This is a genomic window from Lysinibacillus alkalisoli, assembly GCF_014643595.1.
Lineage (GTDB): Bacteria > Bacillota > Bacilli > Bacillales_A > Planococcaceae > Metalysinibacillus > Metalysinibacillus alkalisoli.
Window position 1 is genome coordinate 230,687 of record NZ_BMJT01000005.1, and the last position, 57,671, is coordinate 288,357.

At 37.4% G+C, this 57,671-nt stretch carries 55 protein-coding genes (2 of these 55 running past the window's edge); 35 read left to right on the forward strand and 20 right to left on the reverse strand.

Annotation, left to right across the window (positions count from 1 at the left end; all coding sequences use genetic code 11):
* The 9 genes from IEW44_RS09305 to IEW44_RS09345 all read left to right on the forward strand — a co-directional run.
* A protein-coding gene (locus IEW44_RS09305) for an ABC transporter substrate-binding protein (RefSeq protein WP_188614772.1) crosses the window boundary here: on the forward strand, positions 1 to 804 show its 3' portion. It extends 732 nt beyond the left edge of the window; only the last 804 of its 1,536 coding nucleotides appear in the window; its start codon lies off the left edge, out of view; its stop codon occupies positions 802 to 804.
* 35 nt (positions 805 to 839) lie between these two features.
* On the forward strand, positions 840 to 1,757 hold the full coding sequence (locus IEW44_RS09310; RefSeq protein WP_188614773.1) for an ABC transporter permease: 918 nt from the start codon (positions 840 to 842) through the stop codon (positions 1,755 to 1,757).
* An 8-nt stretch (positions 1,758 to 1,765) separates the two neighbouring features.
* Positions 1,766 to 2,653, forward strand: a complete 888-nt coding sequence (locus IEW44_RS09315; protein WP_188614774.1) for an ABC transporter permease — start codon at positions 1,766 to 1,768, stop codon at positions 2,651 to 2,653.
* Positions 2,654 to 2,666: 13 nt separating this feature from the next.
* A complete protein-coding gene (locus tag IEW44_RS09320; RefSeq protein ID WP_188614775.1) occupies positions 2,667 to 3,647 on the forward strand; it encodes an ABC transporter ATP-binding protein in 981 nt (326 codons plus the stop codon).
* A complete protein-coding gene (locus IEW44_RS09325) occupies positions 3,644 to 4,636 on the forward strand; it encodes an ABC transporter ATP-binding protein (protein WP_188614776.1) in 993 nt (330 codons plus the stop codon). The genes IEW44_RS09320 and IEW44_RS09325 overlap by 4 nt, the downstream gene beginning before the upstream one ends.
* Positions 4,627 to 5,805, forward strand: coding sequence for a M24 family metallopeptidase (locus tag IEW44_RS09330; RefSeq protein ID WP_188614777.1), 1,179 nt, complete (start codon positions 4,627 to 4,629; stop codon positions 5,803 to 5,805). The genes IEW44_RS09325 and IEW44_RS09330 overlap by 10 nt, the downstream gene beginning before the upstream one ends.
* 390 nt (positions 5,806 to 6,195) lie before the next feature.
* Positions 6,196 to 6,447, forward strand: a complete 252-nt coding sequence (locus IEW44_RS09335; RefSeq protein ID WP_188614778.1) for a hypothetical protein — start codon at positions 6,196 to 6,198, stop codon at positions 6,445 to 6,447.
* Between the two features lie 135 nt (positions 6,448 to 6,582).
* The gene (locus tag IEW44_RS09340) at positions 6,583 to 7,674 is read left to right on the forward strand and encodes a YibE/F family protein (protein WP_188614779.1); all 1,092 of its coding nucleotides are present in this window, start codon (positions 6,583 to 6,585) and stop codon (positions 7,672 to 7,674) included.
* Positions 7,671 to 8,447, forward strand: coding sequence for a YibE/F family protein (locus IEW44_RS09345; protein ID WP_188614780.1), 777 nt, complete (start codon positions 7,671 to 7,673; stop codon positions 8,445 to 8,447). Before IEW44_RS09340 ends, IEW44_RS09345 begins: the two co-directional genes overlap by 4 nt.
* 21 nt (positions 8,448 to 8,468) lie before the next feature.
* Here the strand turns inward: IEW44_RS09345 and IEW44_RS09350 are convergent, their stop codons facing one another.
* A complete protein-coding gene (locus tag IEW44_RS09350) occupies positions 8,469 to 9,299 on the reverse strand; it encodes a MerR family transcriptional regulator (RefSeq protein ID WP_188614781.1) in 831 nt (276 codons plus the stop codon).
* A 150-nt stretch (positions 9,300 to 9,449) separates the two neighbouring features.
* Between IEW44_RS09350 and IEW44_RS09355 the strand changes: the two genes are divergently transcribed.
* The 6 genes from IEW44_RS09355 (at position 9,450) to IEW44_RS09380 (ending at position 14,972) form a co-directional block, all read left to right on the forward strand.
* Positions 9,450 to 10,307 carry a DUF72 domain-containing protein gene (locus tag IEW44_RS09355; protein ID WP_188614782.1) on the forward strand — a complete coding sequence of 286 codons (858 nt, stop codon included), beginning with the start codon at positions 9,450 to 9,452 and terminating at the stop codon, positions 10,305 to 10,307.
* A gap of 2 nt (positions 10,308 to 10,309) precedes the next feature.
* Positions 10,310 to 11,134: a sulfite exporter TauE/SafE family protein gene (locus tag IEW44_RS09360; protein ID WP_188614783.1), complete on the forward strand. Its 825-nt coding sequence runs from the start codon at positions 10,310 to 10,312 to the stop codon at positions 11,132 to 11,134.
* 12 nt (positions 11,135 to 11,146) lie between these two features.
* Positions 11,147 to 12,508 (forward strand): bifunctional metallophosphatase/5'-nucleotidase, encoded by a 1,362-nt coding sequence (locus tag IEW44_RS09365; RefSeq protein ID WP_188614784.1) that lies wholly within the window; start codon positions 11,147 to 11,149, stop codon positions 12,506 to 12,508.
* A gap of 17 nt (positions 12,509 to 12,525) precedes the next feature.
* Positions 12,526 to 13,620, forward strand: a complete 1,095-nt coding sequence (locus IEW44_RS09370) for an HD-GYP domain-containing protein (protein ID WP_188614785.1) — start codon at positions 12,526 to 12,528, stop codon at positions 13,618 to 13,620.
* A gap of 78 nt (positions 13,621 to 13,698) precedes the next feature.
* The gene (gene lipA / locus IEW44_RS09375) at positions 13,699 to 14,619 is read left to right on the forward strand and encodes a lipoyl synthase (protein ID WP_188614786.1); all 921 of its coding nucleotides are present in this window, start codon (positions 13,699 to 13,701) and stop codon (positions 14,617 to 14,619) included.
* Between the two features lie 17 nt (positions 14,620 to 14,636).
* Complete coding sequence (locus IEW44_RS09380) at positions 14,637 to 14,972, forward strand: YutD family protein (protein WP_188614787.1); 336 nt, start codon at positions 14,637 to 14,639, stop codon at positions 14,970 to 14,972.
* A 44-nt stretch (positions 14,973 to 15,016) separates the two neighbouring features.
* Here the strand turns inward: IEW44_RS09380 and IEW44_RS09385 are convergent, their stop codons facing one another.
* The 4 genes from IEW44_RS09385 to IEW44_RS09400 all read right to left on the reverse strand — a co-directional run bounded on the left by IEW44_RS09385 (position 15,017) and on the right by IEW44_RS09400 (position 18,749).
* Positions 15,017 to 15,724, reverse strand: a complete 708-nt coding sequence (locus IEW44_RS09385; RefSeq protein ID WP_188614788.1) for a LutC/YkgG family protein — start codon at positions 15,722 to 15,724, stop codon at positions 15,017 to 15,019.
* 2 nt (positions 15,725 to 15,726) lie between these two features.
* Positions 15,727 to 17,151 carry a LutB/LldF family L-lactate oxidation iron-sulfur protein gene (locus IEW44_RS09390; RefSeq protein WP_036143019.1) on the reverse strand — a complete coding sequence of 475 codons (1,425 nt, stop codon included), beginning with the start codon at positions 17,149 to 17,151 and terminating at the stop codon, positions 15,727 to 15,729.
* 12 nt (positions 17,152 to 17,163) lie between these two features.
* Positions 17,164 to 17,880 carry a lactate utilization iron-sulfur protein LutA gene (gene lutA, locus IEW44_RS09395; RefSeq protein WP_188614789.1) on the reverse strand — a complete coding sequence of 239 codons (717 nt, stop codon included), beginning with the start codon at positions 17,878 to 17,880 and terminating at the stop codon, positions 17,164 to 17,166.
* Positions 17,881 to 18,038: 158 nt separating this feature from the next.
* Positions 18,039 to 18,749: a FadR/GntR family transcriptional regulator gene (locus IEW44_RS09400; RefSeq protein ID WP_188614790.1), complete on the reverse strand. Its 711-nt coding sequence runs from the start codon at positions 18,747 to 18,749 to the stop codon at positions 18,039 to 18,041.
* Between the two features lie 165 nt (positions 18,750 to 18,914).
* On the opposite strand from IEW44_RS09400, the gene IEW44_RS09405 reads away from it, so the two are divergent.
* Positions 18,915 to 20,582: an L-lactate permease gene (locus tag IEW44_RS09405; protein WP_188614791.1), complete on the forward strand. Its 1,668-nt coding sequence runs from the start codon at positions 18,915 to 18,917 to the stop codon at positions 20,580 to 20,582.
* Between the two features lie 11 nt (positions 20,583 to 20,593).
* On the forward strand, positions 20,594 to 24,025 hold the full coding sequence (gene pyc / locus IEW44_RS09410) for a pyruvate carboxylase (RefSeq protein WP_188614792.1): 3,432 nt from the start codon (positions 20,594 to 20,596) through the stop codon (positions 24,023 to 24,025).
* 134 nt (positions 24,026 to 24,159) lie between these two features.
* Here the strand turns inward: pyc and IEW44_RS09415 are convergent, their stop codons facing one another.
* Complete coding sequence (locus IEW44_RS09415) at positions 24,160 to 24,426, reverse strand: DUF3055 domain-containing protein (RefSeq protein ID WP_188614793.1); 267 nt, start codon at positions 24,424 to 24,426, stop codon at positions 24,160 to 24,162.
* 88 nt (positions 24,427 to 24,514) lie between these two features.
* On the opposite strand from IEW44_RS09415, the gene hepT reads away from it, so the two are divergent.
* A complete protein-coding gene (hepT, locus tag IEW44_RS09420; RefSeq protein ID WP_188614794.1) occupies positions 24,515 to 24,964 on the forward strand; it encodes a type VII toxin-antitoxin system HepT family RNase toxin in 450 nt (149 codons plus the stop codon).
* A 2-nt stretch (positions 24,965 to 24,966) separates the two neighbouring features.
* On the forward strand, positions 24,967 to 25,728 hold the full coding sequence (locus IEW44_RS09425) for a TIGR01457 family HAD-type hydrolase (protein WP_229704208.1): 762 nt from the start codon (positions 24,967 to 24,969) through the stop codon (positions 25,726 to 25,728).
* 49 nt (positions 25,729 to 25,777) lie between these two features.
* On the opposite strand, the gene IEW44_RS09430 is transcribed toward IEW44_RS09425, so the two are convergent.
* The gene (locus IEW44_RS09430) at positions 25,778 to 26,014 is read right to left on the reverse strand and encodes a YuzB family protein (RefSeq protein ID WP_188614796.1); all 237 of its coding nucleotides are present in this window, start codon (positions 26,012 to 26,014) and stop codon (positions 25,778 to 25,780) included.
* 179 nt (positions 26,015 to 26,193) lie between these two features.
* Between IEW44_RS09430 and IEW44_RS09435 the strand changes: the two genes are divergently transcribed.
* The gene (locus tag IEW44_RS09435; RefSeq protein WP_188614797.1) at positions 26,194 to 27,261 is read left to right on the forward strand and encodes an NAD(P)/FAD-dependent oxidoreductase; all 1,068 of its coding nucleotides are present in this window, start codon (positions 26,194 to 26,196) and stop codon (positions 27,259 to 27,261) included.
* A 101-nt stretch (positions 27,262 to 27,362) separates the two neighbouring features.
* Here the strand turns inward: IEW44_RS09435 and IEW44_RS09440 are convergent, their stop codons facing one another.
* On the reverse strand, positions 27,363 to 27,689 hold the full coding sequence (locus IEW44_RS09440; protein ID WP_188614798.1) for a YuzD family protein: 327 nt from the start codon (positions 27,687 to 27,689) through the stop codon (positions 27,363 to 27,365).
* An 84-nt stretch (positions 27,690 to 27,773) separates the two neighbouring features.
* Here IEW44_RS09440 and IEW44_RS09445 point away from each other — a divergent pair, with 84 nt between their 5' ends.
* A complete protein-coding gene (locus tag IEW44_RS09445) occupies positions 27,774 to 28,010 on the forward strand; it encodes a NifU family protein (RefSeq protein ID WP_188614799.1) in 237 nt (78 codons plus the stop codon).
* A gap of 60 nt (positions 28,011 to 28,070) precedes the next feature.
* Here the strand turns inward: IEW44_RS09445 and IEW44_RS09450 are convergent, their stop codons facing one another.
* On the reverse strand, positions 28,071 to 28,757 hold the full coding sequence (locus tag IEW44_RS09450) for a DUF2225 domain-containing protein (protein ID WP_188614800.1): 687 nt from the start codon (positions 28,755 to 28,757) through the stop codon (positions 28,071 to 28,073).
* 134 nt (positions 28,758 to 28,891) lie between these two features.
* Here IEW44_RS09450 and IEW44_RS09455 point away from each other — a divergent pair, with 134 nt between their 5' ends.
* The 4 genes from IEW44_RS09455 to IEW44_RS09470 all read left to right on the forward strand — a co-directional run bounded on the left by IEW44_RS09455 (position 28,892) and on the right by IEW44_RS09470 (position 32,031).
* Positions 28,892 to 29,266 carry a HesB/IscA family protein gene (locus IEW44_RS09455; protein ID WP_188614839.1) on the forward strand — a complete coding sequence of 125 codons (375 nt, stop codon included), beginning with the start codon at positions 28,892 to 28,894 and terminating at the stop codon, positions 29,264 to 29,266.
* A 512-nt stretch (positions 29,267 to 29,778) separates the two neighbouring features.
* Positions 29,779 to 30,993 carry an NAD(P)/FAD-dependent oxidoreductase gene (locus IEW44_RS09460; protein ID WP_188614801.1) on the forward strand — a complete coding sequence of 405 codons (1,215 nt, stop codon included), beginning with the start codon at positions 29,779 to 29,781 and terminating at the stop codon, positions 30,991 to 30,993.
* A 127-nt stretch (positions 30,994 to 31,120) separates the two neighbouring features.
* A complete protein-coding gene (locus IEW44_RS09465; protein WP_188614802.1) occupies positions 31,121 to 31,606 on the forward strand; it encodes an NUDIX domain-containing protein in 486 nt (161 codons plus the stop codon).
* Positions 31,607 to 31,701: 95 nt separating this feature from the next.
* On the forward strand, positions 31,702 to 32,031 hold the full coding sequence (locus tag IEW44_RS09470) for a YuiB family protein (protein ID WP_188614803.1): 330 nt from the start codon (positions 31,702 to 31,704) through the stop codon (positions 32,029 to 32,031).
* 102 nt (positions 32,032 to 32,133) lie between these two features.
* Here the strand turns inward: IEW44_RS09470 and IEW44_RS09475 are convergent, their stop codons facing one another.
* Positions 32,134 to 32,607 (reverse strand): divergent PAP2 family protein, encoded by a 474-nt coding sequence (locus IEW44_RS09475; RefSeq protein WP_188614804.1) that lies wholly within the window; start codon positions 32,605 to 32,607, stop codon positions 32,134 to 32,136.
* Positions 32,608 to 32,737: 130 nt separating this feature from the next.
* On the opposite strand from IEW44_RS09475, the gene IEW44_RS09480 reads away from it, so the two are divergent.
* A complete protein-coding gene (locus IEW44_RS09480; RefSeq protein ID WP_188614805.1) occupies positions 32,738 to 34,228 on the forward strand; it encodes a leucyl aminopeptidase in 1,491 nt (496 codons plus the stop codon).
* Between the two features lie 77 nt (positions 34,229 to 34,305).
* Here IEW44_RS09480 and mnhG read toward each other — a convergent pair whose 3' ends face one another.
* The 7 genes from mnhG to IEW44_RS09515 are packed head-to-tail and all read right to left on the reverse strand — an operon-like array spanning position 34,306 to position 40,060.
* Positions 34,306 to 34,674 (reverse strand): monovalent cation/H(+) antiporter subunit G, encoded by a 369-nt coding sequence (gene mnhG, locus IEW44_RS09485; protein ID WP_188614806.1) that lies wholly within the window; start codon positions 34,672 to 34,674, stop codon positions 34,306 to 34,308.
* The gene (locus tag IEW44_RS09490; protein ID WP_188614807.1) at positions 34,658 to 34,939 is read right to left on the reverse strand and encodes a Na(+)/H(+) antiporter subunit F1; all 282 of its coding nucleotides are present in this window, start codon (positions 34,937 to 34,939) and stop codon (positions 34,658 to 34,660) included. The genes mnhG and IEW44_RS09490 overlap by 17 nt, the downstream gene beginning before the upstream one ends.
* On the reverse strand, positions 34,936 to 35,415 hold the full coding sequence (locus tag IEW44_RS09495; protein WP_188614808.1) for a Na+/H+ antiporter subunit E: 480 nt from the start codon (positions 35,413 to 35,415) through the stop codon (positions 34,936 to 34,938). Before IEW44_RS09495 ends, IEW44_RS09490 begins: the two co-directional genes overlap by 4 nt.
* 3 nt (positions 35,416 to 35,418) lie before the next feature.
* The gene (locus tag IEW44_RS09500; RefSeq protein ID WP_188614809.1) at positions 35,419 to 36,906 is read right to left on the reverse strand and encodes a Na+/H+ antiporter subunit D; all 1,488 of its coding nucleotides are present in this window, start codon (positions 36,904 to 36,906) and stop codon (positions 35,419 to 35,421) included.
* Positions 36,899 to 37,243, reverse strand: coding sequence for a Na(+)/H(+) antiporter subunit C (locus IEW44_RS09505; RefSeq protein WP_188614810.1), 345 nt, complete (start codon positions 37,241 to 37,243; stop codon positions 36,899 to 36,901). The genes IEW44_RS09500 and IEW44_RS09505 overlap by 8 nt, the downstream gene beginning before the upstream one ends.
* On the reverse strand, positions 37,243 to 37,665 hold the full coding sequence (locus IEW44_RS09510) for a Na(+)/H(+) antiporter subunit B (RefSeq protein ID WP_188614811.1): 423 nt from the start codon (positions 37,663 to 37,665) through the stop codon (positions 37,243 to 37,245). The genes IEW44_RS09505 and IEW44_RS09510 overlap by 1 nt, the downstream gene beginning before the upstream one ends.
* The gene (locus IEW44_RS09515; protein WP_308421637.1) at positions 37,652 to 40,060 is read right to left on the reverse strand and encodes a Na+/H+ antiporter subunit A; all 2,409 of its coding nucleotides are present in this window, start codon (positions 40,058 to 40,060) and stop codon (positions 37,652 to 37,654) included. Before IEW44_RS09515 ends, IEW44_RS09510 begins: the two co-directional genes overlap by 14 nt.
* Before the next feature lie 165 nt (positions 40,061 to 40,225).
* Between IEW44_RS09515 and IEW44_RS09520 the strand changes: the two genes are divergently transcribed.
* Positions 40,226 to 40,783 carry a DUF5366 family protein gene (locus tag IEW44_RS09520; protein ID WP_188614813.1) on the forward strand — a complete coding sequence of 186 codons (558 nt, stop codon included), beginning with the start codon at positions 40,226 to 40,228 and terminating at the stop codon, positions 40,781 to 40,783.
* 47 nt (positions 40,784 to 40,830) lie between these two features.
* On the opposite strand, the gene IEW44_RS09525 is transcribed toward IEW44_RS09520, so the two are convergent.
* Positions 40,831 to 42,678 (reverse strand): transglycosylase domain-containing protein, encoded by a 1,848-nt coding sequence (locus IEW44_RS09525; protein ID WP_188614814.1) that lies wholly within the window; start codon positions 42,676 to 42,678, stop codon positions 40,831 to 40,833.
* A gap of 192 nt (positions 42,679 to 42,870) precedes the next feature.
* On the opposite strand from IEW44_RS09525, the gene IEW44_RS09530 reads away from it, so the two are divergent.
* Positions 42,871 to 43,458, forward strand: coding sequence for a peptidylprolyl isomerase (locus IEW44_RS09530; RefSeq protein WP_188614815.1), 588 nt, complete (start codon positions 42,871 to 42,873; stop codon positions 43,456 to 43,458).
* A gap of 20 nt (positions 43,459 to 43,478) precedes the next feature.
* On the forward strand, positions 43,479 to 43,688 hold the full coding sequence (locus IEW44_RS09535) for a hypothetical protein (RefSeq protein ID WP_188614816.1): 210 nt from the start codon (positions 43,479 to 43,481) through the stop codon (positions 43,686 to 43,688).
* 73 nt (positions 43,689 to 43,761) lie between these two features.
* Here IEW44_RS09535 and IEW44_RS09540 read toward each other — a convergent pair whose 3' ends face one another.
* A complete protein-coding gene (locus IEW44_RS09540) occupies positions 43,762 to 44,928 on the reverse strand; it encodes a MalY/PatB family protein (RefSeq protein ID WP_188614817.1) in 1,167 nt (388 codons plus the stop codon).
* 72 nt (positions 44,929 to 45,000) lie between these two features.
* Between IEW44_RS09540 and IEW44_RS09545 the strand changes: the two genes are divergently transcribed.
* On the forward strand, positions 45,001 to 45,261 hold the full coding sequence (locus IEW44_RS09545; RefSeq protein WP_188614818.1) for a DUF1871 family protein: 261 nt from the start codon (positions 45,001 to 45,003) through the stop codon (positions 45,259 to 45,261).
* Positions 45,262 to 45,392: 131 nt separating this feature from the next.
* On the opposite strand, the gene IEW44_RS09550 is transcribed toward IEW44_RS09545, so the two are convergent.
* Positions 45,393 to 46,721, reverse strand: a complete 1,329-nt coding sequence (locus tag IEW44_RS09550) for a sodium-dependent transporter (RefSeq protein WP_188614819.1) — start codon at positions 46,719 to 46,721, stop codon at positions 45,393 to 45,395.
* Positions 46,722 to 46,880: 159 nt separating this feature from the next.
* Here IEW44_RS09550 and IEW44_RS09555 point away from each other — a divergent pair, with 159 nt between their 5' ends.
* From IEW44_RS09555 to IEW44_RS09575, 5 genes are all read left to right on the forward strand, one after another.
* A complete protein-coding gene (locus tag IEW44_RS09555) occupies positions 46,881 to 47,054 on the forward strand; it encodes a hypothetical protein (RefSeq protein ID WP_188614820.1) in 174 nt (57 codons plus the stop codon).
* A gap of 132 nt (positions 47,055 to 47,186) precedes the next feature.
* Positions 47,187 to 47,558 carry a S1 domain-containing post-transcriptional regulator GSP13 gene (yugI, locus tag IEW44_RS09560; protein ID WP_188614821.1) on the forward strand — a complete coding sequence of 124 codons (372 nt, stop codon included), beginning with the start codon at positions 47,187 to 47,189 and terminating at the stop codon, positions 47,556 to 47,558.
* 172 nt (positions 47,559 to 47,730) lie between these two features.
* Positions 47,731 to 48,975: a Glu/Leu/Phe/Val family dehydrogenase gene (locus tag IEW44_RS09565; RefSeq protein ID WP_188614822.1), complete on the forward strand. Its 1,245-nt coding sequence runs from the start codon at positions 47,731 to 47,733 to the stop codon at positions 48,973 to 48,975.
* Between the two features lie 499 nt (positions 48,976 to 49,474).
* The gene (locus IEW44_RS09570) at positions 49,475 to 54,613 is read left to right on the forward strand and encodes a DUF8202 domain-containing protein (protein ID WP_188614823.1); all 5,139 of its coding nucleotides are present in this window, start codon (positions 49,475 to 49,477) and stop codon (positions 54,611 to 54,613) included.
* 173 nt (positions 54,614 to 54,786) lie between these two features.
* On the forward strand, positions 54,787 to 57,671 hold the 5' portion of the coding sequence (locus IEW44_RS09575; RefSeq protein WP_229704214.1) for an ATP-binding response regulator. The gene runs 145 nt beyond the window's last position; 2,885 of the gene's 3,030 nt are visible here — the first part of the coding sequence; its start codon is at positions 54,787 to 54,789; its stop codon lies beyond the right edge, outside the window.

The window sequence follows — 57,671 nt, forward strand, 5'->3', positions numbered from 1 at the left end:
GAAATTGATTTATTTAAAAATGTTCCTGTAGATTCGGTAGAGAAAGTAAAGGCAGGAGATAACGCAAAAATTGAAGAAGTAGCCTCTTCTCGTATTAACTATTTAGCTTTAAACACATTTTACGATGGCCCATTGCAAGATGTTAAAGTACGTCAAGCCATCAATTATGCTGTAAATGTAGATGAGTTATTAGAAAGCGTATTAAACGGACATGGTACAAAAATGACAGGTCCATTATCGCAGTTGAATATGAATTATACAGAAACAAAAGACTATGGCTATAACGAAGAAAAAGCCGTTGCGCTCTTAAAAGAAGCAGGCTATAAGCCGGAAGACATTATATTAACATTAGATACACCGAGCGGTCGTTATCCTATGGATGTACAAATTGCTCAAGGGATTGCTGCTCAATTACAACGTGTAGGTATTAAAGTAGACGTTAAAGTGAATGAGTGGGGCACACATTTAGAGAAAATACGTAATCGAGAGATGGGAGATATGTATATCTTAGGATGGGGCCCAGCATTTGAACCACAGTCAACGGTTGTTGATTTATTTACAAAAGAAGCGCCATATAGCGGTTTTTATGATGAAGCAGTACAAGCTAAAATCTTTAAAACAGTAGAGACGTTTGATGACGACGAACGCCGCGAAGGTTATAACGAGCTACAACATACTTTAGTAGAACAAGCGTCATGGGTACCATTATGGCAACAAGCAGACTTATATGCAGTAAAGAAAGATTTAAACTTTAAACCACGTGTAGACGAAGAAATTAGTGCCTTTTATATGTCATGGAAGTAATGTAACACAAGTCATAGCACATATGGAGGGATGATATGCTTGATTTTGTTATTAAACGCTTAGCGCAAGTTGTTATTGTGGTATTTTTAGCATTGACAGTCGTATTTTTCCTCATACGTTTATCAGGAGATCCGGTGGCCTTATTTTTGCCACCAGATACTTCCCGTGAGCAGATTGAGGAGTATCGCGAAGTATTAGGTTTTAACCGCCCGTTGTATGAGCAATATGGCGAATTTATGGGTAATGCTGTGAAGGGTGATTTTGGCACTTCATTAAAAACGAATGAAGATGCATTAACGATGGTATTAGAGCGTTTACCTGCAACTGTACAATTAGCCATAGCTTCTCTTATTATTGCTTTAGTAGTTGCAATACCTGTGGGTGTCTTGGCTGCCTACAAGAAAAATTCGGTTTTTGATAAATTTGCTGTAGGTGTCACGATCGTAGGACAAGCTATGCCAAGCTTTTGGCTAGGTTTGTTATTGATCTACTTCTTTGCTGTTCAAATGAACTGGTTGCCATCGGGAGGTAGTGGCAGCCCCATTCATTTACTACTGCCAAGTTTAACATTGGCTACCTATAGTATTGCTAGGTTTACAAGATTTACTCGCTCCACCATGTTAGATGTGTTACGAATGGATTATATTCGTACAGCTAAAGCATCAGGCGCAACAACTTTTAGTTTAGTTTCAAAATATGCTTTGAAAAATTCGCTTATTCCAATTATTACGTTAGTGGCATTAGATCTAGGCACACTTTTAGGTGGCGCTGTTGTTGTCGAAATGATCTTTGCATGGCCAGGCATTGGTCGCTTATTAATGCAATCATTATTAAATCGTGATTTCCCTATTGTGATGGCGGGTGTATTTATCATTGCATTTATTTATGCCATGATTAATTTCATTGCAGACATTGTTTATGCCTATGTTAATCCACAAATACGAGTGAAGTAGGTGAAGAAATGGTTCAGAAAACAATCGAAATACCAGTGGAGACAAGTAAAAAAGAAACAAAATTTCAATATTTCTTCCGCTCACTCTTTAAAAGTTGGACAGGAATAGTAGGCTTTGTCATTATTTTATTATTAATTGCTATCAGTTTGTTTGGTGAGATTATGGTACCCTATGACCCTTTGGCAGCTGACTTTACTAAAAAGTTATTGCCACCTATGACAGAGGGGCATGTGTTAGGAACAGATCAATTAGGTAGAGATGTGTTATCTCGTATTATCGTTGGTGCACGAATATCAGTTGTAATTGGTGTGATCACTGTGCTATTAGCGGGTACAGTTGGCACAGTAGTAGGTATTATTTCAGGTTATTTTAGAGGTTGGGTAGATGTTGTTTTAATGCGTATTGTAGATGTGCAATTAAGTTTTCCATTTATTTTACTTGTACTTGTGATCAACGCGATTATGGGAACAGGCTTAAAAAATATTATTATTTCATTAGCGATTGGTGGTTGGGTAGTATTTGCAAGGGTAATCCGTGGTGAAGTATTAGCGTTACGAGAAAAAGAATTTGTCGCAGCGAGTATTGCAACAGGTGTTACAAAGTTTGGTGTGCTATTTAAACATATTTTACCTAATTTAATTACGCCTATCACCGTATTAGCGTCACTGCAAATTGCCACGTATATTATTGCAGAGGCTTCTGTAAGTTTTCTAGGATTTGGTGTACAACCGCCAACACCAGCTTGGGGCAATATGTTAAGTGAAGGTAAAGACTATATTTTAAGCTCATGGTGGTTAATCACATTTCCAGGTTTAGCGATTTTAGTTACAACATTAGGCGTTAACTTATTTGGCGATTGGTTGCGTGACACATTAGACCCTGAGTCAACAGAATAACGGAGGTGCTACGATGGAAACCGTACTAACAGTAAAAGACCTCAATATCCAATTTACAAAAGATGGTGAAGTAACAAAACCCATTCGCGGTGTTACCTTCCATGTGAATAAAAGTGAAATATTAGGAATTGTTGGCGAGTCAGGCTGTGGCAAAAGCGTAACTACAAAAGCTGTGATGGGGCTGTTACCTAAAAAATCTAGTCAGATTACACAAGGTGAGATTTTACTAGGTGAACAAAGAATTGACCAGTTATCTGATAAAGAAATGCAACATATTAGAGGGAATACAATCTCTATGATTTTTCAAGAGCCAATGACATCCTTAAACCCTGTATTTACCATAGGTCAACAATTAAGTGAACCTTTAAAACGCCATCAAAAGATGCCAAAGAAAGAAAGAAGAACGACAATTATTAACGCATTACGTTCAGTAGGTATTCCAAGAGCAGATGAGATCATTGATGAATATCCACACCAATTATCTGGTGGTATGAGGCAGCGTGTGATGATTACTTTAGCTTTACTTTGTAACCCTGATATATTAATTGCAGATGAGCCAACAACAGCGCTCGATGTGACGATACAAGCACAAATTTTACGTTTATTAAAAGCGTTACGTCAAGAGCGTGAGATGAGTATTGTTATGATTACTCATGACCTTGGCGTTGTAGCAGAGCTTTGTGACCGAGTGATTGTGATGTATGCAGGAAATGTGGTGGAGGAAGCATTAATTAATGATTTATTTGACGAGCCTTTGCATCCTTATACACAAGGGCTAATTCGCTCATTACCCAATAATAATGAGCGCAAGTCACGTCTATATTCTATCGAAGGGAATGTACCTAAAGTAACAGAGCAAATGCTAGGTTGCGCCTTTGCCAATCGATGTGAGTTCGCAACAGAAAAGTGCGTAAACTCAGCACCACCAACAGTAGTAAACGGTAATCATAAAGTGAGATGTTGGTTGTTAACAGAAGATGGGGTGATGGCATGACGCAAGAGATAATTTTATCTGTCAAAAATTTAAAAACCTATTATGAAATTAAACAAGGTATGTTCAAGCCCAATAAAGTCATTAAAGCAGTAGATGATGTGAGCTTTGATGTGTATAAAGGCGAAACTTTGGCTTTGGTCGGCGAGTCAGGCTGTGGCAAGTCTACTATAGGGCGCACTATTTTAAATTTAACGCAAGCTACTTCAGGTGAGGTGCTCTTTAACGATAAGGACTTAACCACATTAAACTTTAATGAGATGCGCTCTTTACGCCATCGACTACAAATGATTTTTCAAGACCCTTACGCATCCTTAAACCCTAAAAAGACGATTTTACAAATAGTAATGGAGCCCTTAAAAGTTCATGATAAATATAAACCGCAAGAGCGTTTACAAAAAATTATCGAAATATTGGAAATTGTCGGATTATCGGAGTATCACTTAGAGCGTTATCCTCATGAATTTTCAGGAGGACAAAGACAACGCATAGGCATTGCTAGAGCAGTGATTTTGCACCCAGATTTTATCGTAGCGGATGAACCTGTTTCTGCGCTCGACGTCTCCGTCCAATCACAAGTCATTAATTTAATGTTAGATGTACAAAAACAACTAGGCTTAACGTATTTATTCATATCACATGATTTAAGTGTAGTACAGCATATGACAGACCGTGTAGCAGTGATGTATTTAGGGCGTATTGTCGAGATTGCTACTACAGAAGAATTATTTGATAATCCTAAACATCCTTATACGAAAGCTTTATTATCAGCTGTACCCATCAGTCATCCACAAGAAAAAAGTAATCGTATCTTGCTGACAGGAGACGTACCTAGTCCAGCTAATCCACCAACAGGCTGCACCTTCCATCCGAGATGTGAATTTGCAACCGAATTATGCCAACAACAATCACCAAGTGCCACCCATTTTTCAGCAAGCCATCAAGTACATTGTCATTTATATCAAGAAGGAGCGAATGAATTATGTTATTAGCGATTCCAACAAATGAATTTAAAGAGAGACAGCAAAATTTCGCACGTATTATTGCAGAGAGAGGTTGTGACTCTGCTGTTATTTATGCAGTAGCCGACATCTTTTATTTAACAGGATTTCATTTTTATCCGACAGAGCGTCCTATTATATTATTTGTAGATAAACAGCAGAAGTACTATTTATATGTGCCATCATTAGAGCGAGAGCATGCAGAAGAATATGCTGTAATTGATGGTGTCTATGACTATCTTGAATATCCAAGTTTGACGCACCCCATGATAACATTTGCAGCCGTGTTAAAGCAACATCACTTTGAAGGGCAAACAGTAGGTTGTGATGCAGCGGGGTATGGTTCATCAATGGGCTATCGAGGGCCAGCATTAGCAGAAGTATTGACTGCGAACTATGTGTCAGTAAAGCATATTATTGAAGAGATGCGCTTTGTAAAATCACCTAATGAGATTGAGTTGATTAAAGAGTCGTGTCGTTGGGGGAATTTGGCGCATCGTTTATTACAGAAGTATACAAAAGTAGGTTATAGTGAAATTGAAGTGACAAGTCGTGCTTCAGCGGAAGCGACATTAGCTATGATTGAAACGTTAGGTCAAGATTATAAACCACATGGCGACGTGGGAGCACATGCTATTTTTAGAGGTCAAATTGGTCCTGAATCTGCTTTTCCACATGCTGTAACACAAAATATTATGTTGCAACAAGGTGACACACTTGTGACAGGAGCAGGCGCTACTGTTTTTGGCTACCATAGTGAATTAGAGCGTACTATGTTTGTTAATGAAGTATCAAAAGATCAAGAGAAATATTTCCAGTATATGTACGAAGCGCAAGATGTCGCTTTTGATAATTTAAAACCAGGTGTGACATGTAGTGAAGTGGAACAAGCCGTGCAAAACTATTTCAAAGAACAAGGTATTCAACATTTAACGCGCCATCATACAGGGCATAATATTGGTATTTTAGGCCATGAAGCGCCATTTTTAGATGTAGGTGACCATACAGTCATTGAACCAGGTATGGTCTTTACGATTGAACCAGGTATTTATGTGCCAGGTTTAGGTGGTTTCCGTCATTCTGACACAGTTGTCATTACAGAGGATGGCATGGAGATGTTAACCTATTATCCAAGAGATTTAGCATCTCTCATTTGTTAATAAAAGCATAAGGGCATAGCCAAAAAGAAGTACTGTTAAAAAATTTAGCAGTGCTTTTTTTTGGGTAGAAAAGTATGTTTGTACGATTATCTCGTCTATAATTAGCGCATTTTATGGATTTTATTTAACGTAATTAAAGAATAAAAGTTGAAAAAGAAACATATGTTCGTTATTATATAATATAAGGCGTGAGACAATGTTAAATTTACCTCGGAAAATAGAATTTTTAAGGTCGCAAATTGAAGTCACACAACGTCAATAGATTACATTTATCGGTGAATGTAAAAACGACACGAGTCGCAAGTGAATTTGATGTTACACCGTTTCAAGAGGCTAGATTTTTCGCACGTATTATTTTATTAGGATTGTTATTAATAATGAGGTGATAAAATGAATAACGAACTGATTTTAACCATGCAAACACTAATTCAACAATTACAAACATCAAATAAAAGAGAAGCCGCAAGTTTCTTTTACGAGAAACTTGTAGACTATCAACATGCTCAAGACATTACAATATTAATTGATGTGTTATCTAAGTTTAGAGCTATTGCTCATTTTGACGATTTTAACCAACAAGAACAACAATTATTAACACAAGTAGTACAGCAAGTTATGACGGCACAAATCAGTGCCTCTTAAATCGTAATAGATGCTAATCTGGCATATTTCCTTGTGGAGATATGTCATTTTTATTGGATAGAGATATAGTGAGTTGCTTTTTTAAAAAGACAGTGAAATAATGACGTATTGTATGAGTAGATTAAGGAGGATGTTATGAGAGCTAAGTGGAGAATTATCATATTAATTATGGTTAGCTTAATAACGACAATCGGTACATATTATAATGAAGCGCTATATGACAAACCAATTGCTAAAATAGTACACACGAAAATAACAGCACAAGAAGAAGTTCACGATCGTGGGGGCAATAAGGATACGATTTATGAGCAACAAATGGAGGCAATTGTATTAAATGGCACAGCTAAAAACACAAGAGTGACATTAACAAATGAGTTTTCGGAATCAGGTGCATTTGATACATCGTATCGCAATAATCAGCGAGTTTTTATTGCATTTGATGATGACAGTGAAACAACAGCACATATTGTTAATCAAAAGCGAGATTATGCTATCGTATTATTAGGCTGGTTATTTATTGCTACATTATTGATTGTAGGCACAAAAAAAGGATTGCTAGCTCTGATTAGTTTTAGTTGTAATATTACGGTATTGCTTATTGGGCTAGAGTTATATAGTAGATTTGACCACTTGAGTTTGCTTATTGTAAGCGCAGTAATTGTCCTATTATTTACTTTAATATCACTATTGTTTGTGAATGGCTGTAATGCTAAAACATATACAGCTGTGATTGCTACATTGATAGGGACAGGGACAACAATGGCCATTGCCTTTGTTGTCATGTTGTTAACAAAAGAGAACGGGTTACATTATGAGGAGATGCAATTTTTAACGAGACCATATCAAACGGTCTTTTTAGCAGGGTTATTAATTGGTTCTTTAGGTGCAGTAATGGATGTTGCGATTACGTTAGCTTCATCGTTATTTGCTTTACAAGAGCGTAACCCTAAAATGACCTTAATTGAATTGAAAAAATCAGGTCGTGTGATTGGACAGGATATTATGGGTACAATCACTAATATTTTATTTTTTGCTTATGTTAGCGGTGCAATCCCTATGCTGTTATTGTACTTTAAAAATGGATTGCCCTTTGGCTACACATTATCTATGAATTTATCTTTAGAAATTGCACGTGCTTTAGTAGGTGGGATTGGGGTTGTATTGACAATCCCTATTACGATTCATGTGTCATTATGGTTTATGACGAGAAGGCAGGTGAGCGCATGAATATGTTAGTAGTGCTTGCGATTATTTTATTGATCTTAATGTATCAAGTAGGTGGGAAAAATGGGATACGTTCTTTCATCTCGCTATTTTTAAACTTTATAGTCGTATTAGTTGTGGTATTTTTCATGTTAGATACAAATACGAATATTTTAATATTAACATTGGTAGCTGTAGTGCTAATTAGTAGCATTAATTTATTTTATATTAATGGGATGAATCAAAAAACATTAACGGCATTTGCTGCAACGCTGCTTACAATTAGTATATTATTAACATTAATTTATGTAGTTTCGCAACAAATGGCCATTCATGGTTTTAGTGAGGAAGAAACAGAAGAGCTAGTGCCCTATAGTTTATATATTGGCGTAGACTTTTTACAAGTGAGTGCAGCAGTGATTGTATTAACGACGATTGGTGCAATTGTCGATGTTGCTATTTCGATTACTTCTTCAATGCATGAGTTTTTTGAGCAAAATCATAAGATGACTAAACAGCAGTTATATCAATCTGGTGTCGCTATAGGTAGAGATATTTTAGGTACGGATACGAATACATTATTTTTTGCCTTTTTTGGCGGTTATTTAGGTTTATTAATTTGGTTTAAAGATTTATCTTATTCTTTTGGAGAGATTGTCAATGCAAAAGTATTTGGTGCAGAAATGGTTACGATTTTTTGTTCAGGAATAGGAATAGCCCTTATTATTCCTATAGCTGCAGCTTTAAGTAGTGTAACTTTACAAGTGAAACATAAAAAATCTAAGCCTTCTTTGTGAGGCTTAGATTTTTTTATCCTGTCAACATTGTTGCTTTACTTGTATCATAATTTTTGTGACATAATTTTCTTCCCCTGTAACAGAGACTTCATCAACGACAAATTCTTCATAACTATTGCCACATATCACATATTTTTCAGCATGTATCCACGCTTTCAATTGTTTATAAGTATCATGGATATTGCGAAAACTCCCTTGATGGTAGCCAACAGCAAAACAGCCTGCCTCTCGAATATGGAGCGCTGTTAACGTCGTAGTAGGTTTAGCAATCCTCATGTAAAAGTGTGCATAATTCCAATAATCCGCTCTACTTAATTGTGCAGGTTTAATAAGTCCACCAATAGGATGACCAATATCCAAACTTTTTTTACGTGTATAACGAATGAAAGCCATAATATGTTTAGCGAAGGCTTTGTCTGAACAATTTAAAATGTTTTCACTTAATACATAATATTCCTCAGGTAGTTGCTCGATAGAGAAGGTAGAGAAATCAAGATGCAAAGAAGCCTCAATTTGTAATCGTTTATTTTCAATAATTTGCACTGTGCGCTGCATATTAGCAATCTTCTCGTGCATAGCTTGTTGTTTTTCAGTGAGCAACTCAATTGCTTCTTCGGGTGATTTAAAATGCAGAAAGTCTTTTATTTCGTAAAGAGACATGCCAATATCTTTCAACATATCAATAACGCTAAAAAGTTCCGTTTGTTGAATGCCATAGTAACGATAACCATTCGCATTTTTGTGTTCAGGTTTTAATAAACCAATGGCATCATAATGAAAGAGGGTTTGCTTTTTGACACCACAAGCTTGTGCAAACTCTCCTGTAGTAAACCACTTTTTTGTTTGCTCCATAAACATGCCAACCTTTCTTTTTAAAATGGTAAACCATTATGATAAAGCATACGTAATATCTTATAAAAAATCACTTTTTTTGCAAGAAATTTTTGAGAAAGGGGAGACGTTGAGTCGGAATTTGCGCTATGATAGGGAGGGGGTGAAAAAATGATTCGGATTGGTTTAACAGGCTTTAGTGACCATCCCATTTTGCAATCATCAGCAACTAAAGCAAGTGCAAAATTACTTGATTATAGCGGTCATTTTCCGATTGTAGAGATTGATAGTGCCTTTTACGCAATTCCTCGTAAAGAGGTGGTTGAGCGTTGGGTTGAAGATACACCACATACTTTTCAGTTTATTGTAAAGGCTTACCAAGCTATGACAGGACATCAACGTAAAGAAGACTGGACTTTTACCTCAATTGAAGAAATCTTTCGAACATTTGAAGCTAGTATTTCACCTATGCAAGAAGCAGGTAAGTTATTTGCGGTATTATTTCAATTCCCGCCTTGGTATGATTGTGTGCCAAAAAATAAAGCATATATTAAAAAAATACGTACACGCCTAGCCCATCTACCCATTGCAATTGAGTTTCGGAACCAAACTTGGTTTAGTGCTAAAAATGAGCAAGCGACATTGGCGTTCTTGCAAGAACAATCCTTAATACATGTGATTTGTGATGAGCCACAAGTAGGGGCAGGTAGTGTACCTTTTGTGCCAAAAGCCACGCACCATAAGGTGATGTTTCGTTTACATGGTCGTAATGTTCATGGTTGGCGCAATATAGGTAATGCAGAGCATTGGCGTAAGGTGCGTTTTCTTTATAATTATAATGAGGACGAGTTACAACAATTTATAAATGAAATACGTAAATTTGAAGACCATCATGATATTGCGGTTACCTTTAATAATAATTCTGCACATGATGCCGCACCAAATGCAAAAAAACTACAGCAATTATTAGCCATCAAATATGAGGGCTTAGCACCAAGACAATTAGATTTCTTTAAGGGAGATTGGTAATAATGGCTTTTGCATTAATTTTTATTATTGGCTTAACCTCTGGCATTATTGGTGCACTTGTAGGTTTAGGTGGCGGTGTTATTCTAGTGCCTGCAACATTATTTGTAGGCATTACTTTGGGATTAATTCCTGATATTACACCCCAAAAGGTTGTAGGGCTATCTGTAATTATGATGATATTTGTAGGGCTAGCCTCTACATTAAGTTATATGAAAGCAAAGACGGTAGATTACCAAAGTGGGTTTATCTTTTTTGCAGGCAGTATTCCAGGTACCATTTTAGGTGCGTATGTGAATAAAGGATTGGACTTGCCCTCTTTTAACTTATATTTTGGTATTTTACTTATTATTTTAGCAACGATTTTAATTGTAAGAGATAAGCTAAAACCTGTAAAATGGTTTGTAGCACATGGTAAGAAAAGAACATTTATTGATCCAGAAGGTAAAGAATATGTATACGGATTTCCGATTTGGTTTGCGTTAATGCTAACATTTGCGATTGGATTTGCTTCTGGCTTATTTGGTATTGGCGGTGGGTCAATGATTGTGCCAGCCATGATTATCCTGTTTTTGTTCCCACCACATGTTGCAGTAGCCACATCGATGTTTATGGTATTTTTGTCAGCCATCGTTAATTCAGCTAGCCATATTTATTTAGGGAATGTGCCTTGGCTATATACGATACCTGTTATTCCAGGCGCTTATTTAGGTGCTAAATTAGGAGCACGTATTAATAAGAAAATTAAATCAGATACGTTAGTACTCATCTTGCGTATTATTTTATTACTACTGGGAATACGTTCTATTATTGAAGGGCTTTTAGGTTAAGGAGAGGGTAATTTGGAAACAATTCATATTTTCCATACAAATGATTGGCATAGCCATTTCGCATACTGGCCAAGACAACAAGCTTACATTCAACAACAAAAGTTACAATATGAAGCTGAAGGGGATAGTGTTTTTTTATGTGATGTAGGCGACCATATGGACCGTTCTTCGATATTTACTGAGGCAACCTTAGGTAAAGGTAACGTCCAATTGTTAAATGAGGCAGGTTACGATGTTGTAACAATTGGCAATAATGAAGGTATTACCTTGAGTTACGAAGATTTAAGTACGTTGTATGAAGAGGCAAACTTTGATGTTGTAGTAGCTAACTTAACTGCTATAGCAGGTGTTACGCCACAATGGGTAAAGCCTTATGTTATAAAAGAAACAGCCAATGGGACAAAGATAGGCTTTATGGGTGCTACTGCTCCATTTGAAGCATTTTATAAAACTATGAATTGGGATGTCAGTGGGCCTAGAGAAAAAATTGTGCAATTAAGTTATTATTTACGTGACAAAGTAGACGTTTTACTTTTCTTATCTCATCTTGGCATTAATGAAGATGAAGCCATTGCAGAGATGTGCCCATTTATTGATGTGATTTTTGGTGCACACACCCACCATGTATTGCCACATGGTAAATGGGTCAATGATGTTTTACTGACAGGTGGAGGCATGTTCGGGCGTTACTTAGGAGAATTGACTTTACAGATTGATGATAACGGGCAACTACATAAAAAGACACGATTACACGAGAGTCAACAATTGCCAACTGTAGAGCGAGAAGCTATATTTACAGCTGATTTAACCGCTATTGGGGAAAGAAAGATGACCACGCCTCTCTTTGAAACAACGAGGTATTACAATAAAGAGTGGGACCATTATTCTAAATTATCAGATGCCTTTGCTAAAATTATTTTAGATACAACAAATGCAGACTGTGCCTTGTTTAACGCGGGGATCTTTTTAACGGACTTAAAAAAGGGCGCTGTTACAGCACTAGATTTACATCATATGTTACCACATCCTATTAATTTGTGTGTTGTAGAGTTAGAGGTTGAAGCGTTAAAAGAAGTATTAGCTACCCATGATGAATCGTGGCCAAGAATGGCTTTGAAAGGTTTAGGTTTTAGAGGCGTAGTATTGGGTAAGATGTTAACTTACGGCATGTCATTAGATGATAAACGCCAATTATATATTAATGGACAACTAGCAGAGCCCCATAAAAAATACCGATTGGTCACATTAGATATGTTTACTTTTGGCTATTTTTATCCACAATTTAAATATGCGAAAAAACACTATATTTTACCAGCTTTTTTAAGAGAGATTGTGGCACAGTACGGGCAGCAAAGAGATAGAGAAAATTCATAACGTAAGTGGGGGTTGCTATGCAGCTGATTTCAATAGCGGCAGTAAAAGAAGATATGGTACTTGGCAAGACGATTTGGAATGATGCAGGGCATCCATTGTTGCAAGAAGGTGCAACAATTACCAGTCGTATTATTCAACGTTTAGAACAGTTAAATATCCAATACATTTATGTAGATACTGCACTTTCTAAAGGGATTGAAATTGAAGAAACCGTATCCGTCAGCGTGAGGAATCGAGCAGTAAAAGATATTAAACAGTCATTTGACGTAGTAAGAAATTCACAAGGAAAAAATGTAGCCTTTGTGTTAGAGAAACAAGCGCAATTATTATGTTCGCAAATTGACGAACTTATTGCGATTTTATCAAGTAGTGAAGAGGCACTAACTGTACTGTCAGATGCTTTTTTATATGATGAATATATTTACCAACATTCCTTTCAAGTCGCCTTATATTCTTTAGCTATTGCACAAGAAATGCATTATAATGCGGAGGAAATGAAAATAATAGGCTTAGGTGCTTTATTGCATGACATTGGTAAAATAGCTGTGCCACATAGCATTTTACAAAAGCCAGGTAAACTAACAGATGATGAGTACGAGCAAATGAAAGAACATGCACGTTACGGCTTTGAATTATTACGCAATTTATACTCTGTGCCTTTATTAGTGGCCCATTGTGCTTTCCAACATCATGAACGTCTCGATGGCTCAGGTTATCCACGTGGCATCACAGAAAAGGATATTCATCCCTACGCAAAGATCGTAGCAGTAGCTGATGTGTTTGATGCGCTTTCTAGCAACCGTGTATACCGCAGTAAATTACTTCCAGTAGAGTGTTTAGCTATTATTGAAGAAGGTAGTGGCGTATCTTTTGATAAAAAAGTAGTAGAAGCTTTAAAGCGCTCTGTCGTACATTATCCAAATGGTACAATTGTGCGATTAAACGATGCGCGTGTTGGCATTGTAGTGCGTCAAAATACAACATTGCCTCTACGCCCTAATTTGCGTATTTTTGAAGAGCAAGGTGAGCGTTTAAAAGCAACGTATGAACTCAATTTATTGCAGGCACCACAAGTAAAGATTATGACGACAGAACCAGAATACATATTATAAGAAGTAACAGTTGTTGTGTAAAACGTAATGTGTTACATTGACAACAAATACATTTCATAGAATAGGGGCAGAGAAACGATGACATCTTGCAAGCCAACAAACAACAAAGAAGAACATTTGCGCAAGCCAGATTGGTTGAAAATTAAGCTAAATACAAATGATGAGTATAAAGGTTTAAAACGATTAATGCGTGAAAATAACTTACATACCGTTTGTGAGGAGGCGCGTTGTCCAAATATTCATGAGTGCTGGGGAGAGCGTCGTACAGCTACTATGATGATTCTAGGCTCTGTATGTACAAGAGCTTGCCGCTTTTGTGCCGTTAAAACAGGGCTGCCGACAGAGCTTGATTTACAAGAGCCAGAACGCGTAGCAGATTCTGTTAAAATTATGGATTTAAAACATGTGGTGATTACTATGGTTGCACGTGACGATTTAAAAGACGGTGGAGCGGGAGTACTTGCTGAAACTATTCGAGCAATAAGACGCAAAAGCCCTGCAACATCTGTAGAAGTTTTACCATCAGATTTAGGTGGTACAGATGAAAATATCGTGCAATTAATGGAAGCAAAACCAGACATTCTAAATCATAATATTGAGACGGTACGTCGCCTAACACCAAGGGTGCGTGCCAAAGCCAAATACGACCGCTCTTTAGAATTTTTACGTCGTGCTAAAGAATTACAGCCAGAGATTCCAACAAAATCGTCTTTAATGATTGGTCTAGGTGAAACAGAAGAAGAAATTATTGAGGTAATGGATGATTTACGCGCAAATGGTGTAGACATTATGACAATTGGTCAATACCTACAGCCTACTAAAAAACATTTACCTGTAAAAAAATATTACTCACCATTAGAGTTTGGAAAACTACGTAAAATCGCTATGCAAAAAGGATTTTCACATTGTGAGGCAGGCCCATTAGTGCGCAGTAGTTATCATGCGGATGAGCAAGTAAATGCAGCGACAAAAGAGCGTCAATTACAAGCCAAAAAGTAAGAGAGGTGAAGGACGCATTGGTAGCAATCGAAAAATACGAGTATGAAGTCATTGAAAATTATCGCGAAGCATTTGATCTTGAAGTAGTGCAAGAGCGTTATTCTGATATTTTAGCGAAGTACGATTATATTGTTGGTGATTGGGGTTACAATCAGTTACGTTTAAAAGGGTTTTACGAAGATCGTAATACTAAGGCAAGTTTTGATACGAAAATTAGCACAGTTGAAGATTATTTATATGAATATTGTAATTTTGGTTGTGCTTATTTTATTTTAAAGCGCGGTCAAAAAATAACAGATAAAAAAATAGAGACACCTATACCTACTGAGGAAACACCCATTAATGCTGAATAGACAAAACCCGACCAATTCATTTGGTCGGGTTTTTGTCTATTTATTTATTGATCTTCAATAATAATGTACGCCATTTTAATAGGACCATGTACGCCAACGACTAAGATCATTTCGATGTCAGCAGAGTTACTTGGGCCTGTAATGAAGTTTACGCATGACGCAACTTGCTCACCTCGCTCAATCATTGCGCTGATCGTAGTGGCAGCTTGTGTCATACGTGGTACGATTGTGCTTTTTGGGATAAGGATGATGGAGTTTTGGGGGAGAAAACTAATCGATCGGCCCTTATCTTTATCGCTAAACAATACAGCTGTACCTGATTCGGCAAGTGTCATTTCACTCACCATAATACCAACGTCCGCGCGTTCAGCGAAGGTGATATTATCCTGGCCACAACGCTCTTGCCATTGATGGGTAGCAACCTCTTGTTGCGGCCAGTGTTCGGTAATAAGTGGCAGGACGCCAAAGTCAGCAAAGCGTTGGTCTGTCGACGTAATGACAGAGGTAGCTTTATAGTCAGTCACGACTTGCTTTAGGGTAGCTACTAGGTCAGCAGTCGTTGTGGTAATTGCTTTTGTATGAATGTTTTTACATTGCTCTACTAAAGCATCAACGAGTTCCTCCTGCGTAGCATTTGCTAATACTTGGTGCTGTGGGCTAAACGAAAAATTACGCTCAGGGCGAGAAGTAGGTTGCGGTCGTCCGAGCTGTTTAGCGATTTTACTTAAAAATTCATTGCGATTTTCGATCATGATTACTTCTCTCCTTTCGAGCGGTTTTTCATCCAACCGCGGAAGCTTTCTTTGTTTGGCGCAGGGAAGTCACGTTCTTCTGTCCAAGCCTTGAGCGGACCTGGACCCTTTTTAATCGTGTCGCCCTTCGTAAATGGTGACATGAGCGGTGCCGCCATTTTATTTGCCATACCATAAAGTCCGCTTGACGCAGCACCAAAACCAAATGCTTTCATCATCACTTTTTCAGATATTGGTGCTTTGCCTTCATTTTCGACAATGACTTGACGGTGTTGATGTAATAGTTGGTGAAGCGGAATTTTTACAGGGCAAGCATCTGTACAAGCGCCACAAAGTGTTGAGGCATACGGTAATTCTTTATAATCTTCGTAGCCACCAAGCAGTGGTGAGAGTACAGCCCCAACAGGACCAGAGTAAATCGAGCCATAAGAGTGACCGCCAACATGGCGGTAAACAGGGCAAACATTTACACAAGCTGCACAGCGAATACATTGTAAAATCGATTGGAATTCGCCACCTAAAATATCAGAGCGCCCATTGTCTACAATAACTAAATGAAACTCTTCAGGGCCATCTACATCGCCCTCATCACGTGTGCCTGTTAGCGTAGTAATATAGCTTGTTAGCTTTTGCCCTACAGCACTGCGCGTTAATAAACTAACGAGTACTTCCATCTCTGCAAACGTTGGTACAATACGCTCCATGCCCATTACGGTAATTTGTGTTTTAGGTAATGCCGCAACTAAGTCAGCATTGCCCTCGTTTGTGACAAGTGTAATTGAGCCGCTCTCAGCAATCGCAAAGTTACATCCTGTAATGCCGATATCTGCAGTTAAATAATCTTGACGCAGTTGCTCACGCGCGTGAAGTGCTAGCTCCTCAGGTAATGAAGATTTTGTATAACCTTGTTTTTCTTTAAACACATCGCGGATTTGCTCTTTGTTTTTGTGTAGAGCAGGTACGACAATATGTGACGGTGGTTCATGGTCATCCACTTGTAAAATATATTCACCAAGGTCAGTTTCGATTACTTCACAGCCTACTGCTTCTAGTGCCGCATTCATATGAATTTCCTCTGTCACCATGGATTTTGATTTAACGATTTTTTTGGCATTTTTCTTTTTGGCTACATCTTGAATATAGCTTGCAGCTTGCTCTTTTGTTTCGGCAAAGTAAACATGCCCACCGCGCTTAGCCACGTTTTCGCTCAGCTCATATAAATAATAATCAAGGTTAGCCAACACATGTTGACGGATTTCCTCACCGTGTGAGCGCCAGTCTTCCCAGTTGCCTAACTCTTCAGCTGCGCCTAAGCGGCGTGTTTGAAAGCGTTGCTGTGCAGAAGAAACCGCCCCGCGCATAAAATCATCAGCGAGATTTTCTGTTACGCGCTCTTTAAATTGTTTATCACTCGTTTTCATCGACATTGTACGACCTCCTTAGCTATTATTTAATACTTCAGCGATATGCATAACTTTAATAGGCTTGCCCTCACGTGTAATACGTCCACCAATATTAATTAAACAACCTGCGTCTGCACCGATTAAATAATCAGCGCTTGTTTCTTCAACTGTACATACTTTTTCGTCTACCATTTGTCCTGAGATGTCACCCATCTTAACTGAAAACGTACCGCCAAAGCCGCAACAACGATCTTTGTCTGGCATTTCGATATACGTAAGTCCTTCAACAGCTTGCAACAACTGGAGCGGAGGATTTTTAACGCCAAGTAGACGCGTCATATGACAGGAGCTATGATACGTAGCAGTGCCGTCTAGTTTAGCGCCCACGTCTACAATGTTTAAAACATTTACAATAAAATCCGTTAGCTCATACGTTTTATCCGCGAGCGCCTGTGCCTTTGGATGCCAAACTGCATCGTCTTTAAATACGTGTGGGTACTCGGTAAACATATAAGCGCACGAGCCTGACGGCGAAACAACATACTCCGCATGCTCAAATGTGGTAATCATTTTCTTCATTGCTTTTTTTGTTTCTTCTACATAGCCGCTATTATAAGCCGGTTGCCCACAACAAATTTGTCCTTCAGGGAAATCAACCTCACAGCCAAGCTTCTCCAATAGCTCAACTGTTGCTTTACCGACATTGCCTTGAAACAGATCTACTAAGCAAGTAGCGAATAACGTTACTTTCATCACTGTCACTCCTTTTATCAAATCGACAGGTCATCAGATGACTTTGAAAACATCATACTACAAACCACAATCGAAAAGAAAGGAATTTTCAAAAAAATTCACATAGCGCGTGAAAAAATGTGTTTTTCGGCAAAAAAATAACCTGAAATAGCATCAGGTTATTTTTGTTCAATATGTTGAATAAGCGTAGCACGTACATTATCTAAGTGAAATCGCATAGCGTCTTCAGCTGCAGGCGCGTCTTGTGCAAGGATAGCAAGGTAAATATTTTTATGTTGTACAAATAGTTGCTCCGTCGTCGTTTTTTCAGAGTACAGCCAAATGCGTCGTGTTTCACGCATAATATCAATCATCGTTTCGGATACTTGCGCTAATAAATGCTCAAGCATAGGGTTTTGGGTAGCGCGAGCAATAGCGGAGTGAAAATTATAATCTGTGCTTTCACCTAACTCGTGGTCGCCATGTGTATATTGCATCTTTGTTAAAATATTTTCGAGCACAGTGAGGTCGTCAGCTGTGCGATTTTGTGCTGCCTTGCCTGCAATACCAATTTCTAAAATTTGGCGCATCTCAAGTAAATGTTCAATGTCTGTTTGATTCAATTGTGGTGCAAAGGGAAACAGTAAATCTTGCTTAGGAGGTTCAATAACAAATGTGCCAGAGCCTTGTTTGATTTCAATAAGCCCCATCGCTTTGATAGCGGCAAGTGCTTCACGTACAGCAGAGCGGCTTACTTGTAATTGCTCAGCTAATTGTTCCACAGAGTCTAAACGATCACCTGGCTGCAGTTTGCCAGAAGTAATAGATTCGAGTAAGACGTCTGCAACTTCCTCGTAAATTTTTTTGGTTTTAATTTTTTTATAAGCCAATTATGCCACCTCATTACATACTAATTCCTTTTATTATACAACATTATAGAATTTGAGAATTTTTAAAAAACATATTGAATGTTTAGAATTTAATAACTATAATCATATCATCTAATCATCTGATGACTTTTAAGGTGAGAAGAAAATGAAGGGGGAGAGAAGAATATGAGTTTCACGCAGAATTTCACAGCTGTTGGCGATAGTTTATGGTTATCAGCCTTAGTAGCCATTATCCCGATTTTGTATTTCTTTTGGGCATTAGCCATTAAAAAAATGAAGGGGTATGTAGCTGGCTTTACAACATTACTAGTGGCATTGGTATTAGCTGTATTTGCTTACCAGATGCCAGTAGCGACTGCATTAATGTCTGCTACACAAGGGGCAGTTTACGGTTTATTACCAATTGGTTGGATTATTGTAACATCGGTGTTTTTATATAATATCACCGTAAAAACAGGACAATTTAATATTATTCGTTCGTCGGTACTGTCCATTACAGAAGACCGACGCATTCAAGCATTACTCGTAGCGTTTTCATTTGGCGCATTTCTAGAAGGTGCAGCAGGATTTGGGGCTCCTGTAGCTATTTCAGCAGCTCTGTTAGTGGGGCTAGGTTTTAATCCGTTAACAGCAGCAGGACTTTGTTTGATTGCCAACACAGCACCTGTAGCTTTTGGTGCGATTGGTGTGCCAATTACAGCAATGGAGGGGCCTACAGGGATTGCAGCAATGGAGATTTCTAAAATGGTGGGACGTCAATTACCATTTTTAGCTGTATTTATCCCATTTATTTTAGTGATGATTATGGTAGGTTTTAAAAAGACATTAGAAGTGTTACCCGCTATTATTGTGTCAGGCGTATCATTTGCGATTACACAATTTTTAAGCTCAAACTTCTTAGGGCCTGAGTTACCAGACGTATTATCAGCATTAGTATCATTGTTTGCACTAGCATTATTTATGAAGGTATGGCAACCTAAAACAATTTATCGTTTTGCATCTGATGATGAGGTTGCAGCACAAGAAGAAAAATACAGTGCACGTAAGATTACATTAGCGTGGTCACCATTTATTGTCTTAACCGCATTTATCTCGTTATGGGGGATTCCAGTTATTAAAAAGGCGTTGATTGGTGTATACGAGGGCGATAACATCGTACTACAAGGTGTTAATGTATTAGGTAAGTGGTTAACATTTTATCCTGAGGTTCCCTTCTTGCATAATCTTGTCATTAACGGCGCAACAAATGAGCCAATTCCAGCGCTTTATAAGCTTGAAATTTTAGGCGCAGCAGGGACAGCGATTTTACTTGCGGCAATTGTAACGAAGTTTTTATTTAACGTAAAGTGGTCAATGTTCTTCCATATTTTTTCTAGTACAGTAAACGAGATCAAATATCCATTACTCACGATATGTTTTGTCGTAGGGTATTCATATGTCACAAATGCTGCTGGTATGATGACAACACTTGGTTTGGTGTTAGCTAAAACAGGTATGTTATTCCCGTTCTTTTCACCAGTGCTTGGTTGGCTTGGTGTATTTATTACAGGTTCAGATACTTCTGCCAACGTATTATTTGCAAAATTGCAACAGGTTACGGCAGGCTCAGTTGGTATGGACCCAGTGCTTGCCCTTGCAGCTAATTCATCTGGTGGTGTTACAGGTAAAATGATTTCGCCTCAATCCATTGCAGTCGCAGCAGCGGCAGTTGGCTTAGTAGGGCGTGAGTCAGAATTACTGCGTTTCACACTTAAGTACAGTTTATGGCTACTACTTGCGATTTGTATAATGACATTTTTACAAAGTAATGTACTATCATTCATGATTCCATAGGGGGTAAGGAAATGACAACGATTCAAAAGATTTTAGTCGCAAACCGAGGAGAGATTGCGATTCGCGTATTTCGTGCATGTACTGAGCTTAACATGCAAACGGTTGCAATTTATTCTAGTGAGGATAGTGGATCGTACCATCGTTATAAGGCAGATGAAGCCTATTTAGTTGGTAAAGGTAAAAAGCCTATTGATGCTTATTTAGATATCGAAGGAATTTTAGCGATTGCAAAGGAAGCGAATGTGGATGCGATTCACCCAGGTTACGGCTTTTTATCTGAAAACGTAGACTTTGCACGCCGTTGTGAAGAAGAAGGTATTGTTTTCATCGGACCAAAATCAGAACAACTTGATATGTTTGGAGATAAGGTGAAGGCACGTGAGCAAGCAATTGCAGCGGCTATCCCTGTTATCCCTGGTACAGACGGCCCTGTAGAGAGTTTACAAGAAGTACAAGATTTTGTAGATGCTAATGGCTTACCCGTGATGATTAAAGCATCACTCGGTGGTGGTGGTCGTGGTATGCGTATGGTACAAAAAATTGAAGACCTTGCCGCTTCGTATGAGCGTGCGAAGTCAGAGGCAAAGGCAGCGTTTGGCTCGGATGACGTATATGTTGAAAAATGTATCGTTGAACCAAAGCATATTGAAGTGCAAATTATTGGTGATGCATATGGCAATATTGTGCATTTATATGAGCGTGATTGCTCCATCCAACGTCGCCATCAAAAGGTTGTAGAGATTGCACCATCAAACTCTATTAGCAAAGAGTTGCGTCAGCGTATTTGTGATGCGGCTGTTAAGCTAATGAAAAATATTAATTATATTAATGCGGGTACTGTGGAGTTTTTAGTAGCAGGCGATGAATTTTACTTCATTGAGGTTAACCCAAGGATCCAAGTTGAACATACAATTACAGAAATGATTACAGGTATTGATATTGTGCACACGCAAATTAAAGTAGCCCAAGGTTATGCGTTGCATGGCAAAGAAATCAAGATGCCACAGCAACAAGATATACCGCTATTTGGCTTTGCGATTCAATCGCGTGTAACAACAGAAGATGCACAAAATGACTTTATGCCAGATACAGGTAAGCTAATGGTGTACCGTTCAAGCGGTGGCTTTGGTGTGCGTTTAGATGCGGGGAATGGCTTCCAAGGTGCTGTTGTAACCCCTCACTACGATTCATTACTTGTTAAAATTTCGACATGGGGCACAACATTTGAAGAAGCGGCGACGAAGATGGTACGTAACTTAAGTGAGTTCCGTATTCGCGGTGTTAAAACAAACATTCCGTTCCTTAGCAATGTTGTGGCGCATCAAAACTTCCTATCAGGCGAGTTTAATACAAGTTTTATTGATACAACACGAGAGTTATTTAATATCGAAAAGCGTAAAGACCGTGGTACGAAGTTATTAAATTACATCGGCAATGTTACCTTAAATGGCTTTCCAGGCATTGAAAAACGTAAAAAACCGATTTTAGATCATCCTGTTAAACCAAAAATTATAACCGACCTTAAACCATTTGGTACAAAACAGATTTTAGATGAGCAAGGTGCGGATGGTTTAGTAAATTGGATTAAGGCGCAAAGTGATGTGCTACTAACAGATACAACATTCCGTGATGCGCATCAATCCTTACTAGCGACGCGCGTGCGCTCGCAGGACTTATACCAAATTGCAGACGAAACAAGTCATTTACTGCACAACTTCTTCTCATTAGAAATGTGGGGCGGTGCAACGTTTGATGTATCTTACCGCTTCCTAAGTGAAGACCCTTGGGCGCGCTTAGAAAAGCTACGTAAGCAAATTCCAAACGTGTTATTCCAAATGTTGTTCCGTGGTAGTAACGCGGTAGGTTACTCCAACTACCCAAACAATGTAATCCGTGAATTTATTAAAGAGTCAGCGCAATCAGGTATTGATGTATTCCGTATTTTTGACTCATTAAACTGGGTTAAAGCGATGGAAGTTGCGATTGATGAAACAAGAGCACAAGGCAAAATTGCCGAAGCAACGATTTGCTATACAGGCGATATTTTAGACCCAAGCCGAACAAAATATACCATTGATTACTATAAAGACATGGCGCGTGAGCTTGAAAAAACAGGTGCACATATTTTAGCCATTAAAGATATGGCAGGCTTATTAAAGCCAGAAGCTGCTTACCGTTTAATTTCGGAGTTGAAAGAAGCAGTAGATTTACCAATCCATTTGCATACGCATGATACGAGTGGTAATGGTAACTTCCTTTATGCGCGTGCCATTGATGCAGGTGTAGATATTATTGATACAGCATTAGGCTCAATGGCAGGCTTAACTTCACAGCCAAGTGCTAACTCACTGTACTATGCGATGGCAGGTAATGAACGTAAGGTGCGCGCGGATATTGACGGGCTACAAAAGCTGTCTGCCTATTGGGGCGATGTGCGTAAGTATTACATTGACTTTGAGTCAGGTATGAATGCACCCCATGCAGATGTTTATAAGCATGAGATGCCAGGCGGTCAATACAGTAATTTACAACAACAAGCAAAAGCAGTAGGACTTGGCGGACGTTGGGATGAAGTGCAAGACATGTACGCTACAGTTAATCTAATGTTTGGTGATGTCGTTAAAGTAACACCGTCATCAAAAGTTGTAGGGGACATGGCATTATTTATGGTGCAAAATGATTTAACAGCACAAAATATTTATGAGCGCGGCGTTGCTATGGACTTCCCTGACTCAGTAATTGAGTTCTTCCAAGGTTATTTAGGGCAGCCACATGGTGGTTTTCCACAAAAACTACAAGCACTAATTTTAAAAGACCGTGAAGTGATTACAGATTTACCAGGTGATTTACTAGCGCCTGTTAATTTTGAACAACTTGCAGATGTATTAGATGAGCGTTTAGGACGCACACCAACGAATCAAGAGTTATTGGCGTACGCACTTTACCCTAAAGTATTTGAGCAATATACTAAAACATTTGATCAATACAGTGACCTTTCCGTTTTAGATACGCCAACCTTCCTTTATGGTTTACGTTTAGGTGAGGAGATTGAGGTTGAAATCGAAAAAGGTAAAACACTTATTATTAAATTAGTATCAGTAGGTGAGCCACAGCATGATGGTACGCGTGTGATGTACTTTGAATTAAACGGTCAATCACGTGAAATTATTATTCAAGATATGACGGTTGAATTGGATCATGTTGCAGCAGTTAAGGCTGACCCTGCTAATCCCAAACAAATTGGCGCGACTATGCCAGGTACCATGTTGAAAGTAGTTGTCTCCAAAGGCGCTAAAGTTAGCCGAGGCGACCATTTATTAATTACGGAGGCCATGAAGATGGAAACAACTGTACAAGCGCCGATGGATGGTATCGTGAAAGAAATTTATACAACAGCAGGTGACGCCATTTCAACAGGCGATTTATTAATAGAGCTAGCATAATAAAATCGCAGGCTATGCTATGAATGGAGTTTGATAGCGACAAACGTCAAGTAGACATACAAAAGATGCTGATAAATGAATAAGTGGTAAAGGGACGTGTATGTCTCTTTACCACTTGTTTAGTTCAAGTATTTTTATGCTAATAATTCTGTTAAATACTCACGTAGTTCAACTGTTTCCGCCTCTGTGCGGTTATATACTTGCTCTAAGTAGCCAGGCTCTTCTACATCATCTGGACCAATAATGGCAAAGCGTCCAAATTGAATATCTAGCACAAGCACTTTGCCAAAAAAGCGAGTGGATTGTAAAATAGCCAAATCATAGCGTTGTGTTTTACCAGCAAAGCTGACAAACCTCGTTTTTGTGTCTTCCAAATCATCATATAAGAAAAAACGTTCCATCGGTTTTATCCCCTTCCAAATATATAGATATGGTACTATAGAAGAGAATAGACAATCAACTTTTTAAGTTTGAAATGGAGGCATTATTGTGTATTTTGTAGATCGAACAAAAATTACGAAAACATTGCAGCATTTAGATGATTTATTAGCTATTTTTGAGCAACAAGATAATTGGCAAAAAGATGCTATTCATCAGTTAGCATTGGAGCGTATCGCCCATAATGCGATGGAAGCTATGATGGATGTGGGTAATTTAATGATTGATGGTTTTATTATGCGTGACCCAGGTAGTTATGAGGATATTATTGATATTTTATTAGATGAAAAAGTCATTACAAGTGAGATGGAGACACCATTGAAAGATGTAGTGGGGTTACGTAAAATGTTAGTGCGCGAGTTTACACATGTTGATAATGAACAAGTTATTCAAGTGATGACAAGTAGTTTACAGGCGATGCAACAATTTACACCAGCTGTTCAAAACTATTTAACGCATGAATTGGGCCCTGTGTCTGCCTTTTCACCAGAGGAAGCTTAATGATGTATAAAGCGTATTGTTTTGATTTAGATGGTACGGTATATACAGGAAAAGAGCCTATTGAAAGCGCTGTAACATTTATCCATCAATTACAAGCGCAAGGGATTGAACCTTTTTATATTACAAATAATGCATCCAAAACGGCAGAACAATTTCAACAAGCATTAGCTGCTATTCAGATACATGCACCTATTACCCATATTTATTCTAGTGCATTAGCAACGGGTAAATATATTGCCATGAATCATGCAGGTAAAACTGTGAGTATGATTGGCTCTGAGGGATTGCAAGATGCTTTAGCACGTGAGAATGTCCCAGTAGTAGAGGAAGGTGGCGACATTTTTGTCATAGGTATTGACCAAAATCTCAATTACCTTTCACTTGCAAAGGCGGCAGTAGCTATGCAAAATGGAGCTATTTTTGTTTCAACTAATCCTGATATTAAATTCCCTTCTGAATATGGTTTCTTACCAGGTAATGGTGCTTTTACAGAGCTTGTTAGCCAAGTTTCAGGTGTTAAGCCTTTGTATATAGGAAAGCCGTCACCCGTCATGTTGGCGATTATTCAAGAAGAACATGGCTTTGCTAAAGATGAGATGGTAATGGTTGGCGATAATTACGATACGGACATTTTGTGTGGTATTACTTTTGGCATTGATACGATTCATGTAAATACAGGTGTTACCTCTACAGCAGAAGCGAAATTAAAGCAACAACAAGCTACACATCATGTGCAAACATTAACAGATTTGATGCCTAAATAATAAAAGGGTTGTGTGAAAGTATTTATTTTCGCACAGCCCTTTTTGTTATTTACCATAGCGGATTTTCTTCAATAAATTGATAAATATTTTTCGTTAATTCTTCTGGCGTTGTAGCCTCTACGATTTCACCATTTACTAAAGCATAAAAAGCATTGTCACATTTTGTGCAATAACTTAAACAGCCATACTCTAATACATCTATATTAGGATCATTTTCTAAAATTTCAAATGTTTCTTGTGCGCCATTTGCCAAGTTGCTCACGCAAAACTCAACCATAGGATTCAAGTGCTGTCACCTCTTTCATTCGTTATGCTACGCCCTTTTTACTAATGCGTCAATTATAACGTTTTTAAGGCGGCAAAGGAATATAAAATATGATATTGTGAAATATATCACAATCATATATACTCTATTTATGGATACTTTGTGAACAGTAAAACAACCATTTGGAGAAGGAGCTTACTATGCGAAATTTAGTGTTATTAGGCGGTGGCTATGGCAACATGCGTATTTTATTACGTCTATTGCCAAATAATTTACCTGAAGATATGCAAATCACTTTAGTCGATCGTACGCCGTTTCATAGTTTGAAAACAGAATTTTATGCTTTAGCTGCAGGTACTTCAACAGATAAAGATATGCGTGTGAATTTTCCACAACATGAACGTTTGAAAGTCGTTTATGGCGAAATCGAAGGTATTGATTGTGAGGGCAAGTTTGTAAACCTTGAGGGAGGCGAACAAATTGCTTATGATGAGTTAGTGATTGGTTTAGGCTGTGAAGATAAATATCATGGTGTGCCAGGCGCGGAGGAGCACACATATAGTATTCAAACCATTGGCAAATCACGCATTACATTTAACGCAGTGTGTGGATTGCCATCAGGCTCTACAGTAGCTATTGTTGGTGCAGGCTTGAGCGGTATTGAGATGGCAAGTGAGTTACGCGAAAGTCGTTCAGACTTAAATATTAAATTATTTGACCGTGGTGAGCGTATTTTAAAAGATTTCCCTGAGAAGTTAAGTAAATATGTGAAGCAGTGGTTTGATAAACATGATGTGGATGTTATCGCAGGTTCTAATATTACTAAAGTAGAGCCTAATAAAATATATAATCACGATGAAGTAATTGATGTAGATGCTGTCGTATGGACAGCAGGGGTGCAACCTGTGAAGATTGTGCGTGATATGGATGTTGAAAAAGATAAATTTGGTCGCCCAATTGTGACACAATATTTCTACACGCCAGCAGACGAGAATGTCTTTGTAGTGGGAGACTGTGCTTCTTCAGATTTAGCACCAAGTGCCCAATTAGCAGAAGAACAAGCTGAGCAAATCGTAAAAGTATTAAAAATGCGCTGGAAAGGCGAAGCGTTACCAGAAAAGATGCCTGATATTAAGTTAAAAGGCTTTATGGGCGCATTAGGGAAAAAACAAGGCTTTGTCTATTTAGCAGATACAACAGTGACAGGGCGCATTGCACGTTTAATGAAATCTGGTCTTTTGTGGATGTATAAACGTCAAAATGACTAACATAGGTTGTATGAAGCTATGTTTTAAAAAATAATGTAGTGTTAAACAGAGCAGGCGCTGACAAATACAATTTGTCAGTGCCTGTTATTTGTATTACACACTTAAACCGCGGTGAAACCTAATGCCTCTAATTTAGTAAAGACAGGCTTTAGCTGAATATAACCCTCACCTATCATCTCATCATTAATTAATACTAATGGATAAAAGAATTCATCTTCATTAATACGATCTGCATAGGATTGGTCACGTTCATTCTCAATTGGTTGTTCAATATCAATGTAGCGCAGTGTATAAGCTTGGTTAGGGTATTTGCGGTCAATGGCTGCCTGTAACCACTCATACGTATCTTTAGAAGATGGCGCATTTACACAACTTGCGCAAATGATCGAAGCACCATAGACTTCAATAGTTGGTGTTGCATTTGTCATAATAAAACATCCTCTCGTAAATTCATTATTGGATTTTCTCAGTCATAAACATTATAATCATTATAAAGAGAGGAGTCGAGAAAAATGGCAGAAATAACAATCAACGATCAAGTACAGGAAGTATTAGATAAATTACGTCCCTTTTTATTACGAGATGGCGGTGACTGTGAATTAGTAGATGTGGAAGATGGCATTGTTAAGTTACGTCTATTAGGTGCTTGTGGCAGTTGTCCAAGTTCTACAATCACATTAAAAGCAGGTATTGAACGTGCCTTATTAGAAGAAGTACCAGGTATTATTGAAGTAGAACAAGTTTTTTAATACAGTAAAGAAAAAAGACATGCTGCTAATGGCATGTCTTTTTTCTTGATATTACAAGAGTTAGTAGTGTACCTTTTCTTTTTCTTCACGAATCAGTTGCCACTGCTCTTTTGCCATGTCAATAATTTTCGGCTCTGTAGCTGTACTTTGTTTTTCAATGATACGAGAAAAGCTGCGAGTGGCTTCGTCTATATCACCAATACGGCGAGACAATTCAGCAATCATATAGAGCATGCGTATTTCAGACATTTGTGTACCACTATAGTCTCCTGTTGAATACGATTCAGCATAGTAATCTCGCGCTAATGTTAAAAAACGTTCCTCTTGTCCCTCATTATTTAAGGAGCGATATAACCAGCCTAGACGCAGCGCTAAACCAGCCATTGCTACATTCTTCTCTTTTTTTAATGTGCCACAAACGAGCGCTAATTTATACGCTTCCATAGCTTGAAAAACAGTGCGTTCGCCATTATACGATCTATGCACCCACTTGTTTGTAATCTCTTGTTGTATAAGGTCTTGTGTCCCAGGCGCAAAGTATTTCGAGAAGTCATCTGTAAAAGAGAAACCACAATGTTCACATACATGCACATTATAGTAAATGCCATTGACCTCTTTATAAATCGGTTGAAAATCAGATGCGGTCTCTACAACTTTAATGAATTTAGTTCGTACTTTAGTCGTAGGAAAAATTTCTTTGCAATGAAGGCAAGTTATGTCTTTATCATAATAAGGCGTTAATTCCATAGGTTATCCCTCTTTTGTCGTAGTTATTTTGTATGTATTATTTCATTATAACAGTTAATTTGTAAGAGGCGAAGTAGTTGCACCCTTTTAAAAAAAGCTGATATGATAGTAAAAAAGGAAAGTCGGTGAATACTATGACAGTAACAAAATCAGTAGTTATGATTACTGAAGAAGCATCGTTTCGTATTAAAGAGATGATGGAACATAATGAAGAACAAGATGCCTTTTTACGTATTTCCGTTAACGGAGGTGGTTGTAGCGGGCTTTCTTATGGTATGACATTTGACCAAAACAGTCAGGAAAATGATGTATTAGATGAGCAATTTGGTATTGCCATTATAGTAGATAAAGAAGATGCAGCCATTCTAGAAGGTACAAAAGTAGACTATAAGCAATCACTTATGGGTGGCGGCTTCACCATCGATAACCCAAATGCCATTGCATCATGTGGTTGCGGCACAAGCTTTAAAGCCGCAGCACGCCCAGCAGAAGAACAACCATGTGAATAATTAGAGCGCAACAAGCGTAAATGAGTAAGAGGTAGGGGGCACGTTGATGCCCTTTACCTTTTTTTGTAAATGAAAAGTTGATTTCTTATGGTTAAGTGATCATATGCATTCTTTTTAGTAAAAGCATATATAGGTAGCGGGTACGCTGTGAATGATACTTACTATTAAGCCATTAAATGCGTAAAAAATACGCAAAGTGAACCAATTTTAATACAATAGCAATTGTGAAGATTTTAGTCACGATAATGCCTTGCATTCGTCATATTTTATTGTAGAATAATGATTTGTAGTGTTTTTTGTTAAAAGTGAGCGAAAAATAGCGCAAGCGTAGTAGTCTTGTTCATTGGAGAAAAAAAGACAGGGGGATTTTTGGTATTTATTCTGTTGAAATCAATCCACAAAAGGTCTAATATAGAAGATAGGATTTTTGTCGAAATATTGTCGACCTAGCGTGATGATAAAAGCAAGCGCTTTACGCTAGTACAATACATTTAAAGGTGGTTTTGATTCAAGTGAAGAGACCGACAATTTTAGTTTTAGGAGCGGGCTACGGTGGTTTAACAACTGTTGTAAACTTGCAAAAATTAGTTACGCCAGATGAGGCAAACATTGTGTTAGTGAATAAAAATGACTACCACTATGAGTCAACATGGTTACATGAAGCAGGCGCAGGAACGATTGATGCTGATAAAGCACGCTATGATGTAACAAGTGTAATTGATAAGAGCAAAGTGAAATTTGTTAAGGCATCTGTAACAAACATCGATGTAAACGAAAAGAAAGTTGAAACATCAGAAGGCGAAATGACATATGACTATTTAGTTATTGGTCTAGGCTTTGAAGGTGAAACTTTTGGAATCCCTGGCCTTGATACACATGCGCTAGCTCTAGCAAACTTAAATGCAGCACGTCAAGTACGTGAGCACATCGAGTACCAATTTGCGAGCTGGTCTTTAGATGAAGAAAAAGACGATAGCAAATTAACAATTGTTGTTGGTGGTGCTGGCTTCACAGGTATTGAATTTTTAGGTGAGTTAGGTAATCGAGTGCCTGAGTTATGTAAAGAGTTCGATATCCCACAAGAAAAAGTACGTGTACTTTGCGTAGAAGCTGCTCCAATGGTATTACCAGGCTTTGATGAAGGCTTAGTAGACTATGCTGTAACACAATTAGAGAAAAAAGGTATTGAGTTTTCAATTGGTACACCAGTTGTTGAAGCAACGGAAGAAGGTGTTAAAATTAAAACAGGTGAAGATGAGTTTGACTTTGTAAAAGCAGGTACAGTAGTATGGGCTGCAGGCGTTCGTGGTAACCGTTTAATTGAAACATCAGGAATCGAGAGCGCGCGTGCGCGCGTGCGTGTTGAGCCAGATATGCGTGCACCAGGCTTTGATGATGTATTTATCGTTGGGGATTGTGCATTTATGATTAATGAAGAAGTAAATCGTCCATATCCACCAACTGCACAAATCGCAATGCAACAAGGTGTTCAAATTGCCAAAAATATTAAGGCACTCATGAATAATGAAACGACTGCTAAATTTGTACCAGAATTAAAAGGTTCTGTATGTTCGTTAGGTCATGATGATGCTATTGGTGACGCGATGGGTCGTAAGTTTACAGGTAAAACAGCGTCAGCCTTGAAAAAAGTTATTGATAACCGTGCGTTATATTTAGTAGGTGGCGCAGGTTTAGTGCTTAAAAAAGGTAAATTTAAGTTTTTATAAGTAAGAGGCTATGTTTAAAAGAAGGGAGCATAATATGCTTCCTTCTTTTTTTATGGATATAAGCGGAACTAATGTTCAAAAAAACATTTTCGCTTATAATATAAGAGAGATTGTAGGGGGTATCAAGATGAGTAAGCGAGGCAAGGTTTGGCTTGGTGTGGCAGGTCTAGTTATTAATGATGAGGGCGAGTGGCTAGTCGTTAAAAAATCATATAGCGGACTAAAAGGAAAATGGTCTTTACCCGCAGGTTTTGTTGATGAAGGTGAAACGATTGACGAAGCTGTGATTCGTGAGATTAAAGAAGAGACAGGCATTGATTGTCAGGTAAAAGGGTTAATTGGTTTTCGCACAGGGATTATTCGCGATGAGATTAGTGATAATATGGCAATTTTTTTAGCGACGCCCCGCATAAACCAACCGTTTGTTAAATCTGAGCGCGAGTTATTAGCTTGTGAATGGCGTACGCCTAAAAGCCTAGTAACAGATCACTTAACATCTGCTATGCTTAAAGAGATGGCAAGTAGCACACCGCATGAGACGCAATTTTGTGTAAATGAAACAGTAGACCCAGGTGATATTTTTGGCTACACCAGCTATAAATTGTTTTTTTAAAATATGTCCAAATGATAGCAAATGAGTGGAATGCGTTGAAAGCGCTCTAACTATCAGTTAAACTAATGAGAGGAAAATGGAGGTATTACATCGGTATGGGCGGTTCAATATCAATTATTCAACTAGTAATTTCAACGCTTTTATTCTTTGTTATGTTTTTTGGCATTGGTTTCTTAATCAATATGTTATTACGCGTGACTTGGTTTATGGCGTTCTTGTATCCTCTTATCGTAGTATTTATTATTGATAAGGTGAAGATGACGGATTATATTTTTAAACCTAAGACAGCTTTCCCAGCGCTATGGGATAATTTTATCTCCTTAAAACTAGCTGATATTATTATGCTAAGTGGTGGTTTAGCAGGCGCTATTGTAGCTGGTATTGTAATGATTATTTTACGTAAAAGCGGCTATCGTATGTTCTAAAAAGAGTGTGGGGAGCAATCTCTGCCTCTTTTTTTAATAAAACATATGATCGGCTGTAATAAAATCAAAAGCGTGTCTCTGAAAGGGGGACATGCTTTTTTATTATGCAAGATAATAAAAAGTGGCGGCAAAAATGATACCGCTAATGGCACCAGCTACAACCTCGCTACGCTTGTGACCTAATAGAGTTTTTAACTCTTCTTGTTTTTCACGAGCGTTTAATGAGGACCAATTATTGATTTGTTTAGTTAATGTATCAAAGTCTTTTCGTAGTTCGTTAAGTAACGTAGCATGTTTACCTGCTTCAAAGCGTACACCACTAGCATCATACATAACAATGATAGCAAACATTAATGCAACAGCAAAGATGGGAGAGTCTAAGGAAGTTTCAAATGCAACGGCTGTTGCTAAGCTTGTGACAGCAGCAGAGTGTGAGCTAGGCATGCCACCTGTGGATGTTAATAAGGACCATTGCCATGTGCGTGTAGCTAAGTAATGGATAGGTATTTTTAAAATTTGTGCAAAGCCTATCGCCAGTAAGGCTACAAGTAGTGGTGTATTATCTAAAATGGTCATATCAGACACCCTCCCATAAGCATAATCTTGTAGCTAGTATAGCATTCCAAGTGATAAAATATCGTAAATTTACACTAAATTAAAAAGATTGCTATAATAGTTAATGTAATAGATTAAAGGAGGCAGAATCATGCAAGTTAATAAAAATGAAACAACATTTGACACATTAACATCAGACCTACTAATTGTGGGTGCACCAAAAAATCGCCAACAGTGGGAAGCTTTCTATGCTTACTTCGGTGAGGAAATTAACACGTGGTTTAAAGAGGGCGATATTAGTACAGAAACTAAAAAAATTACTAAAATCCCTGTAACAGGCAAAAATATTAAACGTATTCTTTTCGTAGGTTTAGGTGATAATAAATCATTATCTGAAAAGACATTACGAGAAAGTTTTGGTGTAGTTGGTAAAGCCATTAAAGAAGTAAAAGCAGAAAGTATTGGCATTTGGCTCGCTTCTTTTGCTACAGCACAAATTGAGCGAGAAGATGTAGCCTATCTTGCAGGTGAAGGTCTAGGTTTAGGTTATTATACAGTAGAAAATTATAAAACAACGTCCAATGAGCCAGACGTGTCACTACAACAAGTAAGCTTAGTAGCAACAGCGGATATTGACGAAGTAGCTGGCGCATTTGAAGCAGGTGTGATTTATGCAGATGCTACCAACTATGCAAGACGATTGATTAATATGCCACCTAATCTTTTAACAGCAACAAAATTAGCCGATTTTGCCCAACAATTGGCAGAAAAATATGACTTTGAAGTAGAGATTTTAAATAAAGCACAGCTTGAAGAGATGGGTGCAGGTGGTATTTTAGCCGTTAACCAAGGGTCAGTTGAAGAACCTCGCCTTATTACATTACGTTATAAAGCAACAGCTGATTTTACAGATGTAATTGGTTTAGTTGGTAAAGGTGTAACGTATGATACAGGTGGCTACTCTTTAAAACCAGGGCCATCTATGGTAGGTATGAAAGGTGATATGGGCGGTGCTGCCGCTGTACTAGGTGCTATGCAAATTGTTGGGGAGATGCGACCTAACCAAAATGTAGTAGCTGTCATTGGCGCAACAGACAATATGATCTCAGGTCAATCTTTAAAGCCAGATGATGTGATCACAACATTAAGTGGTAAAACAGTGGAAGTATTAAATACTGATGCGGAAGGACGTCTTGTGTTGGCGGATGCTACAACGTATGCTAAGCAACAAGGTGCTGATTATTTATTTGATGTTGCTACATTAACGGGTGGTGTTATTGTGGCACTCGGTATGGATAAAACAGGTGCTTTAACAAACGACGAAGCATTCTTTGAAGACTTCATGTTATCTACAGGTGAGACAGATGAATTTGTATGGCGCTTACCTTTAACAGAAAGTGATAAAAAGCGCATTCGTAAATCAGAATTTGCTGATTTAAACAATTCACCAGGTCGCGATGGTCATATGATTTTTGGTGGCGGTTTTGTTGGTGAGTTTGCTGAAGAGACACCGTGGATTCATTTAGACATTGCAGGGACATCCGATGCTGAAGCCCCTTATGATTTAGGGCCAAAAGGCGGCACAGGTGCTATGGTGCGTACGTTAGCGAGCTTTATCGAACGCAAAGGTGCTGAGAAGTAAGATTCACTAACGTGAAACATTTAACATAATAATAGGCACGGGCAAATTTTATCTCGCCCGTGCCTATTTATTTTATTTTATTTTATACCTTGTTCTTTTTTCATGCGTTCGATTTCTGGTCCTAAATCATCTTTAACCGTACCTTTCCACGGCTTAATGCCTGCAATGTACGAAGACCTACTCATAATGTGACCACCAACAGGGCCAGTAATAAATAAAAATAAGACACCTAATAAAATGCGTGGATTAAAATGACCTTCAATTAACCAAAAGTAAAGAAACACCCCAATTAATATACACATTACACCTAAAGTAGCACTTTTAGAAGCGGCATGTGCACGTGTATATAAATCGGGAAAGCGGATTAAACCAATTGCCGTCACCACAATAAAGAGTACACCGACAGAGATAAAGAAGACAATTAAAATATTAGCGAGAATTGTCACGTTTAATAATGTCTCCCTTCTCTATAAATTTTGAAAAGGCTACCGTACCAATAAACGATAAAATAGCTAATAATAAAATAATCTCTAAATAAAAGCTTGTTTCTGCAAAAATAGAAAATAAACCGATTAAACTAATTAATGCAACACCAATAGAGTCAAGTGCAACAACACGGTCGGCAGAAGAAGGGCCCTTTACCATACGAATGACGATAGGTATCATAGCAATCATAATGACTACAATAGAACCCCAAATAAAATACGTCATGACTTTGTCACCTCCATGATGGCTTTTTCAAATGAATTTTTAATATCATCAATTGCTTCATCCACATCATCTATATCAATAGCATGGATGTATAATGTTTTAGCATCATCTGAAATATGAACAACAATTGTACCAGGTGTGAGTGTAATTAAACTCGATAATAACGTAATCTCCCACTCTTCTTTTAGCTCGATTGGTAAGGCAAAGAAGGCAGGTTGCATATTTAACTTAGGACTGAGCGCAAGCTTTAATACTTGAACATTTGCCATAATTAATTCTTTAATAAACAGTAATGTTAATTTAATTAACGCCCATACTCTAACAAGATAAATGCGTTGTTTAAAGAAGCGGCGCATCATAATAATCGCTAACATGCCTAATAAAAAACCAATTAAAAAGCCTGATGCTGTAAAGTTAGAGGACAAAAACATCCAAATGAAAGCAAGGGTAAAGTTTAATAAAATCTGAAATGCCATCGTCTATTCCCCCTTAAATACCGCATCAATATAAATCGAAGGGTCCGCTAATGTTTTCCCTGCATCATTCATAAATGGTGTTAGCCATTCTGCCCCTACACCATATGCTATAGAGATGATAATAACAATCGCTGTTGGAATAAATAATTGTGTAGTTTGCTTTTTTGAGAGTATAGGTTTTGTCGGTTGTTCTTCTCCCCAAAAGGCATAAATAAAGATGCGAATAACAGATAATAATACGAGCAAACTAGATGCGAGTATAAAAATACTTGTACCTAAGTTACCCGCTTCAAAGCCTCCTTTAGCGATTAATAGTTTACCAACAAAACCGCTGAGAGGAGGGATGCCGGCTAATCCAAATGCAGCAATTAAATAAAACCAACCTAACACAGGGCTTGAGCGCATTAGTCCACCCATTTTACGTAAATCAGTCGTCCCCGTTTTATACACAATAATACCAATCAACATAAACAAGGCAGCTTTGATAATCATATCGTGTATTAAATAAAACATAGCCCCTGTTAAGCCATCTTCATTCATTTGTGCAACGCCGAATAAAATGACCCCAACTGCAATTACAATATTATAGATAATAATTTGTTTAATATCGAAGTAAGCTAGTGCACCAATACAGCCTGCAATAATTGTTAATACCGACAACCATAATAACAATTCATGTGTGTAACTTAAATCATGGATAAAGAATAAAGTGTACGTACGCATAATCGCGTATACACCTACTTTAGTAAGCAATGCACCAAACAGTGCTAATACAGGTGGCGGTGCTGCTGCATACGAAGTAGGCAACCAAAAGTATAGCGGGAAGATGGCTGCTTTTAAGCCAAAGACCAGTAAAAACAACACAGCAATCGTTGTAATAATACCAGGCTGATTCACTTCAGCGATTTTTAGTGCAATGTCTGCCATATTTAATGTTCCAACAACTGAATATAAATAAGCTACACTAATCACAAATAGCGCAGATGAAATTACATTAATCAAAATATATTTGATTGAACCTGCCAATTGTTTTTTTGTGCCACCTAAGACGATTAACACATAAGATGCCATCAATAGCACCTCGAAAAATACAAAGAGGTTAAAAATATCGCCTGTTGTGAACGCACCATTGACGCCTGTCAAAATCATCATGATAGCAGGGTAGTAATAAAAATGTTCACGTGCTGTACCAATAGAGTTAAAGCCATACCATACAATAAATATCGCTAATAATAATGTCGTCGTGACAAGTAGAGCAGACACCATATCAGATACCATCGTAATGCCAAAAGGCTCTGGCCAACCACCAAAAGTAACAGTTTGCACGCCGTCATTTTTAACTTTAAATAATAAAGCAACCGCACAGGCAAACGAAATGATTAATCCAATCATTGCCCCTCCACGTTGAAAACGCAGACTTTTTTGTCCAAATAGCAAAATCATACCAAAGAAAAAAGGAATGATGATCGGTAGTAATAAAAAGTTATTCATCGTCTTCACTTCCTCCTTTCATAGCACTAATATCATCTGTATCAAGCTCTTGATAAGAGCGATAAGCTAACACAAGGAAGAAGGCTGTAACCCCAAAACTAATAACAATAGCTGTTAAAATCAATGCTTGTGGTAAAGGGTCAGCAAAATCTGTTACCCCGTCTGTTAACACAGGAGGTGCTTTACCATCTAATCCTCCCATAGTTAAGATGAGGAGGTGGGCACCATGGCTAAGTAGCCCTGTACCGATAATAATACGTAACAAACTACGAGACAGCATTAAATAAACAGCTGCTGTAAACAATAAGCCAATAACAAAAGCCATAATGATTTCCACTATTCATCCTCTCCAATCGTTTGAATAATGGTCATCGTAACGCCAACTACTACTAAAAAGACCCCTGTATCGAAAAGCATAGCTGTGTGTAACGATGTTTTACCGATTAACGGTAAGGTAAAGTAGTCAAAATAGTGCGTAAAGAAAGGGTCACCTTTAAACATAGGGAAGGCAGCTGTTGCTAAAGCAAGCAACAAACCAATGCCAATTAACGTTGTATAGTTGACAGGGATCACGGTACGCACGGTTTTAATATCAAAGGCTAATACAAGTAATACGATGGCACTAGAGGCGAGTAATCCACCTACAAAGCCCCCACCAGGTGTGTAATGTCCAGCTAAAAAGATGTGAATGGCAAAGAAGAAGATGATAAAGAAGACAATCTTCGCTGTAAACTGAATAATCATATCATTTGTTTTCATGGCCATTCCCCTTTCTTGTGAGACGTAATTTAATCATGGCAAAAATCCCAATACCAGCAATACTTAACACAGCAATCTCAAATAATGTATCAAAGCCACGATAATCGACTAAAATAACATTTACGATATTACCACCACCAGCAAGGGTAGCTACAGTTTCTTCATAATATTTAGAGATAGAAGGAAACAGTTTTTGAGATTGTGCAGACAACGCAACTAATGTGACCATAGCTCCGACAGCTAATGAGACGACAGCACGATTGACTTGAAAACGCATGCGCTCATTAATTTTAGTCAACTTAGGTAAGTGATAAAATGCTAATAAAAATAGGGCTACAGATATGGTTTCAATGACAAGCTGTGTTAACGCTAAGTCAGGCGCATTAAAGATAACAAAGAATAAAGCCACTGTATAACCGACAGAGCCAAGCCCAATAATAGCTGTGAGTCGTGACTTTGCAATTAATGTTGTCACGACACCAATCACCAATACAATAATTAAAATAATTTCATATAAGCGAATAGGTGCTGTACCTTCAAACGAGAATGAAAAGGCATCAGTCACAAATAAGGTTGTGATTACAATGACACTAATAGCTGTAAACATGTATAACAAATATTGGCGCATCGAATCACGCATGTATGAGCGAGATACTTGATTCATGCCTGTATCAAGCCCTATCATCATCATGTCATAAGCATGATTTAACGTGAATTTTTGTGGCCAAAGTTGATACAGAGGTTGCCATTTTTTTAATGTGCTAAATAATAAAGCACCTAATCCGACAATCCCTAATGTCAGATATAATTCGGGTGTAAAGCCATGCCATGCGCTCACGTGAATATCAATAGCAGCAGCTGATGCATAAAAGGGTTGGAAGGCGAGCATAGCAGGTTTCACAAATAAATCTCCAATCACATTCGGAATAAAGAAGATAAGAATGACAAATGAAGCTAATAAAATAGGCGAAACAAGCATACCAATTGGCGCTTCATGTACAGTATCCGCATATTTTTCGTTTCTTTTCTTTATAAAGGTGTGACAGACGAAATAAAAACTATACACAAATGTGAAAACACTAGCCATAAAAGCAAGCACAGGGAACAAAATGCCCCATGTATTAAAATTGAATAATTCAAACTCTTTAATCGCAAGCATGGCCGTTAAGAACATTTCCTTACTTAAGAAACCATTAAAAGGAGGCAGTCCAGCCATTGAAAAACTTCCAATAGCAGCTACAGTAAAACTGAGAGGCATAATACTCATTAAGCCACCAAGTTTGCGAATATCACGTGTACCTGTTTCGTGGTCTACAATGCCTGCAATCATGAACAAACTGCCTTTAAACGTAGCATGATTAATTAAATGAAAGACAGCAGCAAAAGCAGCAAAGCGGAATATGCTATTACTTACATCATCAACATGGAATGTGATAGCGCTTGCTCCTAATAGACTCATAATTAAGCCAAGTTGGCTCACAGTAGAGAATGCTAAAATCCCTTTTAAATCGGTTTGTTTAACAGCAAAGAAAGAACCCCAACATAATGTCAACAATCCGATACCAGCTACTAACCAAATCCACACCTCAGATAAGGCAAAGATAGGTGTAAAACGAGCGACTAAATAAATGCCAGCCTTAACCATGGTAGCGGAGTGTAAATAAGCACTGACAGGTGTTGGCGCTTCCATCGCGTCTGGTAACCAAATATAGAAGGGGAATTGTGCTGATTTTGTAAAAGCACCTAACAAAACGAGTAATAAAGCCCAAATAAAGTAGTCATGTGAAGCGAGTTGTGGGGCTTGCGCTATTAATTCTCTAATGGAGAAAGTATCACCCATAATACCTAATAGTAAAAAACCACCAAGCATAAACAGACCGCCACCGACTGTAATCATCATCGATTTTAAAGCACCAAATCTTGATTTATCACGGTTATACCAATAACCGATAAGTAAAAATGATGAAATTGAAGTAAGCTCCCAAAAGAAATACAGGGAAATTAAATGGTCTGACTGTACCACACCAAGCATGGCACACATAAACAAGAGCAAATAAATATAAAAGTTATGCAATTGTTCTTTTTTCTTATCCAAATAAAAGATGGAATAAAGTACAACGAGAGAGCCAATCCCCGTAATAAGTAACGAGAATAATAAGCTGAGACCATCTAAATAAGAAACAAAATTAATACCGAGAGATGGAATCCACTCTAAGCTTCCTGTAAACACTTGTCCGCGAGCAACATCAGCAATGTATGTGCTGTAAACGATGACTAATGAAGCGGGCACAAGCAACACAAACCAGCCTGTGTGAACATTTTTTATTGATTTAAATAAAAAAGGTATGAATACAGCGGCAAGCATAGGAATGAATATAAAAAGTACTTGTGTCAAAAAAATCCTCCTTTGTGTATTCATTAAAAGCGTTAAAACCACGTTTATTATATATCATTTTTCTGCGCTGTGCATGTTGAAACGGGAATTTACTCTTGCTAAAAGGGACTGAAATTGGATATGATAGGAAGGGAATTTACAACTATACATATATGAGGGAACTGCATGAAAAATCCGTATTTTTTTGGTTTTTTACCACTTGTGACAATTTTATTTTTTAGTATGTCATTCGGCATTTTTGCCGTAAATGAGTCATTACTCTTGTTTAAGAAGATAGGCATTTATGCTGCAATGCGTGAGTTTTTAACGGACTTTGAGTTGCGTACTTTTTTATTCATTTGTTTTATTGTGCTGTTTTTTATGTTATTTGCTGCAATAAAACTTATTGGTGAAACTGTGCACGCAATTGGTATGCTGTTCTTTGCTAAATTCACAGAGGAACAACCATTTATTGATACTCGCAGTAGTTATGTGGTGTTATTTATTGGGGCTTGTGTTTCCTTTATTGGTATGAATCATTTATTCTTATTATTAAGTGTTAGTGCGATTACAATTATTGCGTATTTTATTGTTGTAATGGCGAGACTAACCACTAACTTATCCTTTTTTAATGTACTATTATTATTGCTGTTTGAGTTTGTGATTTATACGGTTATTATTTTAGGTATTGCTTATGCGGTGGTGAAGTTATACAATACATTGCTAGCAAGTTTGCCCTTTTAAAGATGACAAACAAAAGGTAGCGTTCCTTAGGAGCGCTACCTTTTTAGTTATTCTATAGTGATGGATAAGATATGATGGTGTAAATATTTTTTCTCTAGCCATTCCATATTGCGTGGCGTATCATAACCGAGCCAAACAGCACTCGTATAACGGTCAGATAAACCAGCAATCCAAAAGTCTTTGTAATCATTAGTAGTGCCTGTCTTAGCCCCAACATAGCTTGTGTTTGTGTATACTTTTTTTGCAGTACCATTATTCACAACGTCTGCTAACATTTGTCGCATGTAACGTGTGGTACGCCCTGACCAAACGTAGTCAAGTTTATCATCCCATTTATACAATACATTTCCTGCCGTATCAGTGACTTGTCGAATGGCGCGAGCAGGCATATAAGAACCATCAATAAAGCTCGTATAAGCATCTGCAAGTTCATCTGTGCTAATGCCAACAGTTAGCCCACCTAATGCCGTTGCAAAGTTTTCATCTTGTGGGACAAGGTGCTTAAAATTAAATTGCTGTAAGTATTGATAGCCAGTTGATAAGCCGATAGTATTTAACAGGCGAACAGCAGGCGTATTATAACTATAGCGAAATGCTGTCATAATAGGTACTTCACCATAGACAGCATTCCCGTAGTTGCGGGGACAATAATTGCCAATACAATACCGGCCTGCATTAACATAAGACTGTGGTGTATAGGATGTTGTCTCAAATAATGGTGCGTATACCATTAAAGGCTTTAAGGTAGAGCCTGGTTGACGCACAGCTTGATAGGCACGATTAAATTGTGTAGGTGCATACTGATTGCCGCCATAAATACTTACAATCCCTCTTGTGGTATTGTCAATGGTTGTAACTCCAGACTGTAAATCACCACCCAATACACGATTAATAGCAGCTTCATCACGTGCTTGTTTATCAGGTCGTAAGTTAGTTTGAATATTTACGCCAGATTGTAGTAAATAATGCACGCGTTCATCAAGTTGTTTTTCAATAGCTAATTTGCTATCTTCAGTTTTGGCTTTTCTAATGCGTTCTGTGTAATTTTCTTTGGCACCAACAAGTTGTGTAAATTCATGTAAAGCATAAGAAGCATAGGCAGGCGCTTTTTCTAATTTTGGTTTGACATTCAATGTGATGACTTGAGCCTTTTCTGCTTCAGCTTGTTCAAGAGAGAGCACATTATGTTTAGCTAATACATCAATTAACATTTCTTGACGTGCTTTTGTGTTATCAAAATGAATTAATGGATTATAGTGAGATGGATTATTAGGGATGGCAGCTAAAAATGCCACCTCTGCTGTTGTGAGTTGTTGGATGGGACGTTGGAAATAATATGTTGCAGCACCACCAATACCATAAACTTGATTACTATAATACATTTCATTTAAATAAGCTGTTAATATTTGTTCTTTTGTTAATACTTTTTCGAGCTCATACGCATAAAACAATTCTAACACTTTTCGTTCATATGTTTTTTCTTCATTAAGATAACGCATACGTACAAGTTGCTGTGTGATGGTACTACCACCTTGTCCCTTAGCACCACTACCAGAGTTTGCCACAAAGGCTCGTGCAATGGCACTCACATCAAAACCAATATGGTCATAAAAACCAACATCTTCACTTAATAAAACAAGCTGTTGGGCAATTAAAGGTGTTTCTTCTAATTGTAAAGGGACACGCCACTCGGCATACGTTTCGTAAAATGGATTATTATTCTCATCAAATAATGTGACCGGTATTGCATTATGTATTTCAGGTAATTCTATGGAGGCTTGAATTTTTTCCTCCCGTTCTTGTGCTACATACCACTCACCAAATAATTGCTCTGTAATATACCAGACAAGCCCGCCACAAAGCAAAATAGTAAGGATGCCCATTAGTTTTCTCATAGTAAACCTCTTTCTCGTCAAACATTACCAAATTTATTATATGATGTATCACTCGCTTATGCCTACTCTTTTGGGCAAAATAATGAAATTTGTCAGTTAAGCAACCCATAATTGTGTGAGGTATGATAAACTGAAAGCAGTTAATCGGGCATTATTGTATTAATGTAATTTAGGCTAAAAGGAGAGACAAATATGTTTCCACAACTAACAACAGAATTATTAGAGGGCGAAGTATTAGTACAAATGAATACAAATAAAGGTTCAATGAAAATTAAATTGTTCCCTCAACATGCACCAAAGACAGTAGAAAACTTCTTAGGTCACGCTAAATCAGGTTATTATAACGGTATCATTTTCCACCGTGTTATTCCTAATTTTATGATTCAAGGTGGCGACCCAACAGGTACAGGTATGGGTGGCGAATCGATTTGGGGCGACTCTTTTGAAGATGAGTTCTCTATGGAAGTATTTAATTTACGCGGTGCATTATCTATGGCAAATGCAGGGCCTAACACAAACGGCTCTCAATTCTTCATTGTACAAAATAATGAAGCACCCGCTTCTAGTGATCAACTAGAAAAAGGTGGTTGGCCTAAAGAAGTAGCTGAAGCATATGAAAAGAACGGTGGCACACCACATTTAGATCAACGCCATACAGTATTCGGTCATGTTGTGGAAGGCATGGACGTAGTTGACGCAATTGCAGGTGTTAAAACAGCTCGTGGTGATAAGCCAAAAGAAGATGTTGTCATTGAGTCAATTGAAGTTTTTGAAAACTAAAATGACAGGAGGTTGTGTAAATGAACGCACTTACGATTTTAATGCCGTTCCTTTACTTCCCTGAAGACAAATCAGAATATATCCCAGCAGCAATTTCGTTCACAATCTTTATGATTATATTATTTTTCGTTTTCCGTTGGGTGCTGAAAATTTCACGCAAACAAGCAGCAGAAGCGAAAAAAATTGAAGAACGTGTGTTAAAAGATAAAGATATTAATCATATGTCTTAAACCTATAAAACCGACTTGTACATCATGTACAAGTCGGTTTTATTATTGCGTATTAGTTTTCGTCGTGTGGTATTTAAGCTAAAGCTTTTTTAAAACGGGCAATCGCTTCTTCGGCTGTTGCGAGTGGACAGGCTAGATTCATCCGCAGGAAGCCTTCACCTTCAACGCCATATTTTGTACCAGGTTCTAAAGCTAATTTGCCAACAGTGAGTAAGCGTTGCATTATTTCTTTTTCACTTAATCCAGTAGCGCGGTAATCAATCCATAATAAATACGTACCATCAGGCTTTAAAGCCGTCACACCATCTATTGTAGAGAGTTCACGAATGACAACATCCATCGTATGACTGATGTAATCGAGCATCGCTAAGCGCCATTCCTCACCTTCTTCAAATGCAGCTCTTGTTGCTTCAACAGCAAGGACATTAATCCCACCTTGTCCATTTGCTGTTGCATAGGACTCAATTAATTCACGCTTATTCGCATCATGTACAATCATAAAGGCACTTTGTATGCTGGCTAAGTTAAAGGTTTTGGTTGGTGCCATACATGTAATAACCCGATTAATCTCATCGCCAGCAACAGTAGCTATAGGAATATGTTGATGCGGTTGAAATACAAGGTCTGCATGAATTTCGTCTGATATGATTAACACATCATGCTTTGCACAGAGGCGCACTATTTCTCGTAATGTAGCTTCATCCCACACCATGCCACCTGGGTTATGAGGGTTGCACAAAATATATGCTTTTGCTTTTATTAATTGTTGTTCAAATGCGTCGAAATCAAAATGATAATGCCCATTTTGTTCAACTAGCGGACACGTAAGTAAGGTACGATTTAAGTTTGTTGGGATGAAATAAAACGGATGGTACACAGGTGGTGATATGACGATAGCGTCACCTTCTTTTGTCAACGCTGCAATAACATTAGCAAGTGCAGGTATGACACCATGTCGGAATAATAGTTCATCTTTTTTAACAGTGTAGTGATGATGTGTAGCTAACCAGTTAATAATAGCTAGGTAAGTATTATCACAAATATTACTATAGCCAAATACGGGGTGTTCTAATCGTTTAGTGATAGCTGTTGTCACACATTGAGGTACAGCAAAGTCCATATCAGCTACCCACATAGGTAAAATATCTTCGATTGATGTGAGTTGATAGATGGGCCCAAAATTGTCCCACTTTAATGAGTTTGTATGTCTACGTTCAATAACGTTATCAAAATTAAACAAGCACTAACACTCCCTTTTTTTTGTTACTATGTTATCATACGATTATTAAATAAGATACTAGGTGAGTAGAACATGGAGAATATTAAGATGAATCGTACAGCAGTACAGCTTGTACAACAGTGGGATCCATTTCAATTAGGTGAAGGAGAATATGATACTGAGGCAGCAGATATTGTAGCGGCATTACAAGCAATGGATGACCCTAGCGACTTAGGAAAGCGTATTCAAGAAGTATTTGAATATTCATTTGAACAATGGTTGCCGTTAGAAGACTGTGTGACCTTAGCATATAAACTTATTGCTGTAAAATTTGAAGCAAAATGTATTATTTAAGCGCTCAATAAACAAGAAGAAAAAAGTGGTAAAGGCAGTAAGTGCGGTTTGTCTTTACCACTTTTTATAATTTTACTTCTCATTTATGACACAATAATTGAGTGAGAGATTGCGATGTTAAATCACGTGAGTTAAGCAGCTAATAAACCTGTGATGAAAATAATAGCAATGGCAACAGGTGATACAAAGCGGATGAGTGCTAGCCATAAATAATACAGTGGTGGTGATGTGCTAAGCTCTTGCTTTGAAATGTGGGTACTGTAATAATAACCTGCAAATAATGCGATGAAAAATGCTCCAATAGGCATGCCAATACTATTTGTTAGGAAATCAACTGCATCAAAAATCGATTTTCCTAAAATCGTAATATGTGACCAAACCCCGAAAGATAATGCACTTGGAATACCAATCAGGAAAATAATAAAACCACCAATCCAAGCTGTGCGAATACGACTGGCTTTACGATCACCAATAGCTATAGATACTACAATTTCTAACATGGAGATGGAAGAAGTAACTGTAGCAAAAAGTAATAAGATAAAAAATAATATTAAGAAAAATCCGCCCATTGGGAGTTGTTCAAAAACTGCTGGAATAATCACGAAGGCTAATCCAGGCCCTTGATCGGGTGAAAAGCCTAATGCAAAGACGGCAGGGAAAATGACTAATCCTGCTAATAAAGAGATGATAATATTCATTACAGCTACATTAATCGCGGCGCCACCAATATTTTCATTCTTACCTAAATAAGATGCATACGTTAACATAACAGACACGCCAACACTTAAAGTGAAGAATGCTTGACCTAAGGCTAACAAAATAGTTTTACCATTTAAATAATCCCAATTCGGTACAAACATAAAGCGCAAACCTTCAATAGCGCCATCTAGTGTTAATGAACGTACAACAAGTACAATGAAAAACAAGAATAAAGCAGGCATCATAATTTTACTTGCTCGTTCAATGCCACCCTTAATCCCGGCTTGTACGATTAAAATAGTCATTAATATAAATAATCCTTGTGTCAATACTGCTTCAAATGGATTTTGAATAATGGCATTAAACAAATCGCCATAAGCAGTTGTCTCAGCGGATAACATAAATAGTAAAGCACGACCTAAATAACTTAAAATCCAGCCACCTACCACGCTATAAAAGGATAAAATAAGGGCAGCCATAATCATCCCCATATAGCCAATCAAGTACCATGGCTTTCCAGGTGCTTGTTCTTTAAAAGAGGTAATCGCGTCTTTTTGTCCACGACGACCAATCATAAATTCAGCAATTAAAACAGGTAAACTAATAAAAAATATACATAGTATAAATAATAGTATAAAAACGCTTCCCCCATTATTGCCCGCCATATAGGGGAATTTCCATATCGCTCCAAGTCCAATAGCACTGCCAGCAGCAGCTAAAATAAAACCAATCTTGGATGCAAACTGATCTCTTGATGACAAAGTAAAACTCCTCTCAAAGTAATACTTTATTATGGCTTTCTTTGCATGAGAAAACAAGATAACTTGTAACAAATAGCAAAAAGCATACGTAGTATACTTAAGAAAAGGGTGAGTTACGTAATTCCTTTAAAGATACTATAAAATAAGAAGGTGATGATGATGAGCAATCAACCACTGAAAGCTAACACGACAATTTGCACAAACTATGAGAAAAACCAATCAACATGCCATATGCCTAAACGTAAGAAGTGGCAGAAGCCAATAGCATGGCTCGTAGTAGTGAGTAGTATTATTTTATTAATTGCCATTATTGTTTCAGCGAGAACAGTTTGAAGTCATTGATGCCATAATAAAATCTATACATCACATCGCTAGCATAGCGTGATTTTTTGATGTCAGTTTCTACTATATGTTATAATTTTCATGATGATATAAGTAGTAAACAATAGAAGGTAGGAACATGATATGTCAAAAAAATATGAAGTAGGTGACATTGTAGTTGGCACAGTGACAGGTGTGCAGCCTTATGGTGCATTTATCGCTTTAGATGATGTTACACAAGGGTTAGTGCATATTTCAGAGATTACGTACGGTTTTGTTAAAAATGTAGCCGACTTTTTAACAGTAGGAGATACCGTAACAGTGAAAATCCTTGAGGTAGATGCAAGAGAAGCTAAAATTAGCTTATCCATTCGTGCATTACAAGAACGCCCTCAACAACGCAGGAAAGAAACACCACGTAAATCATTACAAGCGAAAGTAGATGAAATGGACGCCAATGGATTTAACTCATTACGTGATAAAATGCAAGACTGGATTCAACAATCTGGGCATTAATGTTTTTCTGAAAAAGCTATCTTAAGCGAGAATATTTCGTTGGAACGATAGCTTTTTTTGTTTAAAAATAAAAAATAAAAAAAGTGCGAATTAATCCACAAATTCGCCAAACTTTATGATACAATGTTGCCGAAACACCAATACTATTATTAAAAAAGAGGCGAATGATTTTATGTCTGAGAATTTAAACGTATTAACGTCAACACAAGCTGTTATTCATGAAGCATTGAATAAGTTAGGTTATGACGATGCGATGTACGAGCTATTAAAAGAGCCGCTTCGCATGCTGCAAGTGCGTATTCCAGTAAAAATGGATGATGGCACGACTAAAGTATTTACAGGTTTCCGAGCACAACACAATGATGCAGTAGGTCCGACTAAGGGCGGAGTACGTTTCCATCCAGGTGTTTATGAAGATGAAGTTAAAGCGCTTTCAATGTGGATGACATTGAAATGTGGTATCGTCGATTTACCATATGGCGGAGGTAAGGGTGGCGTAGTATGTGACCCTCGTCAAATGTCAATGGGTGAGCTAGAGCGTTTAAGCCGAGGCTATGTACGCGCAGTAAGTCAGATCGTAGGGCCAACTAAAGATATTCCAGCTCCAGACGTAATGACAAACGCACAAATCATGGCATGGATGATGGACGAATATAGCTTAATGGATGAATTTAACTCACCAAACTTTATTACAGGTAAACCTTTAGTGTTAGGTGGTTCGCAAGGCCGTGACCGTGCTACAGCTGAAGGTGTTACAATCGTAATTAAAGAAGCAGCGAAAAAACGCGATATTGCTATTGAAGGTGCACGTGTTGTTATTCAAGGTTTTGGTAACGCAGGTAGCTTCTTAGCTAAATTTATGCATGATTTAGGTGCAAAAGTAATCGCAATCTCAGATGCTTATGGTGCACTACATGATCCAAATGGTTTAGACATTGATTATTTATTAGACCGTCGTGATAGCTTTGGTACAGTTACAACATTATTTGAAGATACAATTACTAACCAACAATTGTTAGAGTTAGATTGCGATATTTTAGTGCCTGCTGCAATTGAAAACCAAATTACAGCAGAAAATGCACACAATATTAATGCAACAATCGTAGTTGAAGCGGCGAATGGCCCAACAACTGCAGAAGCAACAAAAATCTTAACAGAACGTGGCATTTTATTAGTACCAGACGTATTAGCTTCAGCTGGTGGTGTTACAGTATCTTACTTTGAGTGGGTACAAAATAACCAAGGGTATTACTGGACAGCAGAAGAAGTAGAAGAACGTCTTGAAAAGAAAATGGTAGAAGCGTTTGAGAATGTTTATTCAACAGCAACAACGCGTGGTATTGACATGCGATTAGCCGCTTATATGGTTGGTGTTCGTCGTACAGCAGAAGCTTCACGCTTCCGTGGCTGGGTATAAATATAAAGCAAAAGGACAATGCGAGTCTTCGCATTGTCCTTTTTTATGTATAAGTCACTTGGATGTTGATGATGTATGAATTGGGTTAGACTTTAATAAAATCAGTAAGCGATTAATTAAAAAGTGCTTTTTTGTATGTCGCTCTTTTTTAACCATGGCATTTTTCCTAAATAAAGCATAACAGGTATAAATGATTACAATAATAAATGGTAAATAAAGCATACAATTCCCCCTTTTATTTCTAATTACTATTATAAACGATTTTTTCTTAAAAAAAACTAAACAATTCATTAAAGTGAAAAAATATAATAAAGATGAAAAAAGTAGTTTTTTATCACTATTACATATAAATCTCAAAAGAATAACAGAATTGTGCGGATCAGATAGGATTGTTCAATACTTGTTCAGTTCTTGTTGAGAAATTGCTCATTTGTTCTCTATAAAATAAAGCGTATTACTAAAGAAAGGAGAACCAAATGATATGTTAAGGAGGAATCTGATGAAAAGTAGAACACAAGTCTTAGCACAAATAAGTAAATTAATGTTGATTGTTATGTTAGTCATAGGTCAAATCGCAGTTGCATTACCCGTACAGGCCAATAACACAAGCGCTACTTATTATGTAGATAACAATGGAGAGGATACGAATGATGGCTCTAAGCAATCGCCTTTTAAAACGATTGATGCAGCACTGGAAGCTATAAAAGATAATTTAACTATTACAGAAGGAACGATAGAATTATTAAGTAATATTGAATTATCTACAACATTAGTAATAAATAATGGCGCAAAAAAAGTTACGCTTACATCTCAAAATGAAAAGTCAATTATTCGTCATGAAAATTTTAATGATGGACACTTAATCGATATTCTGAATAGTAATGTGATATTACAGCAAATTAAAGTGGATGGTAATCAAGTTGCTGTTACAAGAGGACATGGCATTTTTATACGATCAGGTGCAAAAGCTGAAATTGTTGATGTCGATATACTAAATCACCATATTAAAAGTGGAGCAGGTACTTCTGTTATATCGACTAATGGGGCAGGCACAATTACAAAAATTTCAGGTCAAACGTTAATTACAACTAATAAGATTGATGCCTATACAAAAGATAATCCATCTTCTGTTTTAGGTGCAGGTAGTGGGGGACGTTTAGAGATTACCAATGGTTTGGTTACTAAAAATACCATTGTAGCTAATAGTAATGGTGTCATTATAGGGTTAGGTATGGCGGGTAACCCATCATTCAAAATGACTGGTGGAAAAATTGCAGAAAATAATTTAAATGGCACAGAATTAGCAGATAATAAAACCATTGGTAATGTGGCAGTCTTTATGAGAGGTACAGCTGCTCAAGCACGTTTCGAATTTGGAGGCACTGCTTATGTTTATGACAATCTAAATACAAACAATGAACAGCGCAATGTGTATTTGAATAATACATCTGCGACAGATACCGCTTATTTATCATTAATAGCAAAAATGGATGAAGGGGCAAAGGTAGGAGTATATGCCAATATTATGCCAACACAAGCTTCCCCTATTGTGGATGTAGCTAAAGGATATAATAGTTATGTAGTGAGTGAAGATGATGCCAAAGTATTTTATTCAGATAAAACGACAGCTGCTATGGTTAAATTTGAAGATGATAAAGTCATTCTTACGCCTATTCCACCTAAGTTCACATCTGCAACTTTAGATAAAACCATAGTAGATGGCAAGGATATTATTCTTACATTTACAGATGATATTTCAATAACAGATTTCACAGGTTTCACTTTAACCGAAGGGGGTCAAGCGATTACCCCTAAAAGTCATAATGTTAAAGGTAATCAGCTAATCATCACGTTAGAAGATGAGCCACAAGCTGACTTGTCACTAAAATATCATCAAGTTAATGGCAATTTAATTGGGGCAAATGGAATGCCTGTAGAAGATTTCACCTTTGATTATCCTTATAGTTTTGCCACAAATTTAAAAATAACTGAACCAACAACTACAAAAGTAACAACTAAAAAACCTACGTTAAAAGGAGAGGTTGCAAAAGAATCTACAGTAACTGTTGTAGTTAAAGACAGCTCAGGTAATATTGTACCTAATGCTGGAGGGATAGCTATCGTTAATGATGATAACTGGGAATACCAAGTGCCTCGTAATTTAGCAAATGGCAATTATGTGTTTGAAGTAACAGCACTCAGTAAAGATGGTGAAACAAGTGTGAAAATAGCACATAATATGACAATAGCGCCAGCACCTTTAAATCATAAACCAGGTGGTATTGCAACTAATCCTGTCATGTGGTTGAAAGCCAATGAGGGAGCTAGTCATCATAATGGTGTTTTAAGCGGATGGGAAGACCAAACGGGGAATAATACATTTACTCTAGATGTGCCACAAAGTAAACAAGCGCCAACTTATGAAAGTAATGGTGTGAATTTTAATCCAAGTTATCAATTTGATAATCCACTTCAAGCCAATCATTATGATGCATCAGCCAAGGTAATAGGTGATCAAAAAATTACATTTGTATCAGGTTATGCAGTATATCAGTGGCCAGAACAAGGTGATGCAGGTGCGTTAGTAGGTTCTACAGAACAAATCAATTATGGTGCACAATTTTTAGGAGGAGAAACTAGCGGATTTTCAATTGGTACAGGAGCAAATTCAATGTGGCATAATTATGGAACGCCTAATCGACAACAACATCAATTAGCGAGTTATGACTTTACACCAACATCGCCACTTGCAAAAGTAGATGGTACAGAACAAACGATTAATCGGTTAAACTATACACTTTCACCTTATAGCTTTACACCTATTATTGGAGCAACTAGGGGGACAAACGGGTCGAACTGGAAAGGGCTACGTGCAAATGTTGCAGAAGTCATTTTATATGACGAAACAACAGCACCAGAAGCTAATAAAATTGAAACCTATTTAGCAATCAAATATGGTATCACATTAAACGAGGGCAACAGCAATTATATAGCTACAACAGGCGATACGGTATGGCAAGCCAATGCACAATATTCGGCAAATATTGCTGGCATTGCACGTGATGATGCAGAAAAGTTATATCAAAAACAAAGCCAAAGCATCAATGCTGGTATACAAGTCGCGATTGGTAAAGATCAATTAGCTGATACGAATGCACAAAATGTTAGCGAATTAAATAATGAACAATATTTAGTATGGGGAGACAATGCTAAGCCATTATTGTTTACAGAGAGTATTCAACAGACTACTAGCAAGAATCATGCACAACGTATATGGAAAGTACAAAATACAAACGCTGTACAAGAAGTAGAGATTGCTTTTCCTGCTGATTTATTACATGACAATGCTACATTGCTAATTAGTGATACAGAAGATTTTACGTTACAAAATGAGCTGTTCTTGCATAAAAAGACAATCAATAATGAAACCTACTTAACAGCCAAGACAACATTGGAAGATGGTTGGTACTTTACATTAGCAATGCCAATACCACAAGTAAAAGGTACAGACATGGATTATGTTGTGGACAAAAATCAAATTACATTAACTTTTGATCAAGCTATTGCATTAATAGATGGCAAAGGGTTAACAGCAGAAGCAGATGGACAAGCAATTGATTTAACCAATGCTTCGTTTAAGGTAGATGCTGATAACCCAGCACGTATGATTATTACTTTACCTCATGATATCCCAAAATTAGATGTTGTAAAAATCAAATATGATGCATCCATAGGTAACCTTAAAGGAACAAATGGCACCACTGTGGAAGACTTTGAACAAACAATTGAAAATACATTTGTAAAAGCATTAACGATTAATCAACCACACGCTACAACTACACAAATTAAACCTGAAATAAAAGGAACAGTAGAAAAGGGTTCAACAGTGAATGTCGTGTTAAAAGATAATAAAGGTGTTACTTTAACAGGTGCTGGTGGGCAAGCTATAGTAGATGCAGATGGTAACTGGATATATACACCGCCAAATGATTTACCTATAGGTGAGTATATTATAGAAGTGACTGCTCAAAAGGCTAATCAACAAGCTGTAACATCAAAGAAGTTCACTATTACAGACGTAGATAAAGTAGCTTTACAAGATAAAGTAACAGAAGGCAAAGGCTTAAATGCTTCAACCTATACCACATCAAGTTGGTCTGCCTATAAAAAGGCACTTGATGAAGCACAAGTAGTGTTAGCTAATGCAAATGCTACACAAGTTGAAGTGGACGTAGCATTAGCTAAGTTACAAGATGCACAACATAAGTTAACTAAAGTTTCAATAGGAGGTGGTAGTATAATTCCACCGACGCCTAAACCGGATACAAGTAAGGATATTACAATAGCGGTTGAAATTGAAGAAGGTAATGAGACCACTAACAATCAACTCAAAGGGAAGCGTGAAGTAGACCAAGATGGTAAAATTCACGATACTTTACAATTGTCTCAAGAAGTAATTAATGAGCTTAAAGATAATAGTGGTACTAATCAAGCAACAGCACGATTTATTATACCTAAAGACGCAGGTGAGTTTACATTGACGTTCACAGAAGACGGATTGTCAGAGCTAAAGACAAGTGGCTTAACGCTAGAGGTTGTGACTTCGGCTGGCAATGTACATGTACCAGCAAAAGAAGTAAGCCAATTACCATCAGATTATTATTTACATGTGATGCCTATAAAACAAGAAGCGGCAAAAGTAGCTATGGAAGACCAATTATATAATGACAAAACAGTACAGGCGTTACAAGGTGATTTTATTACGCTACAAGGTGAGCCATTAAAGATTGATACTAATCATAATGGTTCAGTGGTAGTGACATTGCCATTAAAGACAACAAATTTACCTAAAGATGGCGATATAAAAGCGTATGTGTCAAGTGTCGCTATCTATATGCAAAAAGCGAATGGTGAAACACAAATAATTTATCCAAAAGTAGTGCAACAAACAGATGGCACCTATGCTTTACAATTTGAGACAGATGGTGCAAGTACGATTGCATTGTTCCAATATAAAAAGCCACAGGTAGGCCAACATGAGTGGTATATTAAAGGGTTTACAGATGGCAAGTTTAAGCCAGAAGCTAATGTGACACGTGCACAAGTCGCATTAATGATTGCTCGTAATTTACAGTATGCTGAAATGCCTGTTGAGCAATCTCCATTCATTGATGTAGCTACAGATTATCATGCAGCGAGTGCTATTGCTTTTGTTAAAGAGCGTGGCATTATGAACGGTGATATTACAGGTGAGTTCCATCCACAGTCACCAATGACACGTGCGCAACTTGCCAAAGTAGTAGCCAATTATAAAAAATTAACGATTAAAGAATCAGGGGATTTATATTTTACAGATACATCACAGCACTGGGCGAAGTGGATAATTGAAGCTAATCGTGAGGCAGGTATTATCACAGGGTTTACAGATGGCACATTTAGACCACAAGGCAATATCACACGTGCACAAGCTGTGAAGATGATGAACCGCATGTTTGAGCGAGGTCCACTATATGGTATCAAAATCGCAACCTTCCCTGATATGCCAATAGAACATTGGGCTTTTGAAGAGGTAGAAGAAGCGGCGAGTACGCATTATTATTATATTGACTCGGATCATAAAGAAAAGCCTGTTCACTAATACAAGTAGTCTATGTTATCTCAACATAAATAAACAACAAAGTATTACTGGAAAAGATATTCTCCAGTAATACTTTTTTATCCTAATGTAACTATTTCAAATATGTTCAGAAAATGTTTGATAACAATACGTAAAATAATAAACAAGAATGGGAGGGCGTAGGTTTGAAGAAAGTGACGGCTATTATTTTACTAATTGTTATAAGCTATCTTGCTGTATTTTATGTAAGTAATTCCGCTTATTTCGATAAAAAAAAGATAAAGTTAGCTGAAAATGGCGTCCTAACTTTATCGGACGTACAGTTAACAGCAAACGAAAGTATAAAATTACAAGGCGAGTGGGCGTTCTATCCTAACCATTTATTGACCTCTACAGAGGAGTTACCACATTTGATTGCACAAAGAACACTTGTTACAGCGCCTCATAATTTAAATGACATACTCCCACCAATAGATGAAGAAGTCGTAGCAGGTACATACCATTTAACTATTCATGTACCTAGTGACGCGCAATATGGGATGTATATGCGTGAGATTAGACAAGCAAATCGCGTCTTTGTTAACAATATTGATGTAGGTGGCTATGGTAAGACAACGTTACATTACGACGATTTTAAAGCGGAAAATGAGGATCGTTACACGATTTATGCGCCTAGTCACAATAAGAAAATCGAGTTGTTGATCCAGGTTACGAACTTAAATTATATACAATCGGGTTTAATTCATGCGGTAGATTTTGGATTAGCTGATGTCATTCGTAAAGAGTTTCGGGTTAAAGTTTTAGGTGATGTTATTGTTAGTGTTGGTTATATGATGTTTGGTTTAATTTATCTGATTAAATTTTTACAAACGAGAACACGTAAAGAGGAGCTATATTTTAGCATCTTTGCGATTGCCTTAGGACTACATAGTGCGACGATTGATCAAAAAATATTTTTCTCTATTTTTACCGATTGGCCAATATTATGGCAGTTGCGACTTCAATTAGGTTTGATTCCTATTATTTTGATAGGTATTACAATGTTTTTTTATTATATGTACCCAACCTATCTTTCTAAAAAATGGACGTTTATTGTAGTGACATTGTTAATGATAGTCTGCTTTATGTACACCGTTTATCATCCTATCACACAAAATCAATTATTAGGCAATATGATGAGCTTACAATTAAAAAAGTTGCTTTACATTTTATTGGTTATACCAGCTATTATTTATAATAGTATGGCATTATGTCGCATTGTTAAAAGAAAAGCACCAGGTTTTTATCAAATTTTACTTGTTATTATTAGTATAGGCATTTATTCTGTTTTCTTAATTATCAATCTCTTTACGACCATGCCAATTGATGGTACGAAAGCGGTTATGTTTATTTGCGTGTTGATTAGTTTTGCTTCTTTATTAAATTATCATGCGAATCAAGCGTATAAAAAGATAGCTGCATTATCAGAAGAATTACTCGCAAATAATAAAATGAAAGATGAGTTTCTAGTAAAAACATCCCATGAGTTGCGCACGCCATTAAATGGTGTGATTCACTTGGCGAGGGCGTTAATGGAAGGAGAGAAAGGCCCTCTTAAACGAGGTCAGCAAGAACAAGTGATATTAATACATACCGTAGCTCAACGATTAAATTACTTGGTAGAGGATTTATTGTTTGCTTCTCATCATATGGTGGGGGAGTTACGTGTGAATAAGCAAAATACATCATTAGCCATTGTGAATGAGGTCATTAACGAAGTAAAGGCGATACAAGAGATGAATCATGTGCCGATTTATTGTAAAAATGACTTTGCAGAAACACTTGTTTATACAGATGCGGCTCGTTTTAAACAAGCGCTTTATAATTTGTTAAATAATGCATTAAAACATACAAGAGAAGGGGCTATTGATGTTGTTGTTGAACGAGGTGAACAAGTATTTTGGATACATGTGCACGATACAGGTGTAGGTATAGACCATAATCATTTAACAAAAATCTTTGATTCGTTCTATCAAATTGCAGACCATGATAAGCAGCAAGGATTAGGTATTGGCTTAAGCATTGCTAAAAATATTGTAGAGGCACTTGGTGGCACGATTAAGGTGAAGAGTGAAGTGGGTATAGGGAGTACGTTTTCTTTTTCTATTCCAATCACAGAGAATCCTATTAGGCATGAGCAAAATACACCTGTTATTAAACATGTGAGTGAACAGCATATAGTGATTCCTTATATAAAAGTTACAGATGATCCTGTACTCGTCATTGTAGATGACAATCATACCAATTTAAAAGTATTAATTGATTACTTACAAACTAAGCCCTATAGTATTGTCGCCTTTGATAATGGCAAGGATGCCATAGCCTACATTCATGGTAACCGAGTGGATTGCATGTTAGTGGATTTAATGCTTCATGATATGTCAGGGCATGATATTTGTACTAATGTGCGACAGCAATACGATATGTTAGAATTACCGATTATTGTGTTAACAGCTATTATGCATCATAAGGAATTAGTTTCATCTCTTCAAAATGGGGCTAACACATATTTACAAAAGCCCATTGATATGGAGGAGTTATTGATTCGGATAGATTCATTATTAGCTGTGCGTCAGTCATCAATGGAAGCTATTGACATTGAAATGAAGTATTTGTATTCACAAATCACACCTCATTTTATTTACAACACATTAAATACGATCATTGGTTTAAGTTATTCTAATATGGAAGATACAAGAGAAGCTTTGTATTGTTTAGCTACCTATTTTAGAGCAAAATTAAATGTGCATTATTTTGGTAACATGGTCAATATTCATGATGAGATAGACTTAGTTAAAGCGTACTTATATATTGAAAAATTACGTTTTGGTGAGCAATTACAAGTGCAGTACGATATCGATGATACACTCGATTTTTCAATCCCTGCGTTATCTCTACAACCATTAGTGGAAAATGCGGTTTTTCATGGTATTTCTAAAAATGAGAATGGTGGTTCAGTATGTGTAACTATACAGCAGCAAAATAAACAAATCATAGTGCAAGTAAAAGACGATGGGATTGGAATGACAGCGGAACAGGT

Bases quoted from the DNA above. Each gene is read 5' to 3' on its own strand.
- IEW44_RS09310 (WP_188614773.1), top strand. From the start codon at position 840: ATGCTTGATTTTGTTATTAAACGCTTAGCGCAAGTTGTTATTGTGGTA.
- IEW44_RS09315 (WP_188614774.1), top strand. From the start codon at position 1,766: ATGGTTCAGAAAACAATCGAAATACCAGTGGAGACAAGTAAAAAAGAA.
- IEW44_RS09320 (WP_188614775.1), top strand. From the start codon at position 2,667: ATGGAAACCGTACTAACAGTAAAAGACCTCAATATCCAATTTACAAAA.
- IEW44_RS09325 (WP_188614776.1), top strand. From the start codon at position 3,644: ATGACGCAAGAGATAATTTTATCTGTCAAAAATTTAAAAACCTATTAT.
- IEW44_RS09330 (WP_188614777.1), top strand. From the start codon at position 4,627: ATGTTATTAGCGATTCCAACAAATGAATTTAAAGAGAGACAGCAAAAT.
- IEW44_RS09335 (WP_188614778.1), top strand. From the start codon at position 6,196: ATGAATAACGAACTGATTTTAACCATGCAAACACTAATTCAACAATTA.
- IEW44_RS09340 (WP_188614779.1), top strand. From the start codon at position 6,583: ATGAGAGCTAAGTGGAGAATTATCATATTAATTATGGTTAGCTTAATA.
- IEW44_RS09345 (WP_188614780.1), top strand. From the start codon at position 7,671: ATGAATATGTTAGTAGTGCTTGCGATTATTTTATTGATCTTAATGTAT.
- IEW44_RS09350 (WP_188614781.1), bottom strand. From the start codon at position 9,299: ATGGAGCAAACAAAAAAGTGGTTTACTACAGGAGAGTTTGCACAAGCT.
- IEW44_RS09355 (WP_188614782.1), top strand. From the start codon at position 9,450: ATGATTCGGATTGGTTTAACAGGCTTTAGTGACCATCCCATTTTGCAA.
- IEW44_RS09360 (WP_188614783.1), top strand. From the start codon at position 10,310: ATGGCTTTTGCATTAATTTTTATTATTGGCTTAACCTCTGGCATTATT.
- IEW44_RS09370 (WP_188614785.1), top strand. From the start codon at position 12,526: ATGCAGCTGATTTCAATAGCGGCAGTAAAAGAAGATATGGTACTTGGC.
- lipA (WP_188614786.1), top strand. From the start codon at position 13,699: ATGACATCTTGCAAGCCAACAAACAACAAAGAAGAACATTTGCGCAAG.
- IEW44_RS09385 (WP_188614788.1), bottom strand. From the start codon at position 15,724: ATGATCGAAAATCGCAATGAATTTTTAAGTAAAATCGCTAAACAGCTC.
- IEW44_RS09390 (WP_036143019.1), bottom strand. From the start codon at position 17,151: ATGTCGATGAAAACGAGTGATAAACAATTTAAAGAGCGCGTAACAGAA.
- lutA (WP_188614789.1), bottom strand. From the start codon at position 17,880: ATGAAAGTAACGTTATTCGCTACTTGCTTAGTAGATCTGTTTCAAGGC.
- IEW44_RS09405 (WP_188614791.1), top strand. From the start codon at position 18,915: ATGAGTTTCACGCAGAATTTCACAGCTGTTGGCGATAGTTTATGGTTA.
- pyc (WP_188614792.1), top strand. From the start codon at position 20,594: ATGACAACGATTCAAAAGATTTTAGTCGCAAACCGAGGAGAGATTGCG.
- IEW44_RS09415 (WP_188614793.1), bottom strand. From the start codon at position 24,426: ATGGAACGTTTTTTCTTATATGATGATTTGGAAGACACAAAAACGAGG.
- IEW44_RS09425 (WP_229704208.1), top strand. From the start codon at position 24,967: ATGTATAAAGCGTATTGTTTTGATTTAGATGGTACGGTATATACAGGA.
- IEW44_RS09435 (WP_188614797.1), top strand. From the start codon at position 26,194: ATGCGAAATTTAGTGTTATTAGGCGGTGGCTATGGCAACATGCGTATT.
- IEW44_RS09440 (WP_188614798.1), bottom strand. From the start codon at position 27,689: ATGACAAATGCAACACCAACTATTGAAGTCTATGGTGCTTCGATCATT.
- IEW44_RS09445 (WP_188614799.1), top strand. From the start codon at position 27,774: ATGGCAGAAATAACAATCAACGATCAAGTACAGGAAGTATTAGATAAA.
- IEW44_RS09450 (WP_188614800.1), bottom strand. From the start codon at position 28,757: ATGGAATTAACGCCTTATTATGATAAAGACATAACTTGCCTTCATTGC.
- IEW44_RS09455 (WP_188614839.1), top strand. From the start codon at position 28,892: ATGACAGTAACAAAATCAGTAGTTATGATTACTGAAGAAGCATCGTTT.
- IEW44_RS09465 (WP_188614802.1), top strand. From the start codon at position 31,121: ATGAGTAAGCGAGGCAAGGTTTGGCTTGGTGTGGCAGGTCTAGTTATT.
- IEW44_RS09470 (WP_188614803.1), top strand. From the start codon at position 31,702: ATGGGCGGTTCAATATCAATTATTCAACTAGTAATTTCAACGCTTTTA.
- IEW44_RS09475 (WP_188614804.1), bottom strand. From the start codon at position 32,607: ATGACCATTTTAGATAATACACCACTACTTGTAGCCTTACTGGCGATA.
- IEW44_RS09480 (WP_188614805.1), top strand. From the start codon at position 32,738: ATGCAAGTTAATAAAAATGAAACAACATTTGACACATTAACATCAGAC.
- IEW44_RS09490 (WP_188614807.1), bottom strand. From the start codon at position 34,939: ATGACGTATTTTATTTGGGGTTCTATTGTAGTCATTATGATTGCTATG.
- IEW44_RS09495 (WP_188614808.1), bottom strand. From the start codon at position 35,415: ATGGCATTTCAGATTTTATTAAACTTTACCCTTGCTTTCATTTGGATG.
- IEW44_RS09500 (WP_188614809.1), bottom strand. From the start codon at position 36,906: ATGAATAACTTTTTATTACTACCGATCATCATTCCTTTTTTCTTTGGT.
- IEW44_RS09510 (WP_188614811.1), bottom strand. From the start codon at position 37,665: ATGAAAACAAATGATATGATTATTCAGTTTACAGCGAAGATTGTCTTC.
- IEW44_RS09520 (WP_188614813.1), top strand. From the start codon at position 40,226: ATGAAAAATCCGTATTTTTTTGGTTTTTTACCACTTGTGACAATTTTA.
- IEW44_RS09525 (WP_188614814.1), bottom strand. From the start codon at position 42,678: ATGAGAAAACTAATGGGCATCCTTACTATTTTGCTTTGTGGCGGGCTT.
- IEW44_RS09530 (WP_188614815.1), top strand. From the start codon at position 42,871: ATGTTTCCACAACTAACAACAGAATTATTAGAGGGCGAAGTATTAGTA.
- IEW44_RS09535 (WP_188614816.1), top strand. From the start codon at position 43,479: ATGAACGCACTTACGATTTTAATGCCGTTCCTTTACTTCCCTGAAGAC.
- IEW44_RS09545 (WP_188614818.1), top strand. From the start codon at position 45,001: ATGGAGAATATTAAGATGAATCGTACAGCAGTACAGCTTGTACAACAG.
- IEW44_RS09555 (WP_188614820.1), top strand. From the start codon at position 46,881: ATGAGCAATCAACCACTGAAAGCTAACACGACAATTTGCACAAACTAT.
- yugI (WP_188614821.1), top strand. From the start codon at position 47,187: ATGTCAAAAAAATATGAAGTAGGTGACATTGTAGTTGGCACAGTGACA.
- IEW44_RS09565 (WP_188614822.1), top strand. From the start codon at position 47,731: ATGTCTGAGAATTTAAACGTATTAACGTCAACACAAGCTGTTATTCAT.
- IEW44_RS09570 (WP_188614823.1), top strand. From the start codon at position 49,475: ATGAAAAGTAGAACACAAGTCTTAGCACAAATAAGTAAATTAATGTTG.